Origin of the sequence: Calidithermus timidus DSM 17022, assembly GCF_000373205.1 — a bacterium.
Classification (GTDB): Bacteria; Deinococcota; Deinococci; order Deinococcales; family Thermaceae; genus Calidithermus; species Calidithermus timidus.
Window position 1 is genome coordinate 166,966 of sequence record NZ_KB890696.1, and the last position, 55,066, is coordinate 222,031.

Here is a 55,066-nt window from a genome sequence, read left to right on the forward strand (position 1 = left end):
TGCTCAAGGGGGACGCCCTGGCCGACGTGGTGCGGGCAGCCACCGAGCTGGGCGTGACCCGCATCGTCCCCACAATCACCACGCACTCGGTCGCCAAGGAGATGGGAGGGAACAAGCTCGAGCGCTTACGCCGGGTGGCGGTGGAAGCAGCCAAGCAGTCGGGGCGCACGGTGGTTCCGGTAGTGGCCGAGCCCATCCCCCTCAAGCAGATCCCCCAGGTTGAGCAGGGCTTCGTGGCCCACGTAGGATCCGAGCTGCGGGTGAGGGAGGTGCTCGAACCCGGCAAGCCCATCAGCCTCGCCACCGGACCAGAAGGAGGGTTCAGCCCCCAGGAGGTGGACTTTCTCGTCGGGCGGGGCTTCCAACCTGTTACCCTGGGCCGCCGCATCCTGCGGGCCGAGACCGCGCCGCTGGCCCTGCTGGCGCTGGTGACGGCGGGAGAGGGGCTTTGAGCGCTTACTGCGCCTCCCAGCGCAGCTTGGGCTTGCGGTTGGCCTGCACCTCGTCGAGGCGGCGCACCGGGGTGGTGTAGGGAGCGTGCTCGAGCCACTCTTTGTCCTTGCGGATGACCTCACCCATGGCGCGGGCGAAGGCCTCGAGACTCTCCTTGCTCTCGGTCTCGGTGGGCTCGACCATCAGGGCTTCCTTGACGATGAGGGGAAAGTAGACCGTGGGGGGATGGTAGCCCATCTCCAATAACCCTTTGGCCACGTCGAGGGTCTTGATGCCCTCCGGCGGCTGGGCCACGAACTCGTGCATGCAGATGCGGTCGTAGGGCACGCGGAAGCCCTCAGCCTTGAGCAGCTCCTTGAGGTAGTTGGCGTTCAAGACTGCCAGCGCCGCACTTTTCTTCACCCCCTCCGCGCCCAGCATCTTGATGTAGGCATAAGCCCGCAGCAACGCTCCGAAGTTGCCGAAGAAGCTCCTGACTTGGCCGATGCTCTGGGGACGGTCGTACTCGAGGGCATAGGTTTCGCCCTGCTTGACCACCACGGGCACCGGCAGGAAGGGCGCCAGTCGGGCCTTGACCCCCACCGGACCCGCACCCGGCCCACCGCCACCGTGAGGCACGGTGAAGGTCTTGTGCAGGTTGAGGTGCACCACGTCGAAGCCCATGTCTCCAGGCCGGGCCATGCCCATGATGGCGTTGAGGTTGGCCCCGTCGTAGTACAGCAGCGCTCCCGCCTGGTGGGTGAGCCGGGCGATCTCCAGGATGCGTTCCTCGAAAAGCCCCAGCGTGTTGGGGTTGGTGAGCATGATGGCCGCGACCTGGGGGCCGAGTTCGGCCTGCAGGGCCTCGAGGTTGACCTCTCCGTCAGGGCCGGAGGGGATCTCCCTGACCTGGTAGCCGGCCATGCTGGCGGTGGCCGGGTTGGAGCCGTGGGCTGAGTCGGGCACCAGCACCACCCGGCGCTGCTCGCCCTCACCCCGACTGGCGTGGTAAGCCCGGATGATCATGACCCCCGTCAGCTCGCCGTGGGCCCCGGCAGCAGGCTGCAGGGTCACGGCATCCATGCCGGTGATCTCCCCCAGGTCGCGCTGGAGTTCGTACATCACGTGCAGTGCGCCTTGCACGCTGGAGGGGTCCTGGTAGGGGTGCAGGTCGGCGAAGAGTTGCACGGCGGTCTCGTGCACCTTGGGGTTGTACTTCATGGTGCACGAGCCCAGGGGGTAGAAAGCCACGTCGATGCCGATCTGGCGGCGCGAGAGGTTGGTGTAGTGGCGCACCAGCGTGAGCTCGTCCACTTCGGGCAGCTTAGGGGCTTCGGGGCGCAGGTTCTCAGCGCCCAGCATTGCCGCCAGGTCTACCTCCGGAGCCTTTGGCGGCAACACGCCCCGCCGCCCCGGTCGGCTGTGCTCGAAGATCAGGGGGAAGTCCACGCCCACGGCGGTCTTGTCGGCGATCATGCCAAAACCTCCCGCAAAGCCGCCTCGAGCCCCTCCAAGTCGGCCTCGGTGTGCTGTTCGGTGCAAGCAAAGAGGGCCAGGTGAGTCAGATTCCCTTCGGGACGGGCAGGCCCGTGCGCCTTGGGGCCGTACTCCGCCGGGACCGGGCTCGCTGCGTGGATACCGTGCTCGAGCAGGGCCCGGCGCACTTCCTGGGCGGGTTTGGGCAACTCGAGCACGAACTCGTTGAAAAAGGGTGCGGGCGTAAGCAGCCGGACTCCCGTGATCGCGCTCAGCCGCTCGGCCAGGGCGTGGGCGTTGGCAACCGAGCGCACCGCTACCTCGCGCAGGCCCTGCGGCCCCAAGGCGGCCAGATAGACCGCGCCCATCAGCGCGGTGAGCTGAGCGTTGGTGGTGATGTTGGACTTGGCCTTAGCTCGGCGGATGTACTGCTCGCGGGCCTGTAGGGTCAGGATGTAGCCCCGCCTGCCATCGACATCGCTAGTCTCGGAGACCAAGCGACCTGGCAGCTGACGCACCAGCTCGGAACGCACCGACATAAAGCCGAAGTGAGGACCGCCGTAGGCCATGGCGTTGCCCAGCGGTTGCCCCTCCCCCACCGCCACGTCGGCCCCATAGCTTCCGGGAGCCTTGAGCACGGCCAGCGAGATGGGGTCCACCACCGCCACGAACAGCGCCCCGGCGGCGTGAGCGGCCTCGGCCAGGGGGGCCAGGTTTTCCACCGTGCCCAGGAAGTTGGGGTTTTGGCCCACCACCGCCCCCACCCCCTCGGGCAGCTCGAGGGCAGTCTTACCCTCCACGAGGGGCAACGTCACCACCTCAGCCCCCACCGCGTCGGCGTAGGTGCGCACCACCCGGCGGTACTCGGGGTGAACCCCTTGGGAGATGGCTACCTTCATCTTTTGGCTCTCGCGCAGGGCCAGCAGCACCCCCTCGGCCAAGGCGCTCGAGCCGTCGTACATCGAGGCGTTGGACACCGGCAAGCCGGTGAGCTCGCTGATCATGGTCTGGTACTCGAAGATCGCCTGCAGCAGCCCCTGGCTGGCCTCGGGCTGGTAGGGCGTGTAGGCCGTGAGGAACTCCGCCCGCGCCGCCAGCGCCGGAATCACGGCGGGCACGTAGTGCTGGCGAATTCCCCCACCCAGGAAGGAGGCGGCGGCGCTCTGGTTCTTCGCGGCGAGCTCGCGTAAGTGCCGCATAAACTCGGCTTCGCTCAGGGGGGGGTCCAGCTTCAGTTCGGGGTCGAGGATGTGCTGGGGCACGTCCTTGAAGAGCTCGAGCAGGCTCTTTGCGCCGACGCGCTCGAGCATCGCCTGCACGTCCTGGGGGGTGTGGGGGGTGTAGTCCATAAAAGCCTCGCTGATAGCCAAAAGTCACCTGAGCTATCGGTTATCGGCTACAGGCGATTGGCCGCTACTGGCTCTCGGCGAACTCCTGGTAGGCCGAGGCCTCGAGCAGCTTCTCCACGTCGGCGGGGTTGTCGGGCTTGATGCGGAAAATCCAACCGCCGCCGTAAGGCTCGGTGTTGAGCAGCTCGGGCTGGTTGGTCAGGTCGGTGTTGACCTCGACGATCTCACCCGAGATTGGAGCGTAGATGTCGGAGGCGGTCTTGACCGATTCCACCGCCGCCACTCCCTCGCCGGCGTCAACCTGCTCGCCCACCTCGGGCAGCTCGACGAAAACCACGTCGCCCAGCGCATCCTGCGCGTAATCACTGATCCCTACGGTGACGATGCCATCGTCCTCCAGCAGCACCCACTCGTGAGTCTTGGTATAGCGAAGGTTATCGGGGTATTTCATGTAGCCTCCAAGCGTCAGGGTACGTGTACGTGAGTCAAACGGTCTTATCCTAAAGGCACGAACGGTAGCTTGCTGACTTTTCCCGCATACAGTTTGCCACGGATTTCCACCTGCAGGGGAGTATCCAAGCCCTCGTAGGCCGCCTCGATATAGGCCATGGCGATGCCCTTCTTGCTCAGGGGGGACAAGGTGCCCGAGGTCACCTGCCCCACCTCGCGACCCTCGGCGAAGACCTTGTAGCCCTCTCTGGGAATGCCCTGCTCGAGCACCAACCCCACCAACCGCCTGGGACAGGGCCGGGAGAGCATCGCAGCCTTGCCGTGAAACTCCTTGTAGGTCTTGACCACCCAGGCGAAGGGGGTGCATAGCGGGCTGGTCTCGTCGGTGAGCTCGTGGCCGTAGAGGGGAAAACCGGCCTCGAGGCGCAGGGTATCCCGCGCCCCCAAACCGCAAGGCGTCACTCCGGCCCCCAGCAGCGCCTGCCACACCGCCTCGGCGTCGGCGGGGGCGGTGAACACCTCGAAGCCATCCTCCCCGGTGTAGCCAGTGCGGGCCAGACGAACAGCTTTCCCCGCGACCTTAGCCGCGAAGGTGTCGTTCTTGCGGGCGGCGGAGAGGTCGGCGTCGCACAGCACTTGCAGCTTCTCGGCGGCCTTGGGCCCCTGCACCGCGATAAGGGCCCAGTCCTCGGAGGCGTTCTCGAGCTCTACGTCGAAGCCCTCGGCCAGCGCCTGCACGTGGGCCCAGTCCTTCTCGACGTTGGCCGCGTTGACCACCATCAGGTACTCCTGCTCGCCGGTGCGGTAGACGTAGACGTCGTCGACCAGTCCACCCTCGGCGTTGGGCAGCATGGAGTACTGCGCCCGGCCTACCCTGAGCTTGGACACGTCGTTGGGGGTGAGGTACTGCAAGAACTCCAGCGCCTGCGCCCCGCGGATCCAGAACTCACCCATGTGGCTGACGTCGAACATCCCCACCGCCTCGCGCACCGCCAGGTGCTCGGCGCTGATGGAGCTGTACTGGATGGGCATGTCGTACCCGGCAAAAGGGGCCATCTTGGCACCCAATGCCCGGTGGGCCGCCGTGAGGGGTGTTGTCTTCACAGGGGTGATTATTCACCATCTCCGCCAGTCGGTGCATTGTGGTTTTTTCGGCTCGAGCGGCCTCCAGAGCTTAAGTCTGAAGGAGACAGGACCAGGACACTTCTCAGGCCACCGCACGGCACGGCCGTCTGAGGCTCATCCAGAGCAAGCCGAAACCTTCAGAAGCAGGGGGTGGCACATCCACAATGCACGGCTGGGAATGCACGGATGGAAGTACATCTCGCTAGGTTCTATAATCCCTGTGCCTGGATCGCAATCACGACACCGGAGGTCAGGAGTGACGGAGGACATGCTGGAGCTGCTCCGCATCATGAACGAAGAAGGCGTGCGCTCAATCATCATCGGCGGGTACGCCCTTGCTTTCCTGGGCCAGCCGCGCTATACCAAGGACCTCGACCTGTGGGTGGACGCAAACCAGGCCGACCGCCTGCTGAGCGCCATCACCCGTTTCTTCGGCGGTGACAACCTGGGGTTGACGGTCGAGGACTTCGCCACGCCTGGGGTGATCCAGTTAGGCTATGAGCCCAACCGCGTCGACCTCATCGTGATCGAAGGCCAGGACTTCGACGGTGCCTACGCGCGCAGCCTTGACCGCAAGGTCGGGGGCGTTTCCCTCAAGGTGGTGAGCCAGGAAGACTTCGTACGCCTGAAGCGGGCATTCGGACGCTCTATCGACCTGCGGGACATCGAGGGCTTGGACCCCGGAGGAAACCAATGAAGCTCAAGCCCGCAGCCCGCAAGTACCGCTTCGACGAGGTGCCTCCCGAGCGCGAGCGGTGGCTGGCCCTACCGCTGGAGGTGCGCCTGCGGGCGGTGGTGGAGATGGCCGAGTTCTGGGCGCGGGTGCGGCTCGAGGAGGCCCAGGCGCGAGGCGAGGCGCCCAGCCCGCCCATCTGTATCGAACGCATCTACCCGGTCGCAGTCAAACGGCCGCTGTCGAGGGGACCCCAGGCCCAAATCCCTCCAACCCCTGACCCCTCGCCCTAAGTTTCTCCAGGGTGACTCCATCATACCGGATTTAAAAAGATAATCACCCAAAAAAGACCTTCAGAGGCTATCTTTTTGAATCCTAGAGTACACCCCTCCCTGACGGTCGGCGAAGAAAGCGTATCCCTTCGGTCGACCGCCCCGCCCTGGCGGGGCGGCGTCACCATTCGGTGACGAACTAACCGAATCTGGTATCAGAAGTCACCCTGGAACCCCGGCAGCCGCATCGAGGCGTAGCGCGGGGGTGGCTTGCTCAGCCCGCCGTGGCGACCCTCGAGAGCACCAGGCGGCTCACCGCCTTGAGGGTTTCGAAGACACCCACGCCCGCCGAGGCTACCGCCTCGAACATGCTGTACTTCTTGTCGGGGTCGATGACCATCTGCACCATCTCCACCGGCAGCGCGTCGGGGAGATCGCGCTTGTTGGCCTGGAGCACGATGGGCACCTCGTCCATGGTCAGGCCGTACTCGGCGAGGTTCTCGCGCAGGTTGCGGAAGGACTCGGCGTTGGCCCGCAGGCGGTTGGGGGCGGAATCGGCCACGAAAACGATGCCATCGACGCCGCGCAGGATGAGCTTGCGGCTGGCGTTGTAGAAGACCTGGCCCGGAACCGTGTAGAGGTGGAAGCGGGTCTTGAAGCCCTTGACCTCGCCGAGGTCGACGGGGAGGAAGTCGAAGAACAGGGTGCGCTCGTCCTCGGTGGCCAGGGAGACCATGTCCCCGCGGCGGGTTTCGGGGATCTGGCCGAAGACCCACTTGAGGTTGGTGGTCTTGCCGGACATGCCGGGGCCGTAGTAGACGATTTTGAAGTTGATCTCGCGGGCGGCAAAGTTGATCGTGCTCATGTTAATCGGTCCTCACGATAGCACCCTAACTCCCAAACAGCTCATCCAGCAGTGCGTTGGCACCATCGCGGTATTCGGTGTCGATGCCCATTTTATTGGGTGTGACAATGGCTTCGCGGATGAGTTGCTCGAGCGTCTGAGCGGCCTTCTTGGCCGTGAGCTTGACCCGCCCCAGCGGCGCGGAGTTGTCGAAGAGGATGGTGAGGAGGACCACCTCGCCGATCTCCTCGACGTAGAGACCGTTTTGCTCGCCCTGGTGGACGATCTCCTGGAAGCGCGGCTCGCCCAGCATCTTGGCGAGGGCCTGGGTGGCGGCGGCGTTGCCGGCGATGAGGGTCGCCAGCGAATCGAGCGCGGGGGGGCGAGGGGCCCAGAGGGCCTCCTTGTGCGCCAGCACGAAGCCCTTGCGGTCCAAGAGCATCACGTAGCGGGCGCCGCTCTCGCGCAGCAGCTCCTCGAGCGTCTTCATCACGCTCTGAAAGGTCGAGCCGTAGAGCGCTATTGCGGGCTCAATCATATCCAGGTAAGTTTAGCACCATGAAACTCCCCGACACGGTTATCCGTTACGCCCAGGAGACTTTGCGCGACCTGGTGGCCCTCCCCTCGGTCTCGGCCGAGCAGCGCGCCCTGCCCGAGACGGCCCAGCGCGTGAAGGAATTGCTCGAGGAACTGGGCCTGCGGGCCGAGATCCACCCTACGCCCGGCGCCCCGGTGGTCTATGCCGAGGGTGGGGAGGGCGGCCCGACCATGCTGTTCTACAACCACTACGACGTGCAACCCGCCGACCCGCTCGAGCTGTGGGAGAGCGACCCCTTCGCCATGACCGAGCGCGACGGGCACTGGTACGCACGGGGCATCAGCGACGACAAGGGCGAGCTCACCTCGCGCCTGGCGGCCCTGAAGTGGCTCATCGAGGAGCACGGGAAGCTGCCTTTTAGGGTCAAGTTCCTCGTCGAGGGCGAGGAGGAGGTGGGTAGCCCCAACCTCGAGGCCTACGTCGCGCAGAACCGCCAGCGCCTGCAGGCCGACGCGGTGATCTGGGAGTTCGGCAGCGTGGACAGCGTGGGGCGGCCTTTGGTCTACTGCGGGCTCAAGGGCATCGTCGCCGTAGAGCTACGGGTGCGTACCGCCGCCTACGATCTCCACTCCTCACTGGGCGCGGTGGTGCAGAACCCCATCTACCGCCTCTCGGCAGCCCTGGCCAGCCTGCGCGATAACGAAGGCCGGGTGCTCATCGAGGGCTTCTACGACCGGGTGCGCCCACTGAGCAAGGCCGAGGAACGGAGCCTCGAGGCCATCCCCGACGAGTCGGGGCACCTCAGCGAGCTGTACGGCGTGAAGGGGTTCCTGGGCGGGGCGAAGGGCACCGAGTTCCACCGCCGCCTGGCGGCCCTTCCGGTGGTCAACATCAACGGCTTCCACTCCGGCTACGGCGGCCCCGGCTCCAAGACGGTGCTGCCCGCCGAGGCCTTCGCCAAGCTCGACTTCCGCCTGGTCCCCGACCAGGAGCCCTCCGAGGTGGTCGAACTGCTGCGCCGGCACCTCGACCGGCACGGTTTCGACGACGTCGAGGTGATCACGCTGGAGGCCGGGGAGCACCCCGCCCGCAGCGACCTGGGGGCCCCCTGGGTGCAGCAAGCGGTGGAGGCATTGCGCGAGACCTACGGGCTCGAGCCCATCGTGCACCTCAGCTCGGGCGGAAGCGGGCCGATGTACCCCTTCACCCACCACCTGGGTGCCCCGGTGGTGAGCATCGGCATCGGCTACCCCGGCAGCCGGGTGCACAGCCCCAACGAGAACATCCGCATCGCCGACTTCGAGCGCGGGGTGGCCGCCATCAAGCGGGCCCTGGAGAAGTTCGCAGGGCTGTGAGGCGGCGGGCTTTCAGCCGTCAGCGATCAGCGGAAGGCTCGTGGTGGACCCCTCCCCGCCGGCGGGGAGGGGGTATCTCCCAGCCCCCTTGCTCAGGGGGGTGAAGAAGGGGCGTCTTGCATTCTTTTGCGTTCAGCTATCGGCGTTCAGCGTTAGGCGTTTAATACCAGATTCGGTCAGTTCGTTCCCGAATGGGAACGCCGCCCCGCCAAGGCGGGGCGGTCGACCGAAGGGAGTGCTCTAGGATTCAAAAAGATAGCCTCTGAAGGTCTTTGGTTTGGGTGATTATCTTTTTGAATCCGGTATAACTCACGCATTGTGCCCTACCCCCTGGCTCATCCCCGCACCAGAAGCCTACCTTTGGCCTATGCGCTGGCTGGCTTTGCTGTTGCTGCTCGGAGCGGTTCAGGCCCAGCAGACCATCGCCGAGTTGCGGGCCCGCAGCTACGGCGAGGGCGAGCTGACCCTTGAACGCACCCTGGCGCAAAACCGGGACTTCACTCGTTACTTGGTGCGCTGGCCCTCGGAGGGCCTGATCCAGTACGGCTTCATGAACGTGCCCAGCGGCAAGGGCCCCTACCCGGTGGTGCTGGTGCTGCACGGCTACGTCAACCCCGCCACCTACCGCACCCTGGCCTACACCACCCGCTACGCCGACGCCATCGCCCGCATGGGCTACGTGGTCATCCACCCCAACTACCGGGGTCATCCCCCTTCGCAGGGCAGCCCGGAGGGGGTCTTCCGCGTCAACTACGCCATCGACGTGCTCAACCTGGCCGCCATCGTGCGCAGGCAGAGCGGCGAGGGGCCGCTCGCCAAGGCCGACGGGAGCCGGATGGGGCTGTGGGGCCACAGCATGGGCGGGGGCATCGCGCTGCGCGTCGCGGTCGTAGACCCGCGGGTCCGGGCTGTGGTGCTCTACGGCTCGATGTCGGGCGACGAGCGCAAGAACGCCAGCCAGATCTACTACGTCTACTCGGGCCGCACTCGAGGCCTGACCGAGCTCAATGCCCCCGACGAGCGCATCAAGGCCATCTCCCCCATCTACCACCTGCAAAACGCCCGCGCCGCCTTCAGCGTGCACCACGGCACCGCCGACGAGCAGGTGCCCTACGCCTGGAGCGTGGAGCTGTGCCAGAAGCTAAAGGCCCTGGGCAAGAGCGCCGAGTGCTTCAGCTACCGCGACGCCCGCCACATCTTCCCCAGCGGAAGCCGTGCCGACGCAATCTTTATCGCCAAAGTGCAGGACTTTTTCGCCCGGACGCTGAAAGGTGCCGATCGTCGATAGCCGATGGCAGCGGCAGTGTGTCATCATCGACTGGCCTGACCGGTCTCCGTATGCGAAGCCTCTACGTCCACGTCCCTTTCTGCCCCACCCTCTGCCCCTACTGCGATTTTCACGTGCTGCGGCGCTACGGCGGGGTCGTGGAGGCCTACCTCGAGCGCCTCGCCGAGGAAGCCGCCGCGCTGCACGCACGCTTCCCCGGCCCACTAAAGACGCTTTACTTCGGGGGCGGGACGCCGAGTTTCCTGCGCGGCCACGAGCTCGAGCGCCTCTTCGCCGCGCTCCCCTGGCGGCTTGAGGCCGGCGCGGAGATGACGATGGAGGCCAACCCCGGAACCCTGAGTCCTGAGCGCCTAGCCCTCCTCAAACACCTGGGGGTCAACCGGCTTTCCATTGGCGTGCAGAGCTTCCAGGACAGCGTGCTGGAGAGCCTGGGGCGGGCGCACGGGCGGAAGGGGGCGCTCCGGGCCGTGGAAATGAGCCTGGAAGCGGGCTTCCGCACCTCCATCGACCTGATCTTGGGCCTGCCCGGCCAGGATTTCGAGGCCGACCTGCGCGAAGCCGCCGCGCTGGAGGTGGGGCACGTCTCGGCGTATACCTTGCAGATCGAGCCCGGCACCCCCTTTGAGCTCCGTGGGATAAGGCTAGATGAGGAGCTCGAGGCCGCCGCTTTCGAGGCTGCCGAAGAGATTTTGGCTCGGGCCGGGCTAAGCCGCTACGAGATCTCAAACTTTGCCACGCCGGGCCAAGAGAGCGAGCACAACCGGGTCTACTGGCGGAATGGCTTTTGGGGCGCGCTGGGGCCGGCGGCGACAGGGCACTACCCCAAAGGGCTTGAGGACCACGGGGTCTACTCGGTCAGGGCTACCAACCCGCCGCTGCCGCGCTGGCTGGCAGGAGAGCCACCCCAGGTGGAAGCGGTAAGCCCCCTCGAGCACGCCCGCGAGTCGCTGATGCTGGGGCTGCGGCTGCGCGAGGGGGTGGACGTGGAAGCGCTCGAGCAGCGCACGGGATCGGAGCTCTGGAGCTGGCTGGAGCATGCGGTGGAGCGGCTCGAGACCCAGGGCAAGCTGTGGCGCGAAGGGTACAGGATCGGGGCAACCCGAGCAGGCCTCCCCACGTTGCACGCGGTGATTCTCGAGCTGTGGGAGGGACTCGAGCCCTACTTGGACACGCCCTCCGGCAGGTGAAAGCGCCCGTCGGGGCCAGGGTGGTGCGGGTGAGCTTCGTGGCTAGTCCACCAGATAAAGCAGCTCACTCACGACCCGCGCGTACTCCTCGGGCTTGAGCCCCTTCTTAGGAATGCGGAAGCCCGGCGGGTGCTGGATGAGCTCGGGACGCGGGGTGAGCTCGCGCAGGGCCTTGGCGTCGTAGTCGAGGGGCCAGTGGTCGAAGACGACCATCAGATAGCTGAGGTCTTCGGTGATGGAGGCCACGCGCTTGCCCTCGGCCAACAGGCGCAACCGGGTGAGGGCCAAAAAGTTCTCGACTTCGGCGGGCGGCTCGCCGTAGCGCTCGCGCAGCTCCTTGCCGATGCGGGCTACCGCGGCCAGGCTCTTGCTCTCGGCCAGGCGGCCATAGTAGCGGCTGCGAGCTTCAGCGCTAGGGATGAACTCAGGGGTCAGGCGGGCGGAGACCTGCAGGTCGAGGGTGACGTGGCGCTCGGGCTCCTTGACCTCGCCCTTGAGCTTGGCGATGGCCTCGGCCAGGAGCTCGGTGTAGACCTCGATGGAGACGGCGCGGATGTGCCCGTGTTGCTCGGGGCCCAGGAGGTTGCCTACCCCGCGAATCTCCATGTCTTTCTCGGCCAGCAGGTGGCCCGAGCCCAGGTCGGAGAGGTCGGCGATGGCCGAGAGGCGGCGCTCGGCGGCCTCGCTAAGGCGCGGGGGGTGGAAGAGGTAGGCGTAGGCCTCCTTGTCGCGCCGTCCTACCCGGCCCCTTAGCTGGTAGAGCGCGGCCAGGCCCAGCCGGTCGGCCCGCTCGATGACGATGGTGTTGGCCTCGGGGATGTCCAGGCCGCTTTCGATGATGGTAGTGGCCAAGAGCACGTCGAAGGCGCCCTCGGCGAAGGCCAGCATCACCTCCTCGATCTGGCCCTCGGGCATCTGGCCGTGCACCACCCCGATGCGGGCCTCGGGCACCAGGGCCTCGAGGTAGCGTCGCCGCGCCTCGATGGTGGCGACCCGGTCGTGGACGTAGAAGACCTTGCCCTCGCGCTCGAGCTCGTTCATGAGCGCCTCGCGCACCAGGCCGGGGTCGTAGGGGGCCAGGTAGGTCTGGATGGGCTTGCGGCCCGGCGGCGGGGTCTGGATGCTCGACATGTCACGCAGGCCCACCAGGGCGCTGTAGAGCGTGCGGGGAATGGGCGTAGCCGAGAGGTAGAGGGTATCCACCGCCTCGCGTAGCTCGCGGATGCGCTCCTTCTGAGCCACCCCGAAGCGGTGCTCTTCATCGACGATCAGGAGGCCCAGGTCCTTGAAGCGCAAGTCGGGCGAGAGCAGGGCGTGGGTGCCCACCACGACGTCGATCTTCCCCTCGGCTAGGCCCCTCCTGATGGCGCTGGCTTCACCATCGGAGGTGAAGCGCGACAGCGCTGCCACCCGCACCGGCAACCCGGCCAGGCGGCTCTTGAAGGTCTGGTAATGCTGCTCGGCCAGCAAGGTGGTGGGCACCAGCATCGCCACCTGGGCGCCGTGGGTCACCACCCGCCAAGCCGCCCGCAACGCCACCTCGGTCTTGCCGAAGCCCACATCGCCGGAGATCAAGCGGTCCATGGGGTGGGGGCGCTCGAGGTCGCGCAGGGTTTCCTCCAGAGCCTTCTCCTGGTCGGGGGTGAGGGTATGGGGAAAGTTCTGCTCGACCAAGGGGTCGAGCTCGGGGTTGGGGGCGAAGGCCCGGCCCGGCGTGGCGGCCCGCTTGGCGTGGAGCACGACGAGGCGAGCGGCCAGCTCCTCGGCGTCCTTCTGGGCCCGCTCCCGCGCCCGCTTCCACTCACCCCTGCCCAGGCTGGACAGCCGCGGCGGGTCGTCGGTGGTGCCGGGGTGGCGCTTGAGGAGGGGCAGTTGTTCGACCGGCAGGTAGAGCTTGCCCTCCCCGGCGTACTGCAGGATCAGGTAGTCGCGCTTGGCCCCCAGCACCTCGCGGGGCTCCAAGCCTAAGAACTGCCCGATGCCGTGCTCGGGGTGGATCAGGTAGTCGCCCGGCTCGAGCGCCCCCACGTCCTGCACGTCTGCGCCCACCACCTTCTTGATACGGACCCCACCCGCGCCGAAGGCGTAGAGGTGGGGCTCGGTGAGGTAGACCGTGCGGCGCTCGGGGTCGAGGAAAGCCCCCTCGTAGGGGCCAGGGACGAAGGTGAGGAAGCCGGGGTGAGCCTCGAACCCTGCCGCAAAGCGCAGGGGAAAGCCCTCGAGCTTGCGCCTGAGGTAGTCGCGGCTCTTGGGGTGGCGGTAGAAGAACACCACCGCGTAGCCGCTATCCAGCCAGCCCTGGAGGTCGGCCTGCAACTGGCTCACCCGCGCGCGGTAGGGCGGCAGGCTGGGCCAGTCCATGGGCATCACGTCCAGCTCGGGGCCACCCAGCCCGAAGGCGATGCGGTCGCGGCCCTCGAGGAGCTTCCACAGCTCGGCGGGGGCCAGCGCGGGGGTGTCGAGGAAGACGGGGCCGGGGAAGTGCTCGATCTTGCGAGCACTCCAGGTCTCGGCCTTGCCGGGCTTGGCTGCGAGCACCCAGCGGGTCTGAGGCTCGCCCCCCACGCGCAAGGCCTCGAGCTCATCGCCGAAGAACTCCAACCGGAGGTTCTCGAGCTCCAGCACGTCGCCCTGCACCTTGAAATCCTCCTCGCGCAGGTAGCCCATGCGGTAGAGCCGGTCGAGGAGTTCGGAGCGCAGGTAGCGCTGCCCTACTTCCAGCACCAGCCGCCAGACCGAGGGATCTTGGGGGAAGGCCTCCATGGCCTCGTCGTAGCTGAAGACGAATAGGGCTTTTTCCCCGTGGGCCTCGAGGCCGGGGTTGAGGTAGACGGTGCGGCCGAAGGGCCCCAGGGCGTACAGCGGCACCCGCTCGGGCGGAGCCAGCAGCACAGCGGGCGAGGGAGCCTGGGCGAAGAGCAGGGCGCGGGCTACTTGGGGCAGCCCCGGCAGGTAATGGTTGTAGGGCAGGCTGATGGTCTGCGGCATGGCGGCAACCCGCCCAGTCTACCGCAAGCCCAGCAGGACAGGGAAAGCCGGCTTACAGCCCATTGCTCGGGCGCTCAGGCCACCGGGTAGGCGTGAACACCCAAGGTACCTAGCCCGGTGTGAGCGGTGACGATGGAGCCCATGCGGATGACGCGCCCCTTGTCGAGCAGCACCCCCGCTTTGTTGGTGAGTTCCTTGATCTCCTCGAGCACCTCGCCGGGAGCGTCGGCGTGGGCGATGGTGACCCGCACTCGCCGGCCCTTGAGGGGCTCGAGCGCCTGCTTGACCAGGTTCTGCGCCACCGCAGCCTCACGCACCGCCCGCACCATCTTGATCTTGCCCTCCTGCACGGTGAGGATGGGCCGCAGCCCCAGCAGGTCGCCGATGGCCTGGCCAATCCTGGGTAGGCGTCCCCCACGCACGAGGTGCTCGAGGCTGGCCACGCTGAAGAGGATGGCGTCCTCCCGCTGAATACGGCGCAGCTCGGCGACGATGGCTTCCTCCTCCCAGCCCATCGCCACGCACTCGGCGGCCCGGTAGACCAACGCCGACAACCCCCCCGAAACGGTGCGGCTGTCGAAGATCCGAATGCGGCCCGGCGCGACCTTGCCTGCCGCCTCACGGGCCCGCTCTACGGTGAGCGAGATCTCTCCCGAGAGGTGGATGGACAGCAGGCGGTCGTAGTGGCGCAGGTAGCGCTCGTAGACCTCGATGAAGTCCCCGACCGTGGGGGGTTCGGTGCTGGGGTGAGCCCCCTGACGAATCTGAGCGTAAAGGCTGTCCGGGTCGAGCTCACGCCAGTCCTTGTAGCGCGCAGAGCCTACCTGTACGTACAGCGGAACCAGGCCCACTCCCAGCTCTCCGGCAGCCGCCGGAGAAAGGTCGCTTGCCGAATCGGTGATGATCCCCAGCTCCATGGAAAACCTCCAGCAGAACTGAAACTTAGAGCGCAGACTGGACTCGCTCAAAAAGTTTCGGCCAGAGTTTACTACATCCATGTACTCGAGGGCGCGCAGTTTTCACAAACAACCTGGCTGGCAGGGGTGACAATAGGGGCAGGTGTGTAGGATGCAGCTTAGGGCTACGCCACTTCTGCGCTGATATACACTGGCTCCCGTGACTCGGGTACTCTTTCTCAGCGATGCCCCCATGATCGGCGGCAGCGAGGTGTACTTGCGTGAGATGCTCCCCCGGCTGCGCGCGCTGGGGCTGGAGCCCGAAGTGGCCCTGCCGAAGCTCGAGGGCAACCGCCCCATCCGCGAAGCGTTGGCCGAGCGGGGCATTACGGTACACGCTTACACCGATCCCGCTGAAATCCCCAAGCAGTACGACCTGTATCTCGTCTCCACCTGGTATCCGCAGAACGCGCTGCGTTTTCACCGCCTTCTCCCCCAGCCCCCCATCATGCTGGTTCACGATCAGATCGAGGTCTGGTATCCCCTAGGGCTATACCGGCTCTACCGGCTGGGCTATCGGCTGCTGCAGGTGCCCAACCTACAGCGCTCCAAGGCGGTGATTACCGTCTCGCACTGGGCTGCCCGCTGGCTGAAGGAGGTCCACGGGGTGCGACCGGAGGTCTATGGCGTGCCCAACGGCGTGGACACCGAGAAGTTCCGCCCCCCCCTGCCGGGCGAGCGCGAGGTCCTGCGGCAGAAGCTGGGGCTCGAGCGCTTCAGCGTGCTGGTACCGCACCGCATGAGCCCGGAGAAGAACCACGGCTCCGTCCTGCTGGCTGCCCGCCAAACACCCGAGGCGGACTACCTCTTCGTGGGCGCGGGCGAGTTGATGGGCTACTGGCAGAAGGTCGCCCGGCTCCTGGGGCTACGTAACGTCCGCTTCCTGGGCCGGCGAATGGACATGCCCGAGCTTTACCGCGCCGCCGACGCCATGCTCCAGCCCACCCTGGGGGAAAACCTCTCGTTGGTGACGCTGGAGGCCATGGCCAGTGGACTGCCGGTGATCTCCAGCCCCATTCCCGCTCAGGCCGAGCTGATCGAAGATGGGGTCAACGGGCTGTTGGTACCTGCGCGACCCGGCCCCATCGCCCGCGCCGTACGGGAACTGGCCGCCGATTGCGCTAAAGCTCGCCGCTTAGCCGAGGTCGCGCGGGCCAGGGTACTGCAGCAGCACACGCTCGAGGCCACTGCCCAGCGCCTAGCAGAAGTACTGCATAATTACTAATGGGTATTTATAAGCTATACACCTACCCTTTACTGTCCTTGCACGCCCTTCTTGAGCAACCTTCAAACCTCCGAGTTCTGCCCTTGAGAGAATGATGCATGATCGAAGTGACCTTCGTTACTGACGCCCCCCGCATAGCGGGTAGCGAGATCTGGCTCCTGACCCACCTCCCTCGACTGCGCCAGCAAGGCTTTTCCCCTCGGGTCCTCCTGCCTAACACGAAGATCTTAAATGAGTACGCTCAGCATCTCGAGTACTCCGGGGTTCCGGTGCACCGCTTCCCTAACCTTGCTGAAGCTGCTTTACAGACTACCAATGCTCACCTACGGGTCATCCAAGCATGGAGTCCAGCGACCTATAACTTTCTCCTTACCCGCCTACCCAGCCCCAAAGCAGCCCTTATCCACGACCAGCTTGAGTATCACTACCCGGCTGGAGTGCGCGGTCTGTACCGCCTAGTCTACAGGCTCACCAAGTCACGGGCCCTGATGAGATCGGATGCACTGATCACAGTGTCAAGGTGGGGTGCGCGCTTCATGGAGCAGTACTTAGGCCTATCCAAGGTACTGTCGGTATGCAACGGCGTCGATGCTGAGCGGTTTAAGCCTAATCCTCAGCAGCGCGAAGCACTACGACAGGGCTACGGTTTCCGCCATTTCACCGTACTGGTTCCTGGGCGAATGGCACTGGAGAAAAACGCCCTTGCCTCAATCCGAACTGCCCGCCTGGCACCGGAGCTCGAATTTGTCTTCGTCGGAGACGATGACTCTAGCATCGGCATGACGGTCAAGTGGCTCGCACGCTACTGGCGACTGAACAATGTGCGCTTCTTGGGGAAACGCTGGGACATGCCCCAACTTTACCAAGCCGCCGACGCAGTGCTGCAACCAACCCTTGCTGAGAATCAGTCGTTGGTAACGCTCGAGGCCATGGCTAGTGCCCTACCAGTCGTTACTACACCTATCCCATCTCAGGCCGAGCTCATCACCCACGAGCACGACGGTCTATTGGTCCCTGCGCATCCCGAAGCTTTGGCCGAGGTACTAAGGAAACTAGCCCACAGTTCCGCCCTCACGGCACGGCTTGGGGCTGCAGCTAGAACCCGGATCCTCAACAATCATACCCTCGAGCACAGCACCGACGCGCTGGCACAAGTGCTAGCCCGGCTAATTCAAAATTAGCGCCTGTCCTGATCGCTGCTGTTGTGCTATAAACTCCGATAATGCGCTTATACCGAATCGGCCTGTTCACCGACGTCTATCTACCCAATCCCAACGGCGTCTCGACGAGCATCTACCTGCTGCTGCGCGAGCTGCGACGGATGGGGCACGATGCTTGGGTGATGGCCCCCGAAGGCCCCAACGACCCCACCGGTGAAGAGGCGGTGGTGCGCATCCCCAGCGTGGCCTACCCCTTCTTCGAGGGACAGCGCCTGGCCATGCCCTCCAACCGCTACCTGCCCACCAAGTTCGAGATCATCCACACCCACACCCCGCTGTTTTTGGGGCTTTGGGGCAGCAGGCTGGCCCGCAGGCGGGAAATCCCCCATATCTCGACCTTTCACACCCACTACGAGAAGTACGCTCACTACGTTCCCGGTCTGGCCATGCTCGACCGCTATACCGGGCTCATCCAGAGCCTCTCCCGCGCTTTCTACAACCGCTGCGAGGTGGTCATCGCGCCCACCGAGCCAGTCAAGGCCCTTGTCGAGTCCTACGGGGTCGAGCGCCCCATCTCGGTAATCCCAACCGGGGTGGACACCGACATCCTCGAGCAGGCTCCCGAAGTACCCTCCCCCTGGCCCCCGGGCAAGCGCCGCCTGATCACGGTGGGAAGGCTGGGCAAGGAGAAGAGCTTCGAGGTGGTGCTCGAGGCCTTAGCGCGAATCCGGCCTCACGCCGACGCCCACCTGGTCCACGTGGGCGAAGGGCCGGAAGAGGCTAATTTGAAGGCTTGGGCAGCCAAGCTGGGGGTGCTCGAGCACGTTACCTTCGTAGGGGCGGTGCCCTACCGGGCGATTGGTGGGTACTACCGTCACGCCGAGGTGTTCTTGTTCGCCAGCGAGACCGAGACCCAGGGCTTGGTGCTGTGGGAAGCCCAAGCCATGGGCGTACCGGTAGTGGTGGTGGGGGCCGAGGGCACCTTACAGGGGGTGGACGAGGGCCGCAGCGGCTACCTGGTGCCGCCCAGGGATGCCCACTGCATGGCACAGCGCACGCTCGAGCTCCTTGCCGATGAATCCCTGCGCCAGCGCCTGAGCCAAGGGGCCCGCAAATTCGCCCAAGCCCGCAGCGCCCGCCGCATCGCCGAGTCTATCGTGGGGCTCTACGACGAAGCCCGCGAGATCCAGCAGATCGAGCCCAAAAAGCTCATCTTTCCCTTTCCCCGTCTTCCGCGAAGTAGCCTTCCGTCCTCCCGCTGAGGTTGCGTAGCTGTTGCGCCAGGAAGGGCAACAGCCCCTTCTCGAGTCGGCGGGGTGAGGTGCGCACCATGGCCTCGGGCACATAGCGCACCCGCCCCCGCTCCTGTAAGGCCAGCCCCAACAGCACATCCTCGCGCGCGTGCACCGGGGGGTAGCCGCCCACTTCGAGCGCCACCTCCCGCCGGAAGGCCATGTTGGCCCCGCCCAGGTTGGGCTTGCCCAAAGCGGCCATCAGCCGCAAGAACAGCCGGTAGGCCCACTCCGAGGCCCACTCCTCCCACGGGCGCAAGCCGTAGAAGGCCATGGGGCCGTACAGCGCCACCGCCCCGTCAGTGTAGCGGGCGAGGGCCTCGAGCCACTGCGGCTGCGGCAGCGAGTCGGCGTCGGTAGAGGCCACCCACTCGCCGGTGGCGGCCTCGAGGCCCGCCTGCCGCGCCGCCGCGACCCCCGGGGTGGGGCAGGTGACCACCCGCGCACCGTACCGTCGGGCGATCTCGGCGGTGGCGTCGGTAGATCCGTTATCCACGACGATGACCTCGTGAGGGGGTAGGGTCTGGCGGGCGAGGGCCTCGAGCGCCCCACCGATGAAAGCTTCCTCATTGCGGGCCGGGATCACCACCGAAAAACGCTGCAAATCACGCCTCCGTCACATCGCCTGCGGGAAACGGCTCGCTGTTTCCCCTAGGCAGGCTTTTCCGAACTCCCTTTATACTTTACCCGTGTTCCGGATCTTACCCTGGCGGCAGCGCGGTTTGGGCGCGCTGCTGCGGCTCATGCTCGCATGGGGGCTGCTCGAGGGCGTTAGAAGCGGCTTCTACGCGGGCTACCTCATCCTCTACGGGCCCAAAGAACTCGGCCTGAACGCGGCGATTGTGGGCCTGTCCTTCACCATTCACCTTCTGGCCGATAGCTTCGGCAAGGGGGTCGGGGGGTATTTGGTTCAGCGTTACGGGATCGGTGTAGTGACCATCTTCGGCGCAGGGATGGGGATGCTGGCGCTCTACGGCGCCTCCTCGGTGAAGTCCCCCCTGCTGTTGTTCCTGATCTCAGGGGTGTGGGGCATCTCCCTGGCGAGCATCCTGCCCGGGCTCAAGACCCTGAGCAGCCGCCTGGCCTTTCAGGGCCGCGAGGGTCGGGCCCTGACCCTCACCGACGGGCTCACCGCCCCCTGGGCCGGGATCGGCCTGCTGGGCGTGGGCCTGGTGACCAAGCACAACCCCGACCTGGCCTTCGCCCTGCTGCTGGGCGGCCAGATCGCGGCCGTACTGCTGGGGATCAGCCTGCTGGGCCTGCCCATCGCTATGCGGCTGCACAAGCGGGAGTACTACCCCTGGCGACGGCTGCTCATCTTCATCCCCGCAGCCTTCGGCCAGACCTTCGCCCCGGCCATGATCGGCTTCCAAGTGCTGCCCTTCGCCCAAAAGATTGGCCTGCTACCCTGGCAGGTGGTGGTACTGATGGTGCTGGGAGGCAGCCTGGTCTTTGCCCTGGTGCCCTTCACCGGCCGTATCGCCGACCGAGTCTCCCCCCGCTGGCTGCTGATCCTGGGCCTGGCAACCCTGGGTGCTTCGATGTTCTGGCTCGCCTCCAAGCCCGGCTTCGGCGAGATGCTCCTGCTGGCCGTGGTCGCGGGCGCGGGCTTCGCCTGCTTCGTGCCGAGCTGGAACGCGCTGGTGATCCGCATCCTGCCCGAGGCCAACCGTGCGGCGGCCTGGGGTACCCTCCTGATGGTGGAAGGGCTGGGCTTCGCCTTAGGACCCTCCGCCGGCGGGTTCATCACCGCCACATTCAGCACCGTCTCGGTCACCGCCCGGGTCGGGGGCGCGATCCTCCTGGTGCTGAGCGTCTTCTACCTGATCGTGCTATGGAGGCCTTTCTGGAAACGCTGATCGGACTCATCCTGCTGGCTTACGCCTTGGCCGAGGTGCTCGGCCGCTGGATGGGGGTGGGGGCATTGGCCTGGGGCAAGCGCTCCGAGCCCAAAATCGCCCTCACCTTCGACGACGGCCCCAGCGAGCGCACGCCCGAGTTGCTGGCGCTGCTCGAGCGCCACGGCGTCAAGGCCACGATGTTCCTCACCGGCCAAAAAGCCGAACAACACCCCGAGCTCGTCGAGGCCATCCGGGCTGCGGGGCACCAGCTCGAGGCCCACGGCTACTGGCACCGGCCCGCGCTGCTGATGGCTCCCTGGACCGAGTGGGCCCACATCGCCCGCAGCCCTGGGCAGCTCTACCGCCCGCCCTGGGGCATCCACTCCCCCTTCACCCGCCTCTTCGCCCGGCTGCAGGGCAAGCAGGTGGCGCTGTGGGACCTCGAGTCGCGCGACTGGCTCGAGCAAGACCCCGCCGCCCTGGTCGAGCGGCTGCTGTTCTACGTCAAGGGCGGCTCGGTGATCCTGCTGCACGACGGCCCCGAGCGCACCCTCAAGTTGCTCGAGCTCCTGCTGCCCCGGCTCAAGGAGTACGGCTACCAACCCGTGCGGATGGACGAGATGGAGCTGCGGCCCCTAGGCCCGCGGCAGGGGCTCGAGCGGGCCCTGCAGGGCAGCGAGGAGCGCTTCGACGCCAAGGCCGAGGTGTACAAGGCCGGCTACCGCTACAACAACGTCCTGCGGCTGCAAAAGCAGCAGTACCACGGCCCTGAACTGCCGGGCTACCCGCAAGGGACGCCCTGCATGTGGATCCACTTTGAGTCGGCGCGGTTGGCTGCCATGAGCCCCATGCAGGCGCTGCGGGCCTTCCGCGAGACGCTCAAGGAGGCCGCCCGGGTGCTCGAGGCCCATCCCGACGTGCGCTTCATCTACGGCATGAGCTACCTGGGCGAGGGGGCTAAGGCGCTGGGCTTCGAGATGCACCCCCTGCCCCGCCGCGACGAGCTTTTGTCCAAGGTCACCACCGCCTGGTTCTCTTGGCTCTACCGCGGCGAGCTACCCAAGCACCTCTTCAGCGACCCCGCCCAGATCGTCTACATGACCCGCGAGACCCTGCTCAGCCGCTACGGGAGCGCGAAGCCCGCAACCACGCCTTCTTCCCCACCCCCGGCACCCGCTCAACCTCAAAGCCCGCCTGCGTGAGATTGCGGCGAACGGAGCCCGCAACCGAGTAGGTTGCCAACCAGGCCCCTGGCCGGGCGGTTCGGTGAAGTTTGCGCATGACCTCGAGGCTCCAGGGCTCGGGGTTGACCGCGGGGCTGAAGGGATCGAGGTAGATCGCCGTGGCCCAAGCTCGCGGGAATTGGGCCTTCGTCACGTCCTCGAAGCGGATTTCCAAGCTGCCCCACTCGCCCAACAGCCGCAGGGGCTCGAGGGATCTGCTCGCGCCGGGCCAACGCTCCAGCACCTGCGCCCAAACTCCCCGCGCCACCTCGCCGAGGGGCACCTCTACCGACTCCAGCAGCGCCCGCTCGACCGGGGCGAACTCGTAGCCGAGGTACTCCAGCCGCACCCCCCGGCTCAGGGCGCTCTCCAGCGTGACCCGGAGGTTGACCCCGAGGCCAAAGCCGATCTCGAGCACCCTGGGCTTGGGGTGGAGGTGGGTGCGGGTGAGCTCGAGGTAGAGCCTGCGGGCCTGGGTCAGCGCCCCGTGCACCGAGCTATAGGCTTCCTTGAACAGCGGGTGCAGCAGCGTGGACGATCCGTCGGCGGTTTCCAGGCGCTCGAAGGGCCTGGGTTCAGGAGCGTTCAAGCCGCACCTTCTCGGCCTCCTGGCGCATCAGGGCCCACAGCGCCTCGACGTGGCGGCGTTCGGTGAGTTCCGCCCCGATGGAGACGCGCACCATCCAGCGGCCCTTGAGGATGGCGGGCGTCAGGTAGGCTTTGCCAGAACGGTTGACCCGGTTCACCCAGTCCAGGGTGTGCCGGTCGAGTTCTTCCGGGCTGAGGCCCTCGGGCTCGTAGCGGAGGCAGACGGTTTGCAAAGGCACGGGAGCCAGCAGCTTCCAGCCGGGGGCCTGGCGCACCTGGGCCTCGAGCCAGCGGGCGTTCTCGAGGTCGCGCCGCAACCGCGCCTGCAAGCCCTCGACCCCCTCCGCCAGCAAAGCGAACCACAGCTTGAGCGCCCTAAAGCGCCGCCCCAGCGGGATGCCCCAGTCGCGGTAGTTCTTAGCGCTCCCGTCGGCGGCGGTCTGCAGGTAGGAGGGATTGGTAGACATCACCCGCACGAGGTGCTCGGGGTCACGCACGTAGTACAGCGAGCAATCGAAAGCCGCGCCCAGCCACTTGTGGGGGTTGAGCACGATGGAGTCGGCGTGCTCGATGCCCTCCCACATCCAGCGGCACTCCGGCAGGATCATGGCCGAGCCCGCCATCGCCGCGTCCACGTGCAGCCACAGCCCGTATTTGCGGGCCAGAAGGGCGATGGGGCGCACCGGGTCGATGGCGGTGCTGGTGGTGGTGCCTACCGCCGCCACGACGACACAGGGCCTGCGACCTTCGGCGAGGTCGCGCTCGATGGCCGCCTCGAGCAGATCCACCCGCATGGCGTGCTCGTCGTCGGTCTCGATGAGCCGCAGGTTGTCGCGCCCGAAGCCGGCCAAGAGCACCGCCTTGGGCACCGAGGAGTGGGCCTGGTCGGAAACGTAAGCCACCAGCGGCTTTTCCTCGGCCTGAAGCCCACCTCTGGCCTGCGAGTGCGCGGTGGAGCGCTCCCGCGCCGTGAGCATCGCCACCAACGTTCCCGTCGAGGCCGTGTCCTGGATCACGCCTTCGAACTCAGGGGGCAAGCCCAGCATCTGCCGCAGCCAATCGTTCATGACCTCCTCGAGTTCGGTGAGGGCCGGAGCGGCCTGCCAGGAAAGCCCGATCTGCCCAAATCCCGTCGCCACCATGTCGGCCAGGATCGAGTGCAACGGCGCGTTGGAGGGGAAGTAGCCGAAGAAGTTGGGGCTCTGCCAGCCCATGAGGCCGGGAACGAGCTTTTCCAGCTCCTGGGTGATGCCCTCCAATCCCACCGCCTCCCGGGGTGGGGCGTCGGGAAGCCGCGAGCGCAAAAAGCCCGGCTCAACCTGGGGCATCACCGGCAATTCCAGGGCCCGTTCGCGGTACTCAGCGATCCAGTCGATGAGCCGATAGCCGATGCGTTTGAATTCCTCGGGCGACATGGGGATATGCTAACGCTTGCTGGGTGAAACCCTATACACCCTGACCCTCGACTTCCCCCGTCCCTTGACCCTCGTCCCTCGAGCCAAGACAATGCAAGGCATGGAGATCACGCCCGAGCTGATCCGCCACCTCGAGCACCTCGCCCGCCTCGAGCTCTCCCCCGAGGAGGAAGCCCACATGGCGGGCGACCTCAAGAACATCTTCGACTTCTTCGAGAAGCTGGGCGAACTCGACACCGAGGGCCTGAGCGAGCTGGCCCGCCCCGTGGAGCTGAGCAATGTGCTTCGCGAGGACGAGCCCGGTGCGGTTCTATCCCAAGAAGAAGCGCTCTCCGTAGCCATCGAGGCCAAGGACGGTTTCTTCGTCGTGCCGAGAATGATCGAGTAGTTACGGCATACGACGTGTGACGTAGGACGTTCTCATGCTTGATATCAAGTTCATCCGCGAAAACCCCGACCTCGTGCGCAAAGCCATCGAGCAGAAGGGCAGCACGCTCGACCTCGACGAGCTGCTGACCCTCGACCGCGAAATTGCCGAACTGAAGCGCCGGACTGAATCCCTACAAGCCGAGCGCAACGCCAACGCCAGGGCCGCCGCCAAGGCCACCCCCGCCGAACGCGCCGCGCTGATCGAGAAGGGCAAGCAGATCGCCCAGCAGCTCACCGACCTCGAGCCCCGCCTGCGTGAGCTCGAGGCCCGGCTCAAGAGCCTGCTCTACCTCACCCCCACCATCCCCTGGGAGGGGGCCCCGGTGGGCCCCGACGACTCCTTCAACGTCGAAACCCGCGTCCACGGCAAGCCCCGCACCTTCCTCTTCGAACCCCTAGATCACGTCGAGCTGATCAACCGCAACGGCTGGGGAGAGCTCGAGCGCATCGCAAAGATCTCCGGCTCGCGCTCTTATGCGCTCAAGGGCGACCTGATGCTCTACGAGCAGGCCCTGCTGCGCTTTGCCCTCGACCAGATCGTCGCCAGCGGCTTCACCCCCATCAGCGTGCCTGCCTATGCCCGCGAGGAGGTGTTCTACGGGCACGGCCAGTTCCCCACCGCCCGCGACCAGGTCTACAAGATCGAAGGCGAGGACATGTACCTAGCCGGGACCTCCGAGGTGCTGCTCAACTACCTCCACGCCGGGGAAATCCTCCCCGAAGCCGAAATCCCTAAGGCCTACGCGGGCGTCTCGAGCTGTTTCCGCAGCGAGGCTGGTTCGGCAGGCAAGGACGTGCGCGGGCTCATGCGGGTCCATCAGTTCAACAAGGTCGAGCAGTACGTGCTCTGCCGCGCCGACCTCGAGGAGTCGGGGCGCTGGTTCGAGCTGATGCTCGCCAACTCCGAGCGCATCCTGCAAGCCCTGGAACTCCCCTACCGCGTGATCGAGGTGAGCACCGGCGACATGGGACTGGGCAAGTACCGCCAGGTCGACCTCGAGACCTGGGTCCCCAGCGAAAACCGCTACCGCGAGACCCACTCCTGCTCGGCCCTCCTCGATTGGCAGGCCCGCCGCGCAGGCCTGCGCTACCGCGGCGAGGACGGCAAGGTGCGCTATGCCTACACCCTCAACAACACCGCCCTCGCCACCCCCCGCATCCTGGTGATGCTGCTGGAGAACCACCAGAACGAGGACGGCACCGTCACTGTGCCCGAGGCCCTGCGCCCTTACTTCGGCAAGGAGCGGCTCGAGCCCACCCGCTGAGGCTGAAGATAACCAACCCCCCGCGCTTCCCCCATTTACGCCGCACGCGGGGCTGCTATAGGCGGCCAACTGCAACCTCTCAGACGGTCAGCCAGCCCGGCTTTAGGGTAGACTTTGGGCCGATGCCCGAAGCTTCTTCTCCCAAGCGTGTGGTCGTGCTGGGCTCCACCGGCTCCATCGGCACCCAGACCCTGGAGGTGTGCCGTTGGCGGGGCTACCGGGTGGTGGGGCTCGCGGCAGGGCGTAAGCTCGAGGCCCTCCTCGCCCAGATCGAGGAGTTCCAGCCAGAGGTCGTCGCCGCCGACGAAGCACTGCACGCCGATTTGCGCCAACACTTCCCTAAGCTCAGGGTCGCTTGCGTCGAGGAGGTCGCGGTTCAGCCTGCCGACGTGGTGGTGGCTGCCATCCCCGGCCTGGCGGGCCTGTCGGGTGTGCGGGCGGCGGTGCAGGCCGGGCGACGCGTGGCGCTGGCCAACAAGGAGAGCATGGTGGCAGCGGGACCGCTGCTGTGGGCTGAGGCCCAGAGAAGCGGGGCGGAAATCCTGCCCGTGGACTCCGAGCACTCCGCCCTCTTCCAGAGCCTGGTGGGCGAACCCATGACCGGCGTGGCCGAGCTCATCCTCACCGCCTCGGGCGGGCCCTTTCTGCGCGAGCCCGCCGACTTGCGCCACGTCACCCCCCAGATGGCCCTCCAGCACCCCCGCTGGAAGATGGGGCCCAAGGTGAGCATCGATTCCTCGACGCTGTTCAACAAGGGCTTGGAGGTGCTCGAGGCCCTCCAGCTCTTCCGGCTTGCGCTGGAGAAGATTAAGGTGCTCATCCACCCGCAGTCCTACGTGCACTCGCTGGTGCGCTTCCAGGACGGTAACCTCAAGGCTCAGCTCGGCCCCACCGACATGCGCCTGCCCATCCAATACGCCCTGGCCTACCCCGAGCGCCCCCCCACTCCCCTGCGCGACTTTCCCATTCCCGATCGCTTGGAGTTCTACCCACCCGACACCGAGCGCTTCCCCGCGCTGGCCATTGCCTACGAAGCCGGGCGCAGGGGCGGACTGGCTCCGGTGGTGCTCAATGCCGCCGACGAGGTCGCGGTGGAGGCCTTCCTCAAGGGCCAGATCACGTATCCGGACATTCCCAGGGTGCTCGAGGCCGCCCTGGAAAAAGTCCCCGAGGGCGCTTTGAGCTGGGAGAGCCTCGAGCTCGCCGACTTGGAGGCCCGTAGCAGAAGCAAGGAATTCCTGAAGTTGAAGGTTTAGACGATGGCACTGTTGTGGTTTTTGCTCATCATCGGCGTCAGCATCTTGGTCCACGAGCTCGGGCACTACTGGGCGGCCAGGGTCCAGGGGGTCGGCGTAAAGAACTTCGCGCTGGGCTTCGGCCCCACATTGCTCAAGTTCGACTGGCGAAGCACCACCTGGCGGCTCAACGCCATCCCGTTGGGCGGCTATGCCGAGATCGAGGGGATGCAGCCTGGCGATACCCACGGCTACTCGAGGCTCCGTGCCTTGGGTAAGTTCGCGATCCTGGTGGGCGGCGTGTTGATGAACCTGCTGCTGGCCTGGTTGCTGCTGGCGACCGTGGCCAGCGTGCGCGGCTTACCCGAGGCAGTGCCCGGCCAGGCCCAGATCGCCGCGGTCATCGAGGGCAGCCAGGCCGAGAAGGTCGGGCTGAAAGCCGGTGACATCATCGTGGCCGTCAACGGGCAGCCGCTGAAGAGCTGGCAGGATGTGACCCGTTTCCGCGACAGCGCCGGCGAGAAGCGCTTTACAGTGCAGCGGGAAGGGAAGACGCTCGAGGTCCGCTTCGATTGGGCCGGGGGCCAGCAAACCCTGGGCATCCGCTACGGCCCCCTCATCCAGTACAACCGGCTGCCCTTTCTCCGGGCCTTCTTCCGCGCCATCACCGATACCGTGACCGCAGCCCCCGCGGCTTTTCGCGCCATCATCAGTGGCCTGGTGGGCCTCGTGGCGGGTCAGACCAACACGGGGATCGCCGGCCCGGTGGGCATCGTCTCGGCCACCGGGCAGGCCGCGCAGCAGGGTGTCTACACCCTGGTCATCCTGATGGTTCAGATCAACCTCTCGCTGGCGATCTTCAACCTGCTGCCCATCCCCGGCCTCGACGGCGGGCGTATCCTGATCCTCCTGGCCAACGTGCTGACCAGGGGCCGCATCAGCGCCGAGCGCGAAGCCCAGCTGAGCTACGGTGGCTTCATCTTCATGCTGCTGTTGCTGGTGCTGGTGACCATCAACGACCTGCGCAACCTGGGTGGAGGCTAGGCCATGGCCGCGACCACGGTGCTGATCCCCGCTTATAACGAGGAAGAGCACGTCGCCTCGGTGATCAGGGTGGCGCTCGAGGCGGGCTTCCCCGTCCTGGTCGCCGATGATGGCTCCACCGACGCTACCGCTCAGGTAGCCGAGGCCGCCGGGGCAAAGGTGGTGCGGCTGCCCCACAACCGCGGCAAGGGCGGAGCGGTGGCCTATGGCCTCCAGCACGTCGAAACCCCGCTGGTGATGCTGCTCGACGCCGACCTCACCGGCCTGACCCCCCAACACCTCGAGGCCCTCCTCTCCCCCGTGCGCGATGGTCAAGCCGACATGAGCATCGGCATCTTCAGGGGTGGTCGCCTGCGGACCGACCTGGCCCAGAAGATCACCCCCTACCTCTCGGGCCAGCGGGCCTTACGCACCGAGTTGTTGCGGGAAGTGCGGGGTCTCGAGGAGGCCCGTTACGGCATCGAGATGGTGCTCACCCAACACGCCGCCAAGCACCGCTGGCGGGTGAAGTACGTGCCGCTGGTGGGGATGGCCCAGGTGATGAAAGAGGAAAAGCGCGGCTTCTGGGCCGGGGTGGCCCACCGCTTCCAGATGTACCGCGAAATTCTGCGCTCCTGGCGCCGCCGCAGGGCTAGCTAGCCTTTTCGACTCCCTCGGCGAGGGCCCGCTCGAGCTGACCCAGCACGTAGCTGAAGCGGTACGGCTCGTTGAGGTGCAGGCTGGCGGCGGCCCTGCGGGCCTTGGCGATGGCAGGCGCCGGATCAGTCCCCCGGCTCAGGGCCTCACGGATGTGCTCCAAAGCCCTGCGGGCTTCACGCACCTCGATGCCCGTGCCGTGTACGTGGGTGCCAGGTCCGGCTGGGTGGCGGTGATACCAGATTCGGTTAGTTCGTCACCATTCGGTGACGAACTAACCCGACCGAAGGGAGTGCTCTGGGATTCAAAAAGATAGCCTCTGGGTTTTGGTTTTGAAGAGTATCTTTTTGAATCCGGTATGAGAAAGCAGGGACTCGAGTTCCTCAAGCAGTTCCAGAGGGCTGCTCCCGGACATGCTTCCCTCCTTGGCAGGCAATTCCAAGGTAGCCTCGAGGCGGCTTGCTTGCAAGCGGTACTTTTTTCACCAGTCCCGGCTGTAACATTGAGGGGATATGAGGCGGCCTAAGTGGGTTATTCTTCCGCGTTTTGAAGGAGTGAGAGCGTGAACGACCGGCTTCTCAAACGTGCCGTCGAGGGCGAAGCCCTCAGTGCCCAGGAAATCGAAACGCTATACCACGTCCCTCTGCCCGAGCTGGCGGCAGCGGCCCACGAGGCCCGAATGCACCGGGCGAGGCCGGAGGTGGTCACTTACCTCATCGACCGCAACATCAACTACACCAACATCTGCAACGTGGCCTGCAACTTCTGCGCCTTCTACCGCACCGACCGGCAAAAGGACGCCTACGTACTGAGCTTCGAGGAGATCGGGCGCAAGGTCGAAGAGCTCATGGGCATCGGCGGGCGGCGCATCTTGATGCAGGGCGGGGTCAACCCCAAGCTGCCCTACAGCTGGTACCTCGAGCTGCTGCGCTACCTCAAGGGCCACTACCCCGAAGTGCGCATCGACGCCTTCAGCCCCGAGGAGATCTTGGGGCTCGAGAAGATCACCGGGCGCAAAGCCCCCGAGCTGCTGGCCGAGCTCAAGGAAGCCGGGCTCGACGGGTTGCCCGGGGCCGGCGGCGAGATCCTGGTAGACGAGGTGCGGGCCAAGGCCGCGCCCGCCCGCATCAAGGCCGAGGACTGGTTCCGCATCCAGGACGCGGCCCAGCGCCTGGGGCTCTACACCATCGCCACCATGGTCATCGGCTTCGGTGAGACCTACGCCCAGCGCGCCGAGCACCTCATCAAGATCCGCGCCCAGCAGGAGAAGGCCCTCCGCGACTACCACAACGGCTACGCCGCCTTCGCCATGTGGACGCTACAAACCGAGAATACCCGCCTCAAGGGCAAAGCCCCCGGCGCCAGCGCCCACGAGTACCTCCAGCAGCTCGCCGTGGCCCGCCTGGCCCTTAATAACATCCCCAACCTGCAAGCGAGCTGGCCCAGCATGGGCTTCAAGGTCGCCCAGGCCGCGCTCTACTACGGCGCCAACGACTTCGGAAGCACCATGCTCGAGGAAAACGTGGTCAGTGTGGCCGCAGGCCACAACCGCACCCACGCCACCGTGCGCCAGATCGTGCGCCACATCGCCGATGCGGGCTTCACCCCCGCCGAGCGCGACCCCTACTACAACATCCTGCGCTACCCCGACGTGGAGGCCGTGCTGAGCGAGCGCGACCTCGAGCCGCTACCGATGGCCTGACCCTGGACGCTCAACACTGAAAGCAAGCCAGTTAATTCCGGAATACCACGTCCTCGCGCCGAAAGTTGCGCACCGCCAGCCCGAGCGCCAGCACCGCGAAGACCAGCGTGGTGGCCCAGGTCAGGCCGATCTGCCAACCCTGGGCCGAGCCCTTGACGAGGCCGTCGAGCAGCAGCATGACGTTGAAGGCCGGCAGGAGGTAGTACCACTGCTGCTGGGTGAGGAAGTCGGAGAACTGTAGGGCGATGAGCGGGAGGATGAAGACGAACTGGAGGGGAGCCATGTAGCTCTGGGCCTCTTTGAAGCTGCGGGCGTACAGGCCCAGCGTGAGCTGCACCGAGACCATCATGGCCGCGAAGAGGACGGCGGTGACGAGCAGGGCAAGGTAGCCGGCGGGCTCGAGCGCGAGCGCCCCGCCGAGCTGGGTACCCCCGCCCTGCATGGCCTCGAGCTGCCGCGTGAAGAAGCCGCGCACCACCGTCCCGCCCAGCACGATGCCCGCCACCGAGGCCAGCGCCGCCGCCAGCGCCACCACCAGCGTGGCCAGGGCCTTGCCCAGCACCACCTGCGAGAGGGGAGCCGGGGTCGCCAGCAGGGCCTCGAGCGTTCCCTTCTCCTTCTCCCCCGCCGTGGTATCGATGGCCACCACCTGCCCGCCGATGAGGATGAACAGCACCAGGAAATAGGGGATGAAGAAGGCGAAGAGCCCTGCCGAGCGCTCCTGCTTGGGCGAAGCGTCCTGGGTGGTGATTCGGAAGGGCTCGAGCACCGCGGGCGAGATGCCCCGGCTCTGCAGGGTGCGGGCCACCTCCTGCTCCTTGAGCGCCCGCAGGGCCCCCTCGACCTTATTCACCACCACGCTGCTCTGGGTCACACCCCCGGAGAGCCGACCGTAGATAATGTAGTCGCTGCCCTCGTAAACCACCCCAGCCTGTAACTTCTTCTCCTCTACCTCCGCGGCTGGGTCAGCGGCGGGGACCGGCTCGAGCCGGGCAGCCCGCAGGGCCTCGAGGGCCGCTTCGGGCAGGTTGCGCACCCCCACCTTCTGCACCTCCTCCACCGTCTTTCTCGCGGCGTTACCCAGCAACAGGCTGGGACCATACATCAGCAGCGGCATCAAGAGGATGGGAAGTACCAGGGTGCTGAAGAGCACCCGGCGCTCGCGCAGCACCGAGAGCATTTCCTTGCGAAAAATACGCCTCACGTTGCTCACGGCTCACCTCCGAAGTGCTTCTTCCTCCAGGCGGCGGATGAAGGAGCGCTCGAGGCTACCCCCGCCATAGGCCATGGCTTCCCCTACTGCTCCCTCGTAGACCAGCCTCCCTTCGTAGAGGAAGCCCACCCGGTCGCAGACTTCCTCGGCCTCGCTCATGACGTGGGTGGAGTAGATCAGGCTCTTGCCCAGCGAGCGGTACTGCTTGACGAACTCGAGCACAGCCCGTCTGGCGAAGACGTCAAGCCCGGCGGTAGCCTCGTCGAGGAGCAGCACCGGCGGCTGGTGGAGGATCGCGCGGGCGATCACCACCTTCTGCCGCATGCCGCTGGACATCTCCCGCACCAGCTTGTCCAGCAGGCCGTCCATCTCGAGCAACTCCGTCACCCACTCTAGCCGTTCGCGCAACAGCCGGCCCTCCAGGCCGTAGAAGCCCGCGAAGAACTCCAGCACCTCCCGGCCCCTCAGGCGCTCGTAGACCTGCATTCCCCCGTTGACGATGCCCAAGTTGCGGCGCACCTCGAGCGGCTGCTTGCAGATGTCGTAACCTGCGACCGTGGCGCTGCCGCCGCTGGGGGCTAGCAAGGTTGCCAGCATGCGCAAGGTAGTGGTCTTCCCGGCTCCATTGGGGCCCAGCAAACCGTAGACCTCGCCCTGGTGGAGCCTAAAGCTCAGCTCCTGTACAGCCTTGAAGTTTTTATAGCGCTTGCTCAGTCCCGTGGCCCGAACCATTTCCATAAGCCCTCTCCAGGGTTGTCTCCCTTTCGAAATTCCCTTGCCCCCTCGAGACTGCTAGGCCCGTGAGAAAAACGCCAGAACCATGGGCAGGATGCTTCAGACTATATGGCGCTCGAGCACTTTCGCTGCGCGAGAGAAGCGCTCGTAGCGCAGGGCGTCTATATCGATGAAGTGGGCCCTCCCCTCTACGATCTCCTCGGCCATCAGGCGCCCAACGGCAGCCGCTTGCTGCACCCCATGACCGGAGAAGCCGCAGGCGTTGACCCAGCCCTCCACCCCCGGCATCCAACCCAGGATGGGGTTGTGATCGGGCGTGACCTCGTAGTAACCCCACCAGCTCGCCTTCCGGTCCAGGGCCAGCCGCTCGAGCCAAGGAAAACGCAGCATTCCGGCTTCCAGGGTAGGCTCGAGCCAACTCCAGTCCATCCCCTCGGTGAAACCCACGTCGGCGGGGTTGCTCTTGCCAAAGATCAGGCGCTCGCCCTCGGGGCGGAAGTAGAACCCGCTCGAGAGGTCGATGGTTAGGGGGGCAGAAAGCGGCTGGGAAAGGGGTGCGGTGGCGAAGACCATTCGGCGGGAGGGCTGTACGGGAATGTCCAGCCCGGCCCGCCTGCCCACCTCGCCGGCCCAGGCCCCGGCAGCGTTGAGGATCAGCGGGGCCTCGAAGGCTCCTCGGCTGGTGTCCAACCGCCACACCCCGCCCCGTCGCTCGGCCCGAAGCAGTTCGGTCTCGAGGTGCAGCTCGGCCCCTAGGCCCCTGGCCCGGTGCAGGTATTCCATGCAGATGCCGTGGGGATCGACCACCCCGTCGGCTGGACCGAAGGTGGCCCCTGCTAGGCCCCTTGCTTCAAAGGAAAACCATTGCTGGGCGGCCTCGAGGCTGTACACCTCGACGGGCACCCCCAGCCCCCGCTGCAACTCGACACCCCGCAGGTGGTCGGCCCAGTCCTCTTGGGGAACCAGCAGCAAGTAGCCGATTGGGCGGTAAGCGGCCTCGGGCATCTGGCGGTATTCCCGGATGGAGTGCCACGAGAGCAGCACGTTGGCGGCCTCGGTAAACTGCACCCGCACCCCAGCAGCACTCTTGCCTGTAGAACCCATCGCCGCAGCCGCGGCGGCCTCGAGCAGCCGCACCCGAAGGCCACGCTCGGCCAACCGGTAGGCGCAGGCCGCACCGATGATCCCAGCTCCTACCACCATCACGTCCGCTGTCGTGCTCATCTGACCCAGCCATTCTATCCGGGTTAAGTGGAATACACAGCAGCCTTCATCGCCTGGGTAGCGTTGAAGGCGGAGGTGGGAAGATGAAATTCTGGACGCTTCTGCTGGTATTGGCAACAGGGATGGTGCTGGCCAAAGTCGCAGGACTGCCCGACAAACTTCAAGGCTATCATGGCTGGGTACGGGTCAATATCGGCAAGGTCACGTCGGCAGGGGCCCACCCGGCAGCCAAGGACGTCTACGTCAATATTGGCCTCGATAGGTTGTTGACAGCCGATGGCAAGTATAGAGTGCCCCTCGCCGCCGGTGTCATCTTCGTCAAGGAGCGCATGGACCCTGACACGCTCACCGTCACCACCCTTTACGTGATGGAGAAGAAGAGCGCCAGGGAAGGCGATTGGGAATGGAGCGTCTTCGAGCGCGAAGGCAATGGCTTCAAAGGCGGCGTCCTCGCCAACCCCGCCATGTGCGTAGGCTGCCACCAGGAGGCCAAGGCCAGCGATTGGGTATATACCCAAGTAGCCAAGCGCTGACCCAAGCCCTTCAGGCCAGGGGTACCTCGCGGTGCTCCTGGCTCAATCCTGCCAGGGGGTGATCTCGAGGTAACGCTCCAAAGCCCTCCGCCGGATCCGGTACGAGCCCCTGGTCCCCTCCACGAGCCCCTGTTCGCGCAGGAAGCCCAGGCTGTGGGTCACGGTCACCCGCGTACTCCCGCACAAGGCGGCCAGATCTTCCTGGCGCAGCTCGAGGCTCAGTTCCCACCAGCCCTCCTCCACCTCGCGGCCAAAGCGCGTGCACAGCCATAGCAGCGCCTGTCCCAGGCGCAACAAGACCGGAGCGCTGGAGAGCTCGAGCTGGTCCTCGAGGTGGCTAAGCCGCTCGGACAGGACCTCGGCCAGCCGCAAGGGCACGTTGGGGAGCTCGAGGGCCACGTGCTCGATGTGGTCACGGCTGACCGGGCAGATCACTACCTCACCCAAGCAGACCCCATCCGAGTGAAAACGCGCCTTGGGATCGAGAAAGTTGGTGCCCAGCAAGTCCCCCTCCCCCGCGATGAAGATGATGCGCTCCTGGCCCAAAGGGGTGAGCCGGGTAAGCTTGATCTGTCCACGAATCACGATGGTTAGTGCGTCGCAGCGGTCACCGACCCGAAAGAGGTGCTCGCTCCTGCGATAGGTCTTGGGCGGGCAGATCTGGCCCAGGCGGGTACGCTCGTGCTCGCTAAGGCGCTCCATGAACCCGGGCTGTTGCAGGTAGTCCATATGCCTACTGTACGCCCAAGCCACCTCGAGCAGCCACCCCGACGCAAAAGTGTGGATGCCCCAGGGGCATCCACACCAGAAGCCTTGCGCTCAGAGCTTGATCTCGCCCTGGCCGTTCTCAAAAGTGATGGTCAGGGTGGTGCCCGGGGGCAGGGTGGCGTCAGTGTCGAGGCTGAAGGTGCCGGTGAGGGTGTTGGACGCGGGAGGGCTGCTCAGAATGGCAACAACCTTGCCCACGTCGGCGAAATCGCCGCAGAGATTCTTGCCGTCGCCGGTGTATTTCCCACCCGAGACGCTCAGGGTCACCTCGCTGGCGGTAGCCTGGATGGTCGTCGAGCCATTCGAAGCATCCTGGAGGGTCAGGTTCATCTTGATGTTGGTCAGCTTGAGGCTCATCGGCGCACTCGAGGGCGCGTCACCTGTCACCGTGAAGTCGTAGCAGGCCTTGAAGGAGCCGGGGGTGAAGGGGATGCTCACGCCGCTCAGAACGTCCTCCACCGAGACATTCACGCTGCCCGACATGGCCGACTGGCTGCTCAGCGCGCCCCCGGTCAGGGAGAGCGTCACCGACTTCCCGTTGAGTTGCAGCGGGTCGCTCAAGGGGATCGGCGGAACCAGCCCACAGCCTGCCAAAATCGCTACCACCGCACCGCCTAGAAACCAATTCCACTTCATGCATCCCTCCTTAGCCAATTTAGGCTCCCCTTATCCTACGACGCTACGACAGGCCGCCCTGACACATGTGGCCACGGCTCGGGTGGATCAGCGGCCATTCCCTCCCGTGGAGCGGGCGACGGGCTCCGGTCGGACGTTGCGCAGCGCCGCCAGGATGAGGTTGGCGTACTGCTCGCTCAGGGCCTCGAGACCCAACGGCCCGTTGGGGTGATACCACTGGTAGACCCAGTTCAGCGCCGAGAGCACGAACAGGCTGGCCAACCTCGCGTCCTGCGGGGGGAACAGGCCCTGGGCTATGCCCGTGGCGATGGTTTCGCGGAAATATGCCTCGTAGGCATCGCGCCGCTCTTTGATGCGCCGCTGGTAATCCTCGGAGAGAAAGCGCCACTCGTCGAAGAAGACCTTGGCCCTGGGCAACTCGTGCACGATGACCTCGAGGTGGCCCCGCACCAGCGCCCGCAGCCGGGCCTCGGGCGCGAGGTCTCGCGGCACCGATTCGGCCTGGCGCAAGAAGGCATCGGCGGCCTTGTTAACGATCTCGAACAGCAGATCCTCCTTCGAAGCGATGTGGGCGTACAAGCTGCCGCCCTGCAAGCCCACCGCCTCGGCCAAGTCTCGCATGGAGGTGGCGTGAAAGCCACGGGTACTGAAGAGCTCCCCAGCCCTATCGAGAATTTCGCTGCGCCGGCTCATAGCGAACTAACAGTAGTTAGTATACCCGCCCTCCCGTAGGGCTGCGGCGTCTTACCCGCCTTAAAGCTTGACGCTGCGGCTAGCCCTGCATACAATGACGGTTGCTGTTTTGTGGCCTTGAGGGGTCCAAATCGCAGTGTGGTGAGTGTAGCTCAGCCGGTTAGAGCACCGGTCTGTGGAACCGGGGGTCGTGGGTTCAAGTCCCATCACTCACCCCAAAAATCCCGGCGAGATACCACCCCGCAAGGGGTGGTATCCTGTCCATGGGCCAGATCCTGCCCAGGCCGTGCGAGGATGGCGGAATTGGTAGACGCGCTGGACTTAGGATCCAGTACCGCAAGGTGTGCGGGTTCAAGTCCCGCTCCTCGCACCACAGCCAACTAACCTTACTCCATAAAGCGGCATCCAAAGCTAGGCAAAGAGCCCGGCAGCGGGTAAACTGGTGGCTTGGTGACGCCAGACAAGCGAAGTCTGGCCGCGCGCCAGGCTGGCGCATACAAGAGGTGTCAAAGTGGCAGAGATTCTCGAGCGCAATGGCTTCATGGTCAAAATGAAGGTCGAAGTCCCGGCAGGAGAGGTGCAGAGGGCCTACGACTCGGTGGTGCGGGAGTACGCCAACCGTTACCGCTTCCCCGGTTTCCGTCCCGGCAAGGCCCCGGCCAAGGTCGTCGAGGCCCGACTGGGCCGTGAAGCGCTGCTGGAAGAAACCAAGGAGCGCCTGCGGGACGACTTCTTCCCCAAGGCCGTGCGAGAACTCGAGCTCACCCCCGTGGGCGCCCGCCTGCTCGAAGAGGAGCTCAAAGAGGGAGCCCCTTACACTTTCGTGCTCGAGGTGGAGAACTACCCCGAAGCCAAGCTACCCGACTGGACCGCCTTCAACCTCGAGACCCAGAAGCCCGAGGTCACCGAGGAGATGGTCGCCAAAGCCCTCGACGAGCTGCGCCAGCGCTACGGTGAGCTGGTCACCGTCGAACGCCCCATCGAGGCCCACGACCAGGTCTTCATCGAAACCGAGGACGGCAGCCGCTTCCCCGTGAGCATGGAAAACGCCCTCGAGCACGTGCGTGAGGCCCTCATGGGTCACAGTGCCGGTGAAGAGGTGATGGTGCCGGTTAAGGATGGCGAGAAGGTGGTGCGCGAGATCAAGACCAAGATCACCGAGGTCAAGACCCTGCAACTGCCCGAACTCGACGACGAGTTCGCCAAGACCGTGGGCGAGGACGACCTGGCCACCCTCACCACCAAGGTGCGCGAGAGCCTGCAAGCGCAGGCCGACCGCGAGGCGCGCAACCGAAAGGCCAACGAGTTCGTAGATAAACTGGCCGAGGGCATGGAGGTGGAAATCCCGCCCACCATGCTCTCGCGGGAGGAGCAGCACCTGCTGCAACACCTCGCCGAGGAGCTCCAGGCCCAGAAGCTCGACCTCGGCACCTACCTGCAAGACCTCGAGAAGCAGGGAAAGCTCGAGGAGTTCAAAGCCAAACTCCGCAGCGACGCCACGCGCTCGATTCGCCGAGCGCTGGCCAGGGAAAAGCTGGCCGAGGACTTAGGCACGGTGTTCACCGATGAGGAGTGGGCAAACTACGTTGTAGAGCTGGCCCGTGCCTATCGCACCAACCCCAACGCCCTCCAGCAGGAGCTGGGCGAGGAAACCCTGGCCCGTCTGCGCATCCAGCGCCTGCACGACAAAGCCGTGATGGAAGCGCTCGAGCGCATCGGAGCTTGAAGTCAACCTCCGATCGTAAAGCCGGGAGTTATCCCGGCTTTTTTGTTTGCTGGGGCACAGCCTCAGCCTCCAAGCGAAAAAAGTGCTCCAGCGTCCCCTCGAAGACCATGCGCCCATTACAATAGGGCCGGTATGGTAGTCCCTTACGTCATCGAACAAACCGCGCGGGGTGAACGCGTTTACGACATCTACTCCCGTCTGCTAAAAGATCGCATCATCTTCCTGGGCACCCCCATCGACGCTCAGGTCGCCAACGTCGTCATCGCGCAGATGCTCTTCCTCGACGCGCAGAACCCCTCTCAGGAGATCAAGCTCTACATCAACTCTCCGGGCGGCGAGGTGACGGCAGGACTGGCCCTATACGACACCATGCAGTTCGTCAAGGCGCCGGTGTCTACCATCTGCTTGGGCATGGCCGCCTCCTTCGGTGCGGTGCTGCTGGCGGCGGGGACTCCCGGCCGCCGCTTCGCCCTGCCCCACGCCAAGGTGATGATCCACCAGCCCTGGGTGTCCGGCGGCATCGGCGGGCAGGCCAGCGACATCGCCATCTACGCCGAGCAGATCCTCAAAAATAAGCAGCTCATCAACAACATCCTGGCCAAACACACCAAGCAGCCTGCCGAGAAGATCGAACGCGACACCGATCGGGACTTCTGGATGACCGCGACCGAGGCGCAGCTTTACGGCCTAGTAGATCAGGTGGTGTCCAGTGAGGCGCAATAGGCCCACCTGTAGCTTCTGTGGGCGTCGCCCGCCCGAGGTGGACAACCTCGTCGAATCCCCCATGGGCGAGGTCTACATCTGCAACGAGTGCGTGGAGCGGGCTTGGAGCCTGTTGGATCAGCAGTCCAAACAGGGCTTCCAGGGGCCCAGCCATCTGCCCAAGCCCCTCGAGATCAAGAGCTTCCTCGACCAGTACGTCATCGGCCAGGACCACGCCAAGAAAACCCTGGCCGTAGCCGTTTACAACCACTACAAGCGCCTGCTGCATCCCGAAGCCGAGGTGCAAAAATCCAACGTGTTGCTGATCGGGCCCACCGGCACCGGCAAGACCCTGCTGGCCGAGACGCTGGCCCGCATGCTGGACGTACCCTTCGCCATCGCCGACGCCACCACCCTGACCGAGGCAGGCTACGTGGGCGAAGACGTGGAAAACGTGATCCTGCGCCTGCTGCAAGCCGCCGACTTCGACATACAAGCCGCCGAGCGCGGAATCGTCTACATTGACGAGGTGGACAAGATCGCCCGCAAGTCGGAGCACCCCAGTCTCACCCGTGACGTCTCCGGTGAGGGTGTGCAGCAGGCCTTGCTGAAGATCGTCGAGGGGACGCTGTGTAACGTGCCTCCCCAGGGTGGGCGCAAGCATCCCCACCAGGAGTTCATCCAGGTCAACACCAAGAACATCCTGTTTATCCTGGGAGGCGCTTTCGACGGCCTCGAGCACATCGTGAAGGCCCGCACCGATCAGCACCCCATCGGCTTCACCAAGGCCCTGCCCAAGGAGGAGAGCCTCGAGGTCATCCCCGAGGACCTGGTGCGCTTCGGTCTGATCCCCGAGTTCGTTGGGCGGGTTCCGGTGGTGGTGCAGCTCGAGGCCCTCGACGAGGACGCCCTGGTGCGCATCCTCACCGAGCCCAAGAACGCCCTGGTGCGGCAGTACCAAGAACTCATGCGCATGGAGGGCATCGAGTTGCGCTTCACCCCCAGTGCGCTGCGCGAGATCGCTCGGCGGGCACTCAAGCGCGGCACCGGGGCGCGGGGGCTGCGGGCCATCGTGGAAAAAGCCATGACGGACCTTATGTTCGAAGCCCCCAGCGCCAGCGTGCGCGAGCTCGTCATCGACATCATCCACCTCGACAAGCCGCTCTCGGCGCTCGAGGAGGCCCGGCTGCGGCAGGCGTCGTAAAACGGGCGGGCCCAGAGGCCCGCCCCTACGTATCGATGATCCTATTTCCTATTGCGAGCTGCTGGTAGGCCGGTTGCGCTCGGGGATGGTGGGGGTTTTGCCCTCGAGGGCCTCGTCCAGGGCCGTTTTCCAGTCGTCGTAGGCCATCGTGCCGCTGACCTGGGTTGCATTGATGAAAAATGTCGGTGTGCCCGACAGCCTGAGCTTATCGGCCAGTGCACGGTCGGCCAGCACACCGGCGCGCTTTTGGCCGCTGTTGAGGCAGTTCTCAAAGCTGGCAGGGGCCAAGCCAATCTGGCCTGCCAGGTCCACGAGGTAGCGTGTCAGCGAGGGCTCGGGCAGCCCACCCCACTGCTGCTGGGCCCGGAACAGGGCCTCGTGATAGGTCACGTACTTGTCGATGGTGGCATCGGCAGCACAGGCCGCCGCTTCCCCAGCCCTGACCACGGGCGGTTGGGGGTTGTTGGGCGCGCCAAAGGGGAAGTCGCGGAAGACGTAGCGCACCTTGCCGGTGTCGATGTAGTCCCGTTGGATCAGCGGGAAGACCTCGAGCGCGTGGTCGCGGCAGTGGGGGCAGAGGTAGTTGGAGAAGTCTACCACCGTAACCTTGGCCTCGGCGGAACCGAGGATGAAGCGGGCTCCCGCGACCAGCTCCGTTGGGTCGACGCCAGCTGGTGCGGCGGCAGTCCCGCGCGAGCGCAGGGCCCCGAAAAGGCCAATAGCCAGCAATACCGCAACCGCCGCGACGACGATGAAGAGCGTCCTTTGCATACTCATCAGTCTACTCGTTGCGAGGTGAGGCCTGTCCCGCTCATTCAGAGCGGTAAGGTGCTTGCCGGGCCTCACCCTCGTCGGTGAAGTATATGGGTAGGGCGTCCGTCGAGACCATCTGCTCAGCCTGAATGGCCTCCTGGAGGTCTTTGGGCAGCACGAACATGGCCTCGATGAAGGGGGCGGTGAGGTGGCGCAACGGCAGGTTGCGCTCGCGGATGCGGGTCTCGAGGATTCCTTCCGAGAAGGCCACCGGGTCCACACCATCCGAGGCGAGGATGAAGCCGAAGTCGAGGAAGAACTCGGGGATGTAGTTGCGGTAACTACGGGTATGGCGGAACACTTCGCGCACGGTGCGGTGAATCACCGGGTGCACCTTGTGGTGGGTGAGCAGGATCATGCCCGCCTGCATGGCCATCACCCCGCCGGGGTTGAGCCGCCGCTTAATCAGCTCGTAAAACTCCACGGTGAAGAGCATGCGGGCTGGGTTGTCTTCGCCGATGGGGTCGTTGAGATCGACGATGATCACGTCGTAGCTGTCGGGGTGGGTCTCGAGCCAGGCCCTGGCATCCTGGGTGATCACCTGGGCCCGCGGGTCGTCGAAGGCGCCCTGGTGCCACTCGGGAAGCAGTTCCTTAGCCATCTCCACGAGCTGGTCGTCGATGTCGCACATCACTGCCCGTTTGACGCTGGGATGACGCAGCACCTCGCGCAGCGTCGCACCCTCTCCCCCACCCACGATGAACACCGACTCGGGCGCAGGGTGCGAGAGCATGGCCGGATGCACCAGGGTTTCGTGGTAGATGTACTCATCGCGCTCGGCACTCTGCACGTCCTTATCAAGGACGAGCACCTTGCCAAAAGCCGGGGTTTCGAAGATGAAGTAGTCCTGAAAACGGGTACGCCCCGAGGCCAGCACCTTCTCCATACGCCTGGAGATGGCCTCGTAAGGGGTGACCTGTTCGAGGAAGTACATCCCGTATTCCATGCGATAACCTCCGTACGTATTGTGTGTTACGTCTGCAGAAGATCAAAGACGCTGGGCTACAGTGCCCGCTTACTGATTTTCCTTCATCCGGGGCCCTCACGGAAAGCGTGGGACCGTGTGTGCTGGGAAGCTTCTCGTGGGGTATTTAATTTAGGCGCAAGACGTGCAACATGCGACCTTCATTGCGGCTTCATCGCCCGGCGACGAATATCGTGTCCCTCAACCGTGCGCCACAGCCGGAAGGCCGACTCCTCGCGCGCGCCGAAAGCCCGCGCCAGGCCACGCAGAACGCTGTCGGGCTCGGCATCGGGCTGGTAGAAGTACAGGTCTAGCGCCGCCGAGGCATCGTCCTCGGGCCAGGTGTGGATCATCACCGCACCCACCGGGCTGACCACGGCTGCCGAGAGCCCCTGGGGGTAGAACTTGTACACCACGCTCTGCACGCTTGCTACCGGTGCACCCAGCTTGATCACCGCGTCCTTGAGCGCACTTTCAACCAGGCGTGGGTTTTCCAGCACCTCGAGGTTGCAGCCGTAGATCTCGGCTACCCAGCGGCCACCCGAAACAGCCATGTCTGCCACGAGGGATTATTAAGTCATCCCGCGCCGAGCTTGTCAAATGACGCCAGTGACCGTTGAGTTTACGCAGAAGGGTGGCTAGGCTTTGAGGCTGCCGGACCCACTCCCACGCAGGCCCATGAGCAAGATCACCAGAGCAGCGCTGCTCAATGCCATCAAAACGCTCAGGGGATCGAGCGGCGCGGCCTCACCCCACAGCACACCCAGGCTGCTGGGCAAGGGCAAGCCGGTCAGCCGGGTCATCAAAAACAGCGTCAGGAGGATGGAGTTCAGACCGATCCCGGCTGTGTACAGGCTCCGCTCGAGCGGCTCGAGTTGCCCCCGCGTGCCGGAAATGTTGAGCAGCACCAGCCACAAAAAGGCATAGGCCACCTGCAGGGCCAACCCGCCGATGAGCAGCTGCGAATACCAGACCTGGGCCGAAAACACGTCCAGGTAGCCCCCGCTCAGGGCTCCGCACCACCCGCCCCCCAGTGGAGTGCGCACCCAACCCAGCAGTTGCAGGCCGAAGGGCAAGAGGGAAAAGCCCGCGACGGCCAATTGGGCTACCGACCTTCTGGCTACCGCCATTCTTCGATTGTGCCGTCTGGGTAGCCACTTGGGAAGGGACTTTTTTCCTCAAGGCGGCTCCACCCTGCTGCGCACGATGGCGTCGCCGGTGGGCAGGTCGGCTAGGGCCAGGACCTGCCCAGGAGCATAGACCCCGCTGCGACCTTCGAAGCGAAAGTTGTAAAGCCTTCCGTTCAGCATGGGATTGATGCCGTAGCGCAGGTTTTCCCGGCCTTCCAATTTCCTGGCCAGCCCCTCGCGCAGCCAGACCTGTCCCTCGAGGCGAGCGGGGTCGGCACTCCAGGGACCTTCCCAGCGAGCCGCATTGGCCGAGGGCTGGACCACCAGCCAGGCCCCCGCAGCGTCACAGCGCTCGATGAGGTGCTCGTGAAAGGCGTCCAGACAGATCAGGTTGGCTATGCGGCCCAGCCGGGTGTGGATCACCTGATCGCCCCAGCTTCCTCCTTGCAGAAAGCTCCGCCGCTCATCCATGGTGAGGTTGATCTTGGGAACTCGAGCCAGCAACGTGCCCTGGGGGTTGAAGACGAGGCTGAGGTTGTAAACCCTCCGACTTTTGCGATGGTATCCGCGGGCCGGTTCCCAATCCACCAGAGGGCTGAACAACGACCCCGCAATCACATAGGCAGCGCTCTGGCGCGCGGCGCGGGCAAAGGCTCTCTCCCACAGCGGCCACACCTCCAGCGCACGCAGGTGGAAGAGTGCCGAAGGCGAAAGGGTGGCAGTTCCCAGGGCTTCCCGCCAGCGCAGGCGCAGCAGCCTCAGCCCCGCTTCAAGCGCGCTACCTGAACGCACAACCTGCTCGGGGGTCTCGAGCCAAAACACCAGCGGCAAGGCAAAAGCCTCGGGAAAGGCGATGATGCGAGGCTCGCCCTCGGGCAAGCCCTCCACTGCCCTCGCACACAGCTCCAGAACCCGCGCCTCAAAGGCCTCTCGCTCGCGGTAGTGCTCGAGGCGCAACTCGCTCTGGACGGCGATCAGGTGAACGCTTTTCACAGCGTGGAGGGGTCTTTGGGCGTGACGTCTACCGGAAGGCCCTGCTCACCCCAAGCCAGGATGCCCCCGCGCAGGTTCACCACTTCACGGTAGCCCTGCGCCAGCAGGAACGCGGTAGCCTGGGCGCTGCGTCTGCCGCTGCGGCACTGCATGACCACGGGTACATCCTTAGGAATCTCCACGAAGCGGGTGGCGAACTCCGAAAGGGGGATCAGCCTGGCGCCGGGGATGCGGGACTGGGCGTATTCGTCGCGCTCACGCACGTCGATCAGCACGGCACCGCGCTCAATCATCTGCTGGGCCTCCTGGGGACCGACCTCGGGAAGCTGAAGCTCGCTCATGGCCCGAGTATAGGGGCAAACCCTGCTGCGAGGAGGTGAAGGGGTTTGCAGCCGCTCACGGCGGGATGTCAGTTTGGCTACTTCCATTCTGAGGCTTTGGGCTTAGATTGGGAACGATGAGCACGACGCGCAATTGGATTCAGTGGTCTGCCGCGGCGGCGGTTCTGCTGGCTTTGGGGCTGGGGCTATTCCTGCGCAACCCCAATCGAGAAGGCGGGGTGCGCCTCGAGGGCGAGGTGCAGAACTTCAGCGGCGAGCGCTTCGACCTCGCCCGCTTCAGGGGCCAGCCGGTAGTGGTCAACGCCTGGGCCACGTGGTGCGGCCCCTGCCGCCGCGAACTCCCCATGCTGCTCGAGCAGGCCAAGGCACACCGCGAGATCAGGTTTGTCTTCCTCAACCAAGGAGAGGGGCCCGAAGCCGTGCGGGCTTACCTCGAGGAAGCCCGGCTGGACATGCCCGAAGCCTATTTCGACCCCAACAGCGGAGTGATCCAGCGCTGGGGAGCACAAGGCCTGCCCACCACCTACTTCTTCGACGCCGCAGGGAAGCTGGTTGCCAAGCACGTCGGCGAGCTCAATAAGGAGCAGCTTCTGGGTTACTTATCGCTGCTATAGACTTGGTTCAAGGTCAGATTAAGAGACTTACACAACCCGCAAGCAACTTTCTCCCGTACGCTATAGCCAGGGAGGCCTGAGAGTCGATGCTAGCGCTGCTCGCGGATTTCGGGACACAAGTGCTCATCGGTCTGATGTTGCTGGCATTCATGGCCGTACCCTTCCTGCTCCGCTCGCGCCGGAGCCAGGGTGAGTCCGACCAGGCCAACAGCGATCTACCGCGCGAATTGCTCTGAGCTGCCTGAAGTTGCCGACGACAGCAACAGTACTATCAGCGCACCCTGGCCCCTGGCGGAAGGTCTTTTTCGGGCGTGACCACGACCACGTTGCCAGCCTCGTCTTCCCCGGCCAAAATCATGCCCTGTGACTCCACGCCGCGCAGCTTGGCCGGCTTGAGGTTGGCCACCAGGATCAGCTTGCGCCCGATCAGGTCCTCAGGCTTGTACCACTGGGCGATGCCCGAGACCACCTGACGGGTGTGGTCGCCCACGTTGAGCCGGAGGATCAGCAGCTTGTCGGCTTGGGGGTGCTTTTCGCAGGCGACCACCTCGGCCACGCGCAACTCGATGCGGGCAAAGTCCTCGATGGAGATGGGGCCGTTAGCCAATTTGGGGTCACCGCTGGCAGCTTGTGGTTGAACCGAAAGCTCAGGCCTCGCAGCGGATTTATCCTTGGCGTTTTGTGCCTTGCGTCCAGCGTCCTGTGGTGCAGCCTCGAGCTTGGGGAACAGGATAGGGGCCTCCTCGGGAATCCGGGTGCCAGCAGGCGAAAGCCCCCAGACTTCGGTATCGGCCACGCCGTAGTCGCCCAGCCCCAGCGCCCGGCGCAGTTCCTTGGCCTTGTTGGGGATGGCCGCCTCGAGCAGCACCGAAGCGATGCGCAAGCCTTCGACCACGGTATAGAGCACGTCCTCGAGGGTCTTGCGCTTGGCCTCGTCGCGGGCGAGTTCCCAGGGCTTGTGGTCGTTGACGTATTTGTTGAGGTTGCGCACGTACTGCAGCACTTCCTCCAGGGCCAAGTTGAAGCGCAGTTCGCGCACCAAGGGACGCACCCGTGCAGCCAGGCTCACCCCCTCGCGGGCGATGGGTGAATCGCCAGGAGAAGGCTGGGGCAGCACCCCGCCGCAGTACTTCAGCAGCATGGTGCGCACCCTCGAGAGCAGGTTGCCTAGGTCGTTGGCCAGGTCGGAGTTGAGCCGCGAGACGATCACCGGCTCGCCAAAGGGACTGTCGGCGGCCAGGGTGGTATCGCGCAAAAGGGCGTAGTGCAGGGCGTCTATCCCGTATTTCTCGAGCATCTCGGCGGGGTCGATGGCGTTGCCCAGGCTCTTGCCCATCTTGCGTCCGTCAAGAGCCAGGATGTGCCCGTGGACCACGAGCTTTTCGTACAGCGGCAGCCCGGCGGCCTTGAGCATGGTAGGCCAGAAGACCGCGTGGGGCTTGAGGATATCCTTGCCGATGACGTGCCAGGCGTGCTTCCAGAAGGGCTCGTAGCGCCCCTCGGCCACCAGGGCCGAGACGTAGTTCAAGAGCGCGTCAAACCACACGTAGGTGACGTGGTTCTCGTCCCAGGGGATGGGGATGCCCCAGGGCACGCGCTCCTTCGGCCTCGAGATGGAGAGGTCGCCGATGGGTTCCTTGAGCATCTCGAGCACCTCGTTGCGATAGCCGGTGGGCTGGATGAAGTCGGGGTTGTTCTGCAGGTGCTCCAGCAGCCAGGGACGGTACTTCTCCATGCGGAAGAAGTAGTTGGCCTCCCGGCGCAGCACCGGTGGCTCGGAGTCGCCGGGGAAAATCCCGTCTACCAGCTCCTTTTCGGTCACAAAGCGCTCGGAGCCCACCGAGTAGAGCCCCTCGTACTCGGCGTAATAGATGTCGCCCGCGTCGTAGACCTTCTGCAAAACCTGCTGCACATAGCGCTTGTGGCGCTCCTGGGTGGTGCGGATGAAGTCGTCGTAGCTGATGCCCAGGCGGTCGTAGAGGGCGCGAAAGGCCCCTTCTGAGAGCTCATCGACGAACTCCTTGGGGCTCTTTCCAGCCTTGGCCGCTGCTCTGGCGATCTTCTCGCCGTGCTCGTCGGTCCCGGTGAGGAAGTAGGTTTGGTAGCCGTCCAGCCGGTGCCAACGGGCCAGGAAATCGGCCAGGATCTTCTCGTAGACGTGGCCGATGTGGGGAGTCGCGTTGGCGTAGTCAATCGCGGTGGTCACGTAAAAAACCTTGCTCATTCTCATCCCTCCTCCGAAGGGTCGCCAGCTCGGAGGGCAAGCCTCGCTCGAGTCGGCACAAAAAACCGGGGCGCATCATACACGCGCCCCGCCGATAGCCTCAAACCTCAGCTACCGCCGGGGCACCCCCACCATTCGCCGGGTGAAGAAGCCGTTCATGAGGTCATGGTAGCTCAGCCGGCCACCCCTGGCAAGCTGGATTCAGCGCCTGAGGGTGCGGATCCCCTGGGAGTCGGCCACCACTGCCAAGCTCGCCATCCCCACGAACAAGCCCGTCTCGACCACGCCGGGAATGCGCTTGAGCTTCTCCTGCAAAGCGCCGGGGTCATCGATGGGGCCAAAGAAGGTGTCGGCGATGAGGTTGCCCCCGTCGCTGTGGTATGGCTGACCCTCCTTCAAGCGCAGCGCAGGCTCGCCCAGCTCGCGCAGATGCCTGAGGGTGCTCTTGTAACCAAAGGGAACTACCTCGATGGGCACCGCGCCCCGCCCAAGCTGGCCGACCAGCTTGCTCGAGTCGGCGATCACGATGAACTGCCGCGCGGCCACCTCGACGATCTTCTCCCGCAACAGCGCCCCACCCAAGCCCTTGATGAGCGAGAGGTCTGGAGCGATTTCGTCGGCTCCGTCGATGGCCAGGTCCACCCCGTACTCGTCGAGTTCCATCAGCGGAATGCCCTGCTCCACGGCCAGCCGAGCTGTAGCTTCCGAGGTAGGAATACCCCGTATGTCGCTGATCTCACCCTCCCGCAGCCGGCGTCCGATCTCGAGCACGGCATACTTCGCGGTAGAGCCCGTACCCAGCCCCACCACCATCCCCGACTGCACGTAGCGTACGGCCTCGATCCCGGCTTCACGTTTGTAGATTTCAGGAGTAGTCATAAGCAAGGGGGCGTGGGGAATACGCCCCTACACAATACCGCCCCTCAGGCCTGCTGAAGCTCTTGCAGAGCCTGGGCCACCTCGAGGGCGTGGTCCTCGGCCCTGACCTTCTCCCAAACCTTCGCGATGTGGCCAGTGGGGTCGATCAGGAAGGTCTGGCGCAGGATACCCTCGTATTCCTGGCCGTACAGGTTTTTCTTGCCCCAAGCCCCGTAGGCCTTGATGACCTCGGTACTGGGGTCGGCCAACAGCGGGAAGTTGAGGCCGTACTTGCCGGCGAACTTACTGTGGCTGGCCGTATCGTCGGCAGAGACTCCCAGCACCACCGCGCCCATCTGCTCCAGCCGCCCCTTCTCGTCGCGGAAAGAGCAGGCCTCTTTGGTGCAACCGGGGGTATCGTCCTTGGGGTAGAAGTAAAGCACCACCCACTTGCCCTGGTAATCCGAAAGCCTGTGAACCTTGCCCTCTTGATCGGGGAGGGCGAACGATGGTGCGATTTTGCCTACGCTGACCATAACGCCAACAGCCTACTGGACAGAAGCTCACTGTTGCCAGGGACTCAAATGAACGCCGTGGGCCGCGAGGGGCTTTATCCCACCTTGTACCCAAAGCGCCGCAACAGGTCCTTGCGCCAGGCGACATCCTCCTCACCCTCAACCCCTAGCGGCAGGAAACCATCCATCACGCCGAGAATGCCTCGCTGCTCACCCTCTTGTGCGACGACCACGCTCAAAGGGTTAGCCGTGGCCGCGAAGATGCGCACCACTTCGGGGCAGGCCTTTACCGCGTGCAACACGTTGATGGGAAAGAAGCCCTCACCCAGCACGATCAGGAAGCTGTGACCCGCGCCGATGTTCCGTGCGTTGCGTACGGCCAGTTCGACCAACTCGGGCGCAGTCCCAGTCCTGCGGACGAGGCGTTTACCGCTGGCCTCGCAAAAGGCCAGGCCGAACTTGATCCCCGGTACGGCGGTCACCAGCGCCTCGTGCAAGTCCTCGACGGTCTTGATGAAATGGCTCTGCCCCAAGATGACGTTGAGGTTTTCCGGCTTCTCGAGCTGCACCACTTGTAGTTCCATACCCACCTCCCATACGAGGCTGAAGAGCTACGGGCTACCGACCATCGACAATTATGGCCGCAGTATCCGCACAAGGTCGATGGTTCCACCATCCGGGCTGGCATAGCGCACGATCCCCACGCCGGGCACGAAATACGACTCCACCACCACGCTGCCTCCCGCCTCCGTGACCAAGGAGGTGCGGATCACGTAGGCGTTGTAGCGTCCGGCAGGGACGCTGACCCCCTCGATTCGCTCCACCCGCGCCAGGAGGGCTATGGTGCTGCCGTTGAGGATGCTCCTGCCGCCCCACTCCTGACCCAGCACCATCGGAGCAGGCGGGTAAAGCATCAAAGCCGGCTGATAGCGCTGCACCTGGCCATTGAGTACCGTACCCTCGAGGAAAACCCCCTGTGGGCTATAGCGCAGCAGTTCGCCGTAAACGGGTTTGCCGGGGAAGCGGTGCTCGAGCACCAGCATCCCTGCTTGCTCACGGGCGAAAATCTGCACCTCACCTGAGGAGTAAGCCCAACCCAGCCCCACCCCACGGGGATAGAAATCCCCCGGTTGAGCCAGCACCAAACCCAGCAGTAAACCCCAAACAACCCAGCGTCTCACTCATCTTCTCCCAGCGCAAAGCCGCGTAGGGTAGCGGCTTCTACGGCTTCGATCAGGGCAGCCCGCAGGCCGCGGGCCTCCAGGGCGGCCAGGCCATAGATGGTAGTACCGCCGGGACTGGCGACCTCCTCCTTGACCACAGCCGGATGCTTGCGGCGCAACAGCTCTCCAGTAGATACCAGCACATCGGCAGCCAGCTTGAGCGCCTGCGCCCTGGGGATACCCTGCTTGACCCCCCCGTCGGCCAGGGCCTCGGCCACCACGGCGATGTAAGCCGGGGCCGAGGCCGACATACCGGTAAAAGCGTTGAACAATCGCTCGGGCAGGTCGTAGATGTCGCCCACGGTGGCGAAGAGCTTTTGGGCGAACTTGAGGTCGCCAGCCTCCTCGGCCTCGGGAGGCGCGGTGAGGGCGGTGGAGCTGCGCCCAATGGTAGCCGCCACGTTGGGCATGGCCCGCACCACCCGGCGCGTGCCCAGGCGGCGGGAGAGCACGGTGGTCGAAACCCCCGCCATGATCGAGATATAGCCCGTGTTGGGATGGACGATGCGGGGTGCCAGAGCCGGGAAATCCTTGGGCTGCACCCCTATCAGAACCCGCTCGGCTCGTCGCAAGTCTTCAGGGTCGAGGGCGTTCACAGCGTACTGCTCGGCAATCTGCTGAGTACGCTCGGGGAAATCCAGCACGCCGATCTCCCCCGCGCTGAGAAAGCCCGAGCGGAGCACTCCTTCGAGGATGCTCCTGCCCATCTTGCCCACGCCCACCATGGCCAGTTTCATCCACATGAGTCTAATGGCACTATGAGAGCGGGTAAAGTGCGTTTGAGTTAGGTAATTGCTAATGAACTCGACGGTCGGTGGTCGACGGCTAGAGTGCCAACCCACGGCCTCTTGTGTCTTGCATTAGCGATATACTCCTGGGCGTGCAGGTACTGGCCATCGACACCGCGACCGCTTTTTTGGTGCTCGGCCTGCCCGCCAGCGAGCGCGTCGTTCGGCTAGACCGCCGTCATGCCGAAGCGCTCTTTAGCGAGCTCGAGTCCTTCCTCCAGTGGGCAAACTGTGGGCTCGCGCAGCTCCAGGGCATCGCCGTGGGCCGGGGGCCCGGCTCTTACACCGGGCTGCGCATCGGCGTCGCGGCAGGGCTGGGGCTGGCGAGGGGGTTGGGCATTCCCCTCGTTGGCGTGGACACGCTGGCCGGAGTGGCCGGACGCTACCGGGGTACGGTGAGGGTGGCTCACTCCACCCGCGGCGGCTTCGTATACACCGCCAGCTACCACGTTCACGACGAAATCCAAGCCCTTACGCCCGCCGAGAAAAGGCCCCTCGAGGGCCTCGAGCCCCACTCGCTAGACGAGCCCCCATCGGGGCGGGTGTTGGCCAGACTGGGAGCCAGGCTGCTGCGCTCGGGCCAGAGGGGTGTGGAACCCCTCTACCTCTGATACACTCATTCTTCGTGGTTCTCGAGGCCTACCACCGCCTGCATCCCCTGCCCGCCGGCCCACTCACGCTCTACCACAAGGCGGGTGCGCGGGGGTATGGGGACGGGCGCTGGGAGCTGTTGGCCAGAAGCCTTCGGGCTCACGGGGTCAGGGCCCTCGACCTCAACCCCGGCATCGGGCTCGCCAGCGCCGTGCTGGTGAAAGCCGGGCTCGAGCTAGACCTGCTGGAGACCTCTCGCGCCGCCCTGCGCTGCCTCGAGGCCGCTTTCGGCAGCCAGCCTGGCGTGCAGGTCCGCACCGCCTTGCCCTGGGAAGCTCCGGTGGAGCACTACGACCAGGCCGTGCTGGTCCTGCCTTCAGAGCGGGGGCAGGACTTCACCCACCTCAGCCTCCTCGCCGCGGCCCGCGCCCTGCGTCCTGGCGGGCAGTTGTGGCTCAGTGGCGATAAGAACAAGGGCTTCGAGCGGCAATTCGGGGCGGCCAAGGCCCTGCTGGGCTGTGGGGAAGTGCTAAAGCGCGAAGGACCTTTGCGGGTGGCGGTGCTGGAGAAGCAAAACCCCTCCCCCCACCTCCCCGACCCCTGGACGAACTTCAGCATCGAGGCCAGGGGCCGCTCGCAGGCGTTTTACTGCCTGAGCGGGGTCTTCTCCGCCGGGCAGCTCGACAGGGCCACCGCCCTGCTGCTCGAGACCCTGGGAGACATCTCCGGCGCCGAGGTGCTCGACCTGGGAGGGGGCTACGGCGCCATTGGGTTGACGCTGGCTGCCGAAGGTGCGCGCGCGACGCTGCTGGAGGATGACCTGGCGAGCGTTCTGAGCGCGAGGCGAAGCGCCGATGCTGCTCAGATCAGCGCTACCATCATCCACAGCGACGTAGATGAAGGCTTGCCAAAAGACCGTTCATTCGATATAGTACTATCAAACCCCCCGTTTCACGTGGGGGGCTCAGTCATTCTCGATGTGGCCCACGCTTTCATCACAGTCGCACACGCCCGCCTTCGGTCAGGCGGGAGGTTCTATCTTGTGGCCAATCCCTTCTTGAAGTACGAACCGCTCCTGCAGACGCTATTTGGTGGCGTCCGCACCCTTGCGACAGAGGGCTATAAGGTGCTCTCGTGCACTAAAGACCGGAGCGCACGGTGAGGAATCGACACGACTCTCTGCGGGCTTTGCCCATAGGCGGCAAAGCCTTAGCTCGGAGGTGAGGCAGCTTGAGCAAGAAGAAAAGCACCGCCAAGGCCAAATCCGCGACCCCCGTAGCCGAACCCAAGTCCAAGGCCAAGAAGGCCAAAGAAGCCAAGGCGGACGACGCCCTGCTGGATGAGGGATTGGGCGACGGCGCCCTGACCCTCGACGCCCCCGACGTGCCGCCCCTGGAGCTAGTCGAAGATGCCCCTGAAGACCTCGAGGCAGCCGAAGAGCTGCTCATCGAGGGGGATATCGACGAGACCGCCGATGTGCTCGACCTCGACCTCGACACCCTCGAGGCCCCCACCATCCTCGAGGAGACCGACGACGAGCTTGAAGACGATTTCCCCACCATCCGCGTCAGCACCTCCGACCCGGTGCGGCAATACCTGCACGAGATCGGCCAGGTGCCGCTGCTGACGCTGGAGGAAGAGATCGACCTGGCCCGCCGGGTCGAGGATGGGGTGGCTGCCGCCGGCTTCTTAGCCCAGGAGACGGGGCTCGAGGCCGAGCTCATCCGCCAGGTGCTGCGCTCGCAGGTGCAGGGCAGCTCCCGCGTGACCAGCGTTCCCGGGCTCGAGATTCGGATCGACCCCGAAACCATCCAGGCCGTCGACAGCCGCCTGCGGGCCCTGCCGCGCGAGGTCAAGCGCTATCTGCACATCGCCCGCGACGGGGAAATCTGCCGCCAGCACCTGATCGAAGCCAACCTGCGCCTGGTGGTCTCCATCGCCAAGAAGTACACCGGACGCGGCCTCTCCTTCCTCGATCTGATCCAAGAGGGCAACCAGGGCCTCATCCGCGCGGTGGAGAAGTTCGAGTACAAGCGGCGCTACAAGTTCTCGACCTATGCCACCTGGTGGATTCGCCAGGCCATCAACCGCGCCATCGCCGATCAGGCCCGCACCATTCGCATCCCGGTGCACATGGTCGAGACCATCAACAAGCTCACCCGCACCGCCCGCCAGATGCAGCAGGAGCTCGGCCGCGAGCCCACCTACGAGGAAGTGGCCGAAGCCATGGGCCCCGGCTGGGACGCCAAGAAGGTGGAGGAAACCTTCAAGATCGCCCAGGAGCCGGTTTCGCTCGAGACCCCCATCGGCGACGAGAAGGACTCCTTCTACGGCGACTTCATCCCCGACGAACACATGGCCTCCCCTGTGGACTCCGCCGCCCAGAGCATGCTCAGCGAGGAGCTCGAGAAGGCTTTAAATAAGCTCTCCGAGCGTGAGGCCATGGTGCTCAAGCTGCGCAAAGGCCTCATCGACGGGCGCGAGCACACCCTCGAAGAAGTGGGCGCTTACTTCGGCGTGACCCGCGAGCGCATCCGCCAGATCGAGAACAAGGCGCTGCGCAAGCTCAAGTACCACGAGTCGCGCACCCGCAAGCTGCGCGACTTCCTGGACTAAGCGCCAGGAGTCATCTGCCAGATATGTCCGACCCAAGGGATTCCCGCTTCACCCCCCTGATCACCGAAGCCATCCGGCGGGCACTCGAGGAGGATATCGGCGAGGGAGACGTGACCACGCTGTGCACCATCCCTCCTCAGGCCCGCTCGAGCGGGCATTTCCTCGCCAAGGAGTCGGGGGTGATCGCCGGGCTCGAGGTGGTCCGACAGGTCTATGCCCAGCTCGATCCCCGCCTCGAGCTCGAGGTGCTCTTCCCCGACGGGAGCGCGCTCGAGGCGGGCACGGTCTTCGCCAGGGTGCAAGGCCCCTGCCAAGCACTCCTGATGGGCGAGCGCACCGCGCTCAACTTCATGCAGCGCATGTCGGGCATCGCCACCCAGACCCGCCGCTTCGTGCAGGCGGTGGCCCATACCAAAGCCCGCATCCTCGACACCCGCAAGACCGCGCCGGGCCTGCGGGCGCTGGACAAGTGGGCGGTGCGCATCGGCGGGGGGGTCAACCACCGCTTCGGTCTGTGGGACGAGGTGCTGATCAAGGACAACCACATCGCTGCCGTGGGAAGCCTCCGCGAGGCCGTGCGACGGGTGCGAGAGGGCGACCCCCAGCAGCGGCCCATCACCGTGGAAGTGCGCACCCTCGAGGAGCTGCGCGAGGCGCTCGAGCTCAGTCCCGGCGGACGCCAGTACTCAGGCGTGAGCCGCATCCTGCTGGACAACATGGACCTAGAGCAGCTCCGCCAGGCGGTGGCGATCAGCGCCGGACGCGTCCCGCTGGAGGCCTCCGGCAACGTCACGCTGGAGAACGTGGCCCAGGTAGCCGAGACGGGCGTAGACTTCATCTCCGTCGGAGCCCTAACCCACTCGGTCAAGGCGCTGGACATCAGCTTGGATCTTGAATCGTGAGCCTTAGGGGCTATGGTTGATGGCGTGCGACCGACCTCTCGAAGGAACACTATGACCCACCTCAGCTTCGACCAGCTCAAGGACCGGCTCGCGGGCATCGTGCCCGAGTTCGAGCTCGAGGCCAAGTTCGAGATCGCGCAGGAAATCCTCGAGCTCAAGCGCGAGAAGAACGCGGTGATCCTGGGCCACAACTACATGGAACCCGCCCTCTTTCACATCATCCCCGACTACACTGGCGACTCGCTCGAGCTCTCCCGCGTCGCCGCCAGAACCGACGCCGAGATCATCGTGTTCTGCGGGGTGAGGTTCATGGCCGAGACCGCCAAGATCCTCAACCCCGGCAAGACCGTGCTGCTGCCCTCCACCAAAGCCGGCTGCTCGCTGGCGGCGAGCATCACCGCCGAGGACGTGCGGCGGCTCAAGGAGCGCTTTCCCGGCGTGCCGGTGGTGACTTACGTCAACACCTACGCCGACGTGAAGGCCGAGAGCGACGTGTGCTGCACCTCGAGCAACGCGGTAGCGGTGGTGGAGTCTCTCCAAAGCGACACGGTCATCTTCCTGCCCGACGAATACCTCGCCCGCAACATAGCCCGCGAGACCGGCAAGCGCATCATCTTCCCGACCCTCGACGAGGGCGCGCCAGGCGAGCTGGGCTACGAGATGATCGGCTGGCACGGGCGCTGCGAGGTCCACGAGCGCTACACCGTGCAGGACATCGAGGACGTGCGCAGGATGTTCCCCGACGTGGTGATCCTCTCGCACCCCGAGTGCAGCCCCGAGGTGGTCGAAGCCTCCGACTTCGCCGGAAGCACTACCGCCATGATCCGCTACGTCGAGAAAAGCAACGCCCCACGCTACTTGCTCCTGACCGAGTGCTCGATGGGCGATAACGTGATGGCGGCCTACCCCGAAAAGGAGTTCGTGCGCCTGTGCACGGTGCGCTGCCCCCACATGAACCAGATCACCCTCGAGGACACCTTAAACGCCCTCAAGCTGGGCCGCCACGTCATCGAGGTGCCCGAAGACATCCGGGTACGGGCCGCCAAGGCCCTCGAGCGCATGATCGCCATAG

General features: G+C 65.2%; 58 protein-coding genes and 2 tRNA genes (2 of these 60 running past the window's edge). 30 read left to right on the forward strand and 30 right to left on the reverse strand.

Annotated elements, in window-relative coordinates; translation table 11 throughout:
* Positions 1-452: the 3' portion of a 16S rRNA (uracil(1498)-N(3))-methyltransferase gene (locus tag B047_RS0107350; protein ID WP_018466314.1), read on the forward strand. 247 nt of this gene lie to the left of the window's left edge; 452 of the gene's 699 nt are visible here — the last part of the coding sequence; its start codon lies off the left edge, out of view; the stop codon is at positions 450-452.
* Positions 453-456: 4 nt separating this feature from the next.
* Here the strand turns inward: B047_RS0107350 and gcvPB are convergent, their stop codons facing one another.
* From gcvPB to gcvT, 4 genes are all read right to left on the reverse strand, one after another.
* Positions 457-1,881, reverse strand: a complete 1,425-nt coding sequence (gene gcvPB, locus B047_RS0107355; RefSeq protein ID WP_026234689.1) for an aminomethyl-transferring glycine dehydrogenase subunit GcvPB — start codon at positions 1,879-1,881, stop codon at positions 457-459.
* Between the two features lie 23 nt (positions 1,882-1,904).
* The gene (gene gcvPA, locus B047_RS0107360) at positions 1,905-3,257 is read right to left on the reverse strand and encodes an aminomethyl-transferring glycine dehydrogenase subunit GcvPA (protein ID WP_018466316.1); all 1,353 of its coding nucleotides are present in this window, start codon (positions 3,255-3,257) and stop codon (positions 1,905-1,907) included.
* Positions 3,258-3,321: 64 nt separating this feature from the next.
* Positions 3,322-3,708 (reverse strand): glycine cleavage system protein GcvH, encoded by a 387-nt coding sequence (gcvH, locus tag B047_RS0107365; RefSeq protein WP_018466317.1) that lies wholly within the window; start codon positions 3,706-3,708, stop codon positions 3,322-3,324.
* A 44-nt stretch (positions 3,709-3,752) separates the two neighbouring features.
* Positions 3,753-4,811 (reverse strand): glycine cleavage system aminomethyltransferase GcvT, encoded by a 1,059-nt coding sequence (gene gcvT / locus B047_RS0107370; RefSeq protein ID WP_018466318.1) that lies wholly within the window; start codon positions 4,809-4,811, stop codon positions 3,753-3,755.
* 289 nt (positions 4,812-5,100) lie between these two features.
* Between gcvT and B047_RS0107375 the strand changes: the two genes are divergently transcribed.
* On the forward strand, positions 5,101-5,529 hold the full coding sequence (locus B047_RS0107375) for a nucleotidyltransferase (RefSeq protein WP_018466319.1): 429 nt from the start codon (positions 5,101-5,103) through the stop codon (positions 5,527-5,529).
* Positions 5,526-5,798, forward strand: coding sequence for a hypothetical protein (locus tag B047_RS16490; protein ID WP_018466320.1), 273 nt, complete (start codon positions 5,526-5,528; stop codon positions 5,796-5,798). Before B047_RS0107375 ends, B047_RS16490 begins: the two co-directional genes overlap by 4 nt.
* A 253-nt stretch (positions 5,799-6,051) precedes the next feature.
* Here B047_RS16490 and mglA read toward each other — a convergent pair whose 3' ends face one another.
* Positions 6,052-6,642, reverse strand: coding sequence for a GTPase MglA (mglA, locus tag B047_RS0107385; RefSeq protein WP_018466321.1), 591 nt, complete (start codon positions 6,640-6,642; stop codon positions 6,052-6,054).
* Between the two features lie 25 nt (positions 6,643-6,667).
* Entirely contained in the window at positions 6,668-7,159 is a 492-nt protein-coding gene (gene mglB / locus B047_RS0107390) for a GTPase-activating protein MglB (RefSeq protein WP_018466322.1), read from the reverse strand.
* Positions 7,160-7,179: 20 nt separating this feature from the next.
* Between mglB and B047_RS0107395 the strand changes: the two genes are divergently transcribed.
* The 3 genes from B047_RS0107395 to hemW all read left to right on the forward strand — a co-directional run bounded on the left by B047_RS0107395 (position 7,180) and on the right by hemW (position 10,989).
* Entirely contained in the window at positions 7,180-8,514 is a 1,335-nt protein-coding gene (locus B047_RS0107395) for a M20/M25/M40 family metallo-hydrolase (RefSeq protein ID WP_018466323.1), read from the forward strand.
* A gap of 367 nt (positions 8,515-8,881) precedes the next feature.
* The gene (locus B047_RS0107400) at positions 8,882-9,802 is read left to right on the forward strand and encodes an alpha/beta hydrolase family protein (protein WP_018466324.1); all 921 of its coding nucleotides are present in this window, start codon (positions 8,882-8,884) and stop codon (positions 9,800-9,802) included.
* Positions 9,803-9,852: 50 nt separating this feature from the next.
* On the forward strand, positions 9,853-10,989 hold the full coding sequence (gene hemW, locus B047_RS0107405; RefSeq protein ID WP_018466325.1) for a radical SAM family heme chaperone HemW: 1,137 nt from the start codon (positions 9,853-9,855) through the stop codon (positions 10,987-10,989).
* Positions 10,990-11,031: 42 nt separating this feature from the next.
* On the opposite strand, the gene mfd is transcribed toward hemW, so the two are convergent.
* Both mfd and B047_RS0107415 read right to left on the reverse strand, forming a co-directional pair.
* The gene (gene mfd / locus B047_RS0107410) at positions 11,032-13,977 is read right to left on the reverse strand and encodes a transcription-repair coupling factor (RefSeq protein WP_018466326.1); all 2,946 of its coding nucleotides are present in this window, start codon (positions 13,975-13,977) and stop codon (positions 11,032-11,034) included.
* Positions 13,978-14,051: 74 nt separating this feature from the next.
* Positions 14,052-14,894, reverse strand: coding sequence for a DegV family protein (locus B047_RS0107415; protein WP_018466327.1), 843 nt, complete (start codon positions 14,892-14,894; stop codon positions 14,052-14,054).
* Between the two features lie 232 nt (positions 14,895-15,126).
* On the opposite strand from B047_RS0107415, the gene B047_RS0107420 reads away from it, so the two are divergent.
* From B047_RS0107420 to B047_RS0107430, 3 genes are all read left to right on the forward strand, one after another.
* Positions 15,127-16,158, forward strand: coding sequence for a glycosyltransferase family 4 protein (locus B047_RS0107420; protein ID WP_040779582.1), 1,032 nt, complete (start codon positions 15,127-15,129; stop codon positions 16,156-16,158).
* A 98-nt stretch (positions 16,159-16,256) separates the two neighbouring features.
* On the forward strand, positions 16,257-17,339 hold the full coding sequence (locus tag B047_RS0107425; RefSeq protein WP_018466329.1) for a glycosyltransferase family 4 protein: 1,083 nt from the start codon (positions 16,257-16,259) through the stop codon (positions 17,337-17,339).
* A gap of 41 nt (positions 17,340-17,380) precedes the next feature.
* Positions 17,381-18,580: a glycosyltransferase family 4 protein gene (locus tag B047_RS0107430; protein ID WP_018466330.1), complete on the forward strand. Its 1,200-nt coding sequence runs from the start codon at positions 17,381-17,383 to the stop codon at positions 18,578-18,580.
* On the opposite strand, the gene B047_RS0107435 is transcribed toward B047_RS0107430, so the two are convergent.
* Positions 18,528-19,214 carry a glycosyltransferase family 2 protein gene (locus B047_RS0107435; RefSeq protein ID WP_018466331.1) on the reverse strand — a complete coding sequence of 229 codons (687 nt, stop codon included), beginning with the start codon at positions 19,212-19,214 and terminating at the stop codon, positions 18,528-18,530. The two genes, B047_RS0107430 and B047_RS0107435, sit on opposite strands and share 53 nt — an antisense overlap.
* 85 nt (positions 19,215-19,299) lie before the next feature.
* Here B047_RS0107435 and B047_RS0107440 point away from each other — a divergent pair, with 85 nt between their 5' ends.
* A complete protein-coding gene (locus B047_RS0107440) occupies positions 19,300-20,469 on the forward strand; it encodes an MFS transporter (RefSeq protein WP_018466332.1) in 1,170 nt (389 codons plus the stop codon).
* Entirely contained in the window at positions 20,445-21,653 is a 1,209-nt protein-coding gene (locus B047_RS0107445) for a polysaccharide deacetylase family protein (protein ID WP_018466333.1), read from the forward strand. The genes B047_RS0107440 and B047_RS0107445 overlap by 25 nt, the downstream gene beginning before the upstream one ends.
* Here B047_RS0107445 and mnmC2 read toward each other — a convergent pair.
* Both mnmC2 and B047_RS0107455 read right to left on the reverse strand, forming a co-directional pair.
* Positions 21,568-22,263 carry a tRNA (5-methylaminomethyl-2-thiouridine)(34)-methyltransferase MnmC2 gene (gene mnmC2 / locus B047_RS0107450; protein WP_018466334.1) on the reverse strand — a complete coding sequence of 232 codons (696 nt, stop codon included), beginning with the start codon at positions 22,261-22,263 and terminating at the stop codon, positions 21,568-21,570. The two genes, B047_RS0107445 and mnmC2, sit on opposite strands and share 86 nt — an antisense overlap.
* Complete coding sequence (locus B047_RS0107455; protein ID WP_018466335.1) at positions 22,250-23,677, reverse strand: pyridoxal phosphate-dependent decarboxylase family protein; 1,428 nt, start codon at positions 23,675-23,677, stop codon at positions 22,250-22,252. The genes mnmC2 and B047_RS0107455 overlap by 14 nt, the downstream gene beginning before the upstream one ends.
* Before the next feature lie 100 nt (positions 23,678-23,777).
* Here B047_RS0107455 and gatC point away from each other — a divergent pair, with 100 nt between their 5' ends.
* The 5 genes from gatC (at position 23,778) to B047_RS0107480 (ending at position 28,289) form a co-directional block, all read left to right on the forward strand.
* The gene (gatC, locus tag B047_RS0107460; RefSeq protein WP_026234693.1) at positions 23,778-24,065 is read left to right on the forward strand and encodes an Asp-tRNA(Asn)/Glu-tRNA(Gln) amidotransferase subunit GatC; all 288 of its coding nucleotides are present in this window, start codon (positions 23,778-23,780) and stop codon (positions 24,063-24,065) included.
* Between the two features lie 34 nt (positions 24,066-24,099).
* Positions 24,100-25,371, forward strand: coding sequence for a serine--tRNA ligase (gene serS, locus B047_RS0107465; protein WP_018466337.1), 1,272 nt, complete (start codon positions 24,100-24,102; stop codon positions 25,369-25,371).
* Between the two features lie 122 nt (positions 25,372-25,493).
* A complete protein-coding gene (dxr, locus tag B047_RS0107470; protein WP_018466338.1) occupies positions 25,494-26,627 on the forward strand; it encodes a 1-deoxy-D-xylulose-5-phosphate reductoisomerase in 1,134 nt (377 codons plus the stop codon).
* Between the two features lie 3 nt (positions 26,628-26,630).
* Entirely contained in the window at positions 26,631-27,650 is a 1,020-nt protein-coding gene (locus B047_RS0107475) for a M50 family metallopeptidase (RefSeq protein WP_018466339.1), read from the forward strand.
* Positions 27,651-27,653: 3 nt separating this feature from the next.
* Positions 27,654-28,289: a glycosyltransferase family 2 protein gene (locus B047_RS0107480; RefSeq protein ID WP_018466340.1), complete on the forward strand. Its 636-nt coding sequence runs from the start codon at positions 27,654-27,656 to the stop codon at positions 28,287-28,289.
* Here B047_RS0107480 and B047_RS0107485 read toward each other — a convergent pair.
* The gene (locus B047_RS0107485) at positions 28,282-28,470 is read right to left on the reverse strand and encodes a hypothetical protein (protein ID WP_018466341.1); all 189 of its coding nucleotides are present in this window, start codon (positions 28,468-28,470) and stop codon (positions 28,282-28,284) included. The two genes, B047_RS0107480 and B047_RS0107485, sit on opposite strands and share 8 nt — an antisense overlap.
* Positions 28,471-28,848: 378 nt before the next feature.
* On the opposite strand from B047_RS0107485, the gene mqnC reads away from it, so the two are divergent.
* The gene (gene mqnC / locus B047_RS0107490; RefSeq protein ID WP_018466342.1) at positions 28,849-29,988 is read left to right on the forward strand and encodes a cyclic dehypoxanthinyl futalosine synthase; all 1,140 of its coding nucleotides are present in this window, start codon (positions 28,849-28,851) and stop codon (positions 29,986-29,988) included.
* Between the two features lie 31 nt (positions 29,989-30,019).
* On the opposite strand, the gene B047_RS0107495 is transcribed toward mqnC, so the two are convergent.
* The 3 genes from B047_RS0107495 to B047_RS0107505 form a co-directional block, all read right to left on the reverse strand.
* Positions 30,020-31,201 (reverse strand): ABC transporter permease, encoded by a 1,182-nt coding sequence (locus B047_RS0107495; RefSeq protein WP_018466343.1) that lies wholly within the window; start codon positions 31,199-31,201, stop codon positions 30,020-30,022.
* A 3-nt stretch (positions 31,202-31,204) separates the two neighbouring features.
* Positions 31,205-31,933 (reverse strand): ATP-binding cassette domain-containing protein, encoded by a 729-nt coding sequence (locus tag B047_RS0107500; protein WP_026234694.1) that lies wholly within the window; start codon positions 31,931-31,933, stop codon positions 31,205-31,207.
* A 102-nt stretch (positions 31,934-32,035) separates the two neighbouring features.
* Positions 32,036-33,160 (reverse strand): NAD(P)/FAD-dependent oxidoreductase, encoded by a 1,125-nt coding sequence (locus tag B047_RS0107505; protein ID WP_026234695.1) that lies wholly within the window; start codon positions 33,158-33,160, stop codon positions 32,036-32,038.
* Positions 33,161-33,243: 83 nt separating this feature from the next.
* On the opposite strand from B047_RS0107505, the gene B047_RS0107510 reads away from it, so the two are divergent.
* Positions 33,244-33,693, forward strand: a complete 450-nt coding sequence (locus B047_RS0107510; protein WP_018466346.1) for a cytochrome P460 family protein — start codon at positions 33,244-33,246, stop codon at positions 33,691-33,693.
* A 42-nt stretch (positions 33,694-33,735) separates the two neighbouring features.
* Here B047_RS0107510 and B047_RS0107515 read toward each other — a convergent pair whose 3' ends face one another.
* From B047_RS0107515 to B047_RS0107525, 3 genes are all read right to left on the reverse strand, one after another.
* On the reverse strand, positions 33,736-34,422 hold the full coding sequence (locus tag B047_RS0107515) for a Crp/Fnr family transcriptional regulator (protein ID WP_018466347.1): 687 nt from the start codon (positions 34,420-34,422) through the stop codon (positions 33,736-33,738).
* Between the two features lie 90 nt (positions 34,423-34,512).
* Positions 34,513-35,097: a hypothetical protein gene (locus B047_RS0107520; RefSeq protein WP_018466348.1), complete on the reverse strand. Its 585-nt coding sequence runs from the start codon at positions 35,095-35,097 to the stop codon at positions 34,513-34,515.
* A gap of 87 nt (positions 35,098-35,184) precedes the next feature.
* On the reverse strand, positions 35,185-35,790 hold the full coding sequence (locus B047_RS0107525) for a TetR/AcrR family transcriptional regulator (RefSeq protein WP_018466349.1): 606 nt from the start codon (positions 35,788-35,790) through the stop codon (positions 35,185-35,187).
* 141 nt (positions 35,791-35,931) lie between these two features.
* Here B047_RS0107525 and B047_RS0107530 point away from each other — a divergent pair.
* The 5 genes from B047_RS0107530 to clpX all read left to right on the forward strand — a co-directional run bounded on the left by B047_RS0107530 (position 35,932) and on the right by clpX (position 39,422).
* A tRNA-His gene (locus B047_RS0107530) sits at positions 35,932-36,008 on the forward strand.
* A gap of 70 nt (positions 36,009-36,078) precedes the next feature.
* Positions 36,079-36,163 (forward strand) — tRNA-Leu (locus tag B047_RS0107535).
* Positions 36,164-36,301: 138 nt separating this feature from the next.
* Positions 36,302-37,516 carry a trigger factor gene (gene tig / locus B047_RS0107540; RefSeq protein ID WP_018466350.1) on the forward strand — a complete coding sequence of 405 codons (1,215 nt, stop codon included), beginning with the start codon at positions 36,302-36,304 and terminating at the stop codon, positions 37,514-37,516.
* Positions 37,517-37,648: 132 nt separating this feature from the next.
* Positions 37,649-38,239: an ATP-dependent Clp protease proteolytic subunit gene (locus B047_RS0107545; protein WP_018466351.1), complete on the forward strand. Its 591-nt coding sequence runs from the start codon at positions 37,649-37,651 to the stop codon at positions 38,237-38,239.
* The gene (clpX, locus tag B047_RS0107550) at positions 38,226-39,422 is read left to right on the forward strand and encodes an ATP-dependent Clp protease ATP-binding subunit ClpX (RefSeq protein ID WP_026234697.1); all 1,197 of its coding nucleotides are present in this window, start codon (positions 38,226-38,228) and stop codon (positions 39,420-39,422) included. Before B047_RS0107545 ends, clpX begins: the two co-directional genes overlap by 14 nt.
* Positions 39,423-39,470: 48 nt before the next feature.
* On the opposite strand, the gene B047_RS0107555 is transcribed toward clpX, so the two are convergent.
* From B047_RS0107555 to B047_RS16495, 6 genes are all read right to left on the reverse strand, one after another.
* Positions 39,471-40,193: a DsbA family protein gene (locus B047_RS0107555; protein ID WP_018466353.1), complete on the reverse strand. Its 723-nt coding sequence runs from the start codon at positions 40,191-40,193 to the stop codon at positions 39,471-39,473.
* A gap of 40 nt (positions 40,194-40,233) precedes the next feature.
* Positions 40,234-41,181, reverse strand: a complete 948-nt coding sequence (gene speE / locus B047_RS0107560) for a polyamine aminopropyltransferase (RefSeq protein ID WP_026234698.1) — start codon at positions 41,179-41,181, stop codon at positions 40,234-40,236.
* A gap of 179 nt (positions 41,182-41,360) precedes the next feature.
* Positions 41,361-41,753 carry an S-adenosylmethionine decarboxylase gene (gene speD / locus B047_RS0107565; protein WP_018466355.1) on the reverse strand — a complete coding sequence of 131 codons (393 nt, stop codon included), beginning with the start codon at positions 41,751-41,753 and terminating at the stop codon, positions 41,361-41,363.
* Positions 41,754-41,837: 84 nt separating this feature from the next.
* Positions 41,838-42,329, reverse strand: a complete 492-nt coding sequence (locus B047_RS0107570) for a hypothetical protein (RefSeq protein ID WP_157205842.1) — start codon at positions 42,327-42,329, stop codon at positions 41,838-41,840.
* 48 nt (positions 42,330-42,377) lie between these two features.
* Positions 42,378-43,322 carry a nitrilase-related carbon-nitrogen hydrolase gene (locus tag B047_RS0107575; protein WP_018466357.1) on the reverse strand — a complete coding sequence of 315 codons (945 nt, stop codon included), beginning with the start codon at positions 43,320-43,322 and terminating at the stop codon, positions 42,378-42,380.
* Positions 43,319-43,663, reverse strand: coding sequence for a rhodanese-like domain-containing protein (locus B047_RS16495; RefSeq protein ID WP_018466358.1), 345 nt, complete (start codon positions 43,661-43,663; stop codon positions 43,319-43,321). The genes B047_RS0107575 and B047_RS16495 overlap by 4 nt, the downstream gene beginning before the upstream one ends.
* Positions 43,664-43,779: 116 nt before the next feature.
* Here B047_RS16495 and B047_RS16500 point away from each other — a divergent pair, with 116 nt between their 5' ends.
* Positions 43,780-44,277, forward strand: a complete 498-nt coding sequence (locus B047_RS16500) for a TlpA family protein disulfide reductase (protein WP_018466359.1) — start codon at positions 43,780-43,782, stop codon at positions 44,275-44,277.
* Between the two features lie 86 nt (positions 44,278-44,363).
* On the forward strand, positions 44,364-44,513 hold the full coding sequence (locus B047_RS17900; protein ID WP_018466360.1) for a hypothetical protein: 150 nt from the start codon (positions 44,364-44,366) through the stop codon (positions 44,511-44,513).
* A gap of 35 nt (positions 44,514-44,548) precedes the next feature.
* Here the strand turns inward: B047_RS17900 and metG are convergent, their stop codons facing one another.
* The 6 genes from metG to proC all read right to left on the reverse strand — a co-directional run bounded on the left by metG (position 44,549) and on the right by proC (position 49,834).
* Positions 44,549-46,501: a methionine--tRNA ligase gene (gene metG / locus B047_RS0107595; RefSeq protein ID WP_018466361.1), complete on the reverse strand. Its 1,953-nt coding sequence runs from the start codon at positions 46,499-46,501 to the stop codon at positions 44,549-44,551.
* Between the two features lie 201 nt (positions 46,502-46,702).
* Complete coding sequence (gene rpiA, locus B047_RS0107600) at positions 46,703-47,380, reverse strand: ribose-5-phosphate isomerase RpiA (RefSeq protein ID WP_026234699.1); 678 nt, start codon at positions 47,378-47,380, stop codon at positions 46,703-46,705.
* Positions 47,381-47,424: 44 nt separating this feature from the next.
* Positions 47,425-47,895 carry a thioredoxin-dependent thiol peroxidase gene (gene bcp / locus B047_RS0107605; RefSeq protein WP_018466363.1) on the reverse strand — a complete coding sequence of 157 codons (471 nt, stop codon included), beginning with the start codon at positions 47,893-47,895 and terminating at the stop codon, positions 47,425-47,427.
* Positions 47,896-47,969: 74 nt separating this feature from the next.
* On the reverse strand, positions 47,970-48,458 hold the full coding sequence (locus tag B047_RS0107610; RefSeq protein WP_018466364.1) for an adenosine diphosphatase: 489 nt from the start codon (positions 48,456-48,458) through the stop codon (positions 47,970-47,972).
* 51 nt (positions 48,459-48,509) lie between these two features.
* The gene (locus B047_RS0107615) at positions 48,510-49,055 is read right to left on the reverse strand and encodes a hypothetical protein (protein WP_026234700.1); all 546 of its coding nucleotides are present in this window, start codon (positions 49,053-49,055) and stop codon (positions 48,510-48,512) included.
* Complete coding sequence (gene proC / locus B047_RS0107620) at positions 49,052-49,834, reverse strand: pyrroline-5-carboxylate reductase (RefSeq protein ID WP_018466366.1); 783 nt, start codon at positions 49,832-49,834, stop codon at positions 49,052-49,054. The genes B047_RS0107615 and proC overlap by 4 nt, the downstream gene beginning before the upstream one ends.
* Positions 49,835-49,977: 143 nt before the next feature.
* Between proC and tsaB the strand changes: the two genes are divergently transcribed.
* From tsaB to nadA, 5 genes are all read left to right on the forward strand, one after another.
* Positions 49,978-50,496 carry a tRNA (adenosine(37)-N6)-threonylcarbamoyltransferase complex dimerization subunit type 1 TsaB gene (gene tsaB, locus B047_RS0107625; RefSeq protein ID WP_018466367.1) on the forward strand — a complete coding sequence of 173 codons (519 nt, stop codon included), beginning with the start codon at positions 49,978-49,980 and terminating at the stop codon, positions 50,494-50,496.
* A 14-nt stretch (positions 50,497-50,510) separates the two neighbouring features.
* On the forward strand, positions 50,511-51,638 hold the full coding sequence (locus B047_RS0107630) for a class I SAM-dependent methyltransferase (protein WP_018466368.1): 1,128 nt from the start codon (positions 50,511-50,513) through the stop codon (positions 51,636-51,638).
* A 68-nt stretch (positions 51,639-51,706) separates the two neighbouring features.
* Positions 51,707-53,092, forward strand: a complete 1,386-nt coding sequence (gene rpoD / locus B047_RS0107635) for an RNA polymerase sigma factor RpoD (protein WP_018466369.1) — start codon at positions 51,707-51,709, stop codon at positions 53,090-53,092.
* 23 nt (positions 53,093-53,115) lie between these two features.
* A complete protein-coding gene (gene nadC, locus B047_RS0107640) occupies positions 53,116-53,994 on the forward strand; it encodes a carboxylating nicotinate-nucleotide diphosphorylase (RefSeq protein WP_018466370.1) in 879 nt (292 codons plus the stop codon).
* A 51-nt stretch (positions 53,995-54,045) separates the two neighbouring features.
* Positions 54,046-55,066, forward strand: partial view of a quinolinate synthase NadA gene (gene nadA, locus B047_RS0107645; protein WP_018466371.1) — the 5' portion only. 23 nt of this gene lie beyond the right edge of the window; 1,021 of the gene's 1,044 nt are visible here — the first part of the coding sequence; its start codon is at positions 54,046-54,048; its stop codon lies off the right edge, out of view.

Bases quoted from the DNA above. Each gene is read 5' to 3' on its own strand.
- B047_RS0107525 (WP_018466349.1), bottom strand. From the start codon at position 35,790: ATGAGCCGGCGCAGCGAAATTCTCGATAGGGCTGGGGAGCTCTTCAGT.
- bcp (WP_018466363.1), bottom strand. From the start codon at position 47,895: ATGGTCAGCGTAGGCAAAATCGCACCATCGTTCGCCCTCCCCGATCAA.
- rpiA (WP_026234699.1), bottom strand. From the start codon at position 47,380: ATGACTACTCCTGAAATCTACAAACGTGAAGCCGGGATCGAGGCCGTA.
- B047_RS0107570 (WP_157205842.1), bottom strand. From the start codon at position 42,329: ATGGCGGTAGCCAGAAGGTCGGTAGCCCAATTGGCCGTCGCGGGCTTT.
- B047_RS0107505 (WP_026234695.1), bottom strand. From the start codon at position 33,160: ATGAGCACGACAGCGGACGTGATGGTGGTAGGAGCTGGGATCATCGGT.
- B047_RS17900 (WP_018466360.1), top strand. From the start codon at position 44,364: ATGCTAGCGCTGCTCGCGGATTTCGGGACACAAGTGCTCATCGGTCTG.
- dxr (WP_018466338.1), top strand. From the start codon at position 25,494: ATGCCCGAAGCTTCTTCTCCCAAGCGTGTGGTCGTGCTGGGCTCCACC.
- B047_RS0107395 (WP_018466323.1), top strand. From the start codon at position 7,180: ATGAAACTCCCCGACACGGTTATCCGTTACGCCCAGGAGACTTTGCGC.
- speD (WP_018466355.1), bottom strand. From the start codon at position 41,753: ATGGCTGTTTCGGGTGGCCGCTGGGTAGCCGAGATCTACGGCTGCAAC.
- B047_RS0107545 (WP_018466351.1), top strand. From the start codon at position 37,649: ATGGTAGTCCCTTACGTCATCGAACAAACCGCGCGGGGTGAACGCGTT.
- mglA (WP_018466321.1), bottom strand. From the start codon at position 6,642: ATGAGCACGATCAACTTTGCCGCCCGCGAGATCAACTTCAAAATCGTC.
- nadC (WP_018466370.1), top strand. From the start codon at position 53,116: ATGTCCGACCCAAGGGATTCCCGCTTCACCCCCCTGATCACCGAAGCC.
- metG (WP_018466361.1), bottom strand. From the start codon at position 46,501: ATGAGCAAGGTTTTTTACGTGACCACCGCGATTGACTACGCCAACGCG.
- hemW (WP_018466325.1), top strand. From the start codon at position 9,853: ATGCGAAGCCTCTACGTCCACGTCCCTTTCTGCCCCACCCTCTGCCCC.
- serS (WP_018466337.1), top strand. From the start codon at position 24,100: ATGCTTGATATCAAGTTCATCCGCGAAAACCCCGACCTCGTGCGCAAA.
- B047_RS0107555 (WP_018466353.1), bottom strand. From the start codon at position 40,193: ATGCAAAGGACGCTCTTCATCGTCGTCGCGGCGGTTGCGGTATTGCTG.
- B047_RS0107445 (WP_018466333.1), top strand. From the start codon at position 20,445: ATGGAGGCCTTTCTGGAAACGCTGATCGGACTCATCCTGCTGGCTTAC.
- B047_RS0107455 (WP_018466335.1), bottom strand. From the start codon at position 23,677: ATGTCGCCCGAGGAATTCAAACGCATCGGCTATCGGCTCATCGACTGG.
- B047_RS0107415 (WP_018466327.1), bottom strand. From the start codon at position 14,894: ATGGAGCTGGGGATCATCACCGATTCGGCAAGCGACCTTTCTCCGGCG.
- B047_RS0107430 (WP_018466330.1), top strand. From the start codon at position 17,381: ATGCGCTTATACCGAATCGGCCTGTTCACCGACGTCTATCTACCCAAT.
- gcvPA (WP_018466316.1), bottom strand. From the start codon at position 3,257: ATGGACTACACCCCCCACACCCCCCAGGACGTGCAGGCGATGCTCGAG.
- mfd (WP_018466326.1), bottom strand. From the start codon at position 13,977: ATGCCGCAGACCATCAGCCTGCCCTACAACCATTACCTGCCGGGGCTG.
- B047_RS16495 (WP_018466358.1), bottom strand. From the start codon at position 43,663: ATGAGCGAGCTTCAGCTTCCCGAGGTCGGTCCCCAGGAGGCCCAGCAG.
- B047_RS0107475 (WP_018466339.1), top strand. From the start codon at position 26,631: ATGGCACTGTTGTGGTTTTTGCTCATCATCGGCGTCAGCATCTTGGTC.
- B047_RS0107610 (WP_018466364.1), bottom strand. From the start codon at position 48,458: ATGGAACTACAAGTGGTGCAGCTCGAGAAGCCGGAAAACCTCAACGTC.
- B047_RS0107520 (WP_018466348.1), bottom strand. From the start codon at position 35,097: ATGAAGTGGAATTGGTTTCTAGGCGGTGCGGTGGTAGCGATTTTGGCA.
- B047_RS0107500 (WP_026234694.1), bottom strand. From the start codon at position 31,933: ATGGTTCGGGCCACGGGACTGAGCAAGCGCTATAAAAACTTCAAGGCT.
- B047_RS0107425 (WP_018466329.1), top strand. From the start codon at position 16,257: ATGATCGAAGTGACCTTCGTTACTGACGCCCCCCGCATAGCGGGTAGC.
- B047_RS16500 (WP_018466359.1), top strand. From the start codon at position 43,780: ATGAGCACGACGCGCAATTGGATTCAGTGGTCTGCCGCGGCGGCGGTT.
- proC (WP_018466366.1), bottom strand. From the start codon at position 49,834: ATGAAACTGGCCATGGTGGGCGTGGGCAAGATGGGCAGGAGCATCCTC.
- speE (WP_026234698.1), bottom strand. From the start codon at position 41,181: ATGGAATACGGGATGTACTTCCTCGAACAGGTCACCCCTTACGAGGCC.
- gatC (WP_026234693.1), top strand. From the start codon at position 23,778: ATGGAGATCACGCCCGAGCTGATCCGCCACCTCGAGCACCTCGCCCGC.
- B047_RS0107480 (WP_018466340.1), top strand. From the start codon at position 27,654: ATGGCCGCGACCACGGTGCTGATCCCCGCTTATAACGAGGAAGAGCAC.
- B047_RS0107510 (WP_018466346.1), top strand. From the start codon at position 33,244: ATGAAATTCTGGACGCTTCTGCTGGTATTGGCAACAGGGATGGTGCTG.
- B047_RS0107515 (WP_018466347.1), bottom strand. From the start codon at position 34,422: ATGGACTACCTGCAACAGCCCGGGTTCATGGAGCGCCTTAGCGAGCAC.
- B047_RS0107375 (WP_018466319.1), top strand. From the start codon at position 5,101: ATGCTGGAGCTGCTCCGCATCATGAACGAAGAAGGCGTGCGCTCAATC.
- B047_RS0107400 (WP_018466324.1), top strand. From the start codon at position 8,882: ATGCGCTGGCTGGCTTTGCTGTTGCTGCTCGGAGCGGTTCAGGCCCAG.
- B047_RS16490 (WP_018466320.1), top strand. From the start codon at position 5,526: ATGAAGCTCAAGCCCGCAGCCCGCAAGTACCGCTTCGACGAGGTGCCT.
- B047_RS0107420 (WP_040779582.1), top strand. From the start codon at position 15,127: ATGATCGGCGGCAGCGAGGTGTACTTGCGTGAGATGCTCCCCCGGCTG.
- mglB (WP_018466322.1), bottom strand. From the start codon at position 7,159: ATGATTGAGCCCGCAATAGCGCTCTACGGCTCGACCTTTCAGAGCGTG.
- gcvH (WP_018466317.1), bottom strand. From the start codon at position 3,708: ATGAAATACCCCGATAACCTTCGCTATACCAAGACTCACGAGTGGGTG.